This is a genomic window from Flavobacterium sp. W22_SRS_FP1 (genome assembly GCF_052113685.1).
GTDB lineage: Bacteria > Bacteroidota > Bacteroidia > Flavobacteriales > Flavobacteriaceae > Flavobacterium.
In genome coordinates this window covers 57,672-115,342 of record NZ_JBGQOE010000006.1, presented here as the reverse complement: position 1 = coordinate 115,342, position 57,671 = coordinate 57,672, and the positions used below count along the sequence as shown (strand labels likewise).

Here is a 57,671-nt window from a genome sequence, read left to right as displayed (position 1 = left end):
CGGAGCTTAATCTGCTAAATCCTTAGCCCTATATGACTCGATATTTTCAAAAAAGTTTATTGCTTCTTGAATGTATTTTTTTGCAAATTCCTCAGAAGGTTCATGTTGGTTAATTTGGAAAACCAACTCTTTTAAAGTCGACTTCAGATCGATTTTATTAGTCTCTACAAAAACGCTGTCAAACAAGTCTATTATTCCAGCTTGGTTATTTGTCTTTTGATTTTCAGAAAGCAATAACGCTTTGGCTCCATTTACATAACCCGCATAGGCATGATAAATAGCATCAGACCATTTTTTATCTTCGAATGCTTCCTGTGCAAAGGTCAATTTATCCTTAGCTTCCAATAATAAGGTTGCCACCAAGTCAATCACTACACCTGCACATTCGCCAACACCAACAGCTTTTACATAGTTATCTGCATTTCCCCAATCCACAAAGTCTGCCTCTTTAAGATTTGTAGTGTCAGCCAAGGGTTTCAACATTTCATAAAAATATTTCTCTCCTTTAGCATCATAATAATTCAGAAAAGATAAGCCGTTTGCATTAGCCTCAAAATCATTTAAAACATATCGCAAGGCATCAGGTCCTCTTCTACTTGGGATTTTGATCACTTTAGCCGAGAATCTTCCGCTTCCGTTTCCTAATATTCCACCACCTAATAATACCTGAAGCGCAGGAGCAACTAATTTCCCAGCGTTTATTGACATTCCTTGAAAACCAATTTCGGACATATTGTGTTGTCCACAGGCATTCATACAGCCACTAATTTTGATAGTGATTCCTTTATTATTGCTGTATTGAGGGTATTCCGTTTTTAAAACTCGTTCCAGTTCGACAGCTATACCTGTGCTGCTGGCAATACCAAGATTACAAGTGTCCGTTCCGGGACAAGCGGTAATGTCTAATGTTGTGTCGTATCCTAATTCTACAAAACCTAGCTTTGCTAATTCTTGATAGAAAAACTCTAAGTTTTCTTCCTTTATATGGCGAAGGACGATGTTTTGTCTTAATGAAAAACGCAATTCGTTGGCACCGTAATTTCTAATTAAATCGGCTAATAACCTCGCCTTGTCCGTATAAAAATCCCCCAGAACGACTTTGATCCCGATGGCTACATATCCTTCTTGTTTCTGTGGAATTACATTTGATTTTTTCCAGGCATCGAAAGCGGCTTTGTCATCAATATTTACTTTTGGTGCTACTAATAAAGGTTCTGGAATTTCAACCTCAAATGCAGTAGTGTCGATTTCGAAAGTTTTATAGGACAAGGCTTTTTTCTCTTCATCCACTAACCTCAAGAATTCCTCACCACCAATATCCTTTATTAAGAATTTCATACGTGCTTTTAACCTTTTGGCTCTTTCACCAAAACGATCAAATATTCTTAATACTCCTTCAGTTGTTGGAATAATCTGGTTTACAGGAATAAATTCCGAAAGCAATACGGCATGACTTGGTTGAGAACCTAATCCACCACCCAACATTACTTTAAATCCTTTTTCACCATCTACAATCTTTGGAATAAATCCTAAATCATGCAAGTAACTCAATGCGCTATCTTTGTCAGAAGAAGAAAATGATATTTTGACTTTTCGTCCCATTTCCTGACAAACAGGATTTCTCAACAAAAATTGAAACAGGGCGTGTGCATAAGGCGACACATCAAAAGGCTCATCAGCATCAACTCCAGATAACTCGCTTGCTGTGATATTCCTAACCGTATTTCCACAGGCCTCACGAAGCGTGACATCATCTTTTTCTAATTCTGCCCAAAGTTCCGGAGTTCTGTCCAGACTCACATAATGAATTTGGATATCCTGACGAGTGGTTATATGCAAACGTCCCGTTGAATATTCATCGGAAACTTTGGATATACGCAATAACTGCTCCCCTGTCACTTTTCCGAAAGGCAACTTGATACGTATCATTTGAACGCCTTCTTGACGCTGACCATAAACGCCACGTGCCAAACGAAGGCTGCGAAAACGCTCCTCATCAATCTTACCTTCTTTGAATAAATGGATTTTTCTCTCTAAATCAATGATGTCTTTTTGGACAATCGGATCTTCTATTTCGGTTCTAAAACTTTCCATAATTTCTTTTTATTTTTCCTCCCATAGAGGGAAGGTTGGGCTCGGGCTTCTTATCGGATAAATCCAGCTCCAGCAGTTGTATTTGTCGTTGCATCGATTAAGATAAAAGCACCATTTGATTTATTGTCATTGTAAGCATCGAAGTATAAGGCTTTACTTAACTTGATATTTACCTCACCTATTTCGTTAATCGCTAATTGAGATGCTTCCGTTGTTCCTGAAAAATCAGTAGCAATTAAGTTCTTAACACTATCAATTTTAGCCAATACCCTATTCGTATTATGCTGCACAAAGTATTTTGCTCCTGGAACTAGTTTTTTGCTATCCATCCAGCAAACTGTAGTGTTAATCTCTTTATCTACTTTAGGCAGTTCAGATGATTTTACTATCATGTCTCCTCTAGTCACATTAATATCATTTTCTAATTCGATAGTGATTGAAGAACCAACAGCTGCCTCATCAAATTCCTTATCAAAAAAATGAATCTTACTCACTTTGGATTCAGTCAAAGAAGGAAGCACCGTTACGGAATCTCCCACTTTTATGCTATTCCCATATAATTTCCCAGCATATCCCCTGAAATCATGGTATTCTTCTGTTTTGGGTCTAACCACAGTTTGAACGGGAAAACGCGCTTGTCCTTTTTCATACACATCAGCTGGCTCTAAAGCTTCCAAATGTTCTAGTACTGTTTGTCCATCATACCAAGGCATATCTACCGATTTATCAACAACATTTCCGCCGTTTATTGCAGCCAAAGGAATATAACTTACGTTTTGTTCCTTGAATGTACTTTTTGCATTTAATGCCTGAAAATCAGCTTTGATTTTGTTATAAACTTCCTCTGAGTAATCAACCAAATCCATTTTGTTGATAGCAACCACTATCTCTTTCACGCGCAATAAATTATTGATGAAAAAGTGACGGTAGGTTTGTTCAATCACTCCCTTTCTTGCATCAATCAAAATAATGGATACTTGTGAAGTAGAAGCGCCAGTAACCATATTACGCGTATATTCTACATGGCCCGGAGTATCTGCTATGATGTAACTTTTCTTAGCCGTAGAAAAATAAATATGAGCCACGTCAATTGTGATTCCCTGTTCTCTCTCAGCAACCAAACCGTCAGTAGCCAATGAGAAGTCCAGATAATCATATCCTTTTTGTTTGCTACTTTTTTCTATCGCTTCTAGTTTATCTGTTGTCAATGATTTTGTATCATACAATAACCTTCCGATTAAAGTGCTTTTCCCATCATCTACGCTTCCTGCTGTTGCAATTTTTAAAACTTCCATTCTTATTTTTGTTTAAAGTTTAAAAGTTTAGGGTTTCAAGTTCCGTTGAATGCCTCTATGTAAACTTCTAAATTTGAATATTATATTTCTTATTCTCTCTACAGAATTCTACTCTGTATTATATCTTAACCTTATGAATAAAACTCAACCTAATAACGTCTCTATTAAAATAATCTACTCCATTTGCTCTTTCTTGAAAACTATTTAAATAGCCTAATTCTAATGCAACCGCTGGACTCACTCCGAGTTGTACAGCTGCATAAACCCGGTTTTGATGGAATGTGTTTTTGATAATTTTGTTCCCGCCATTAATCATTATTTCATCGTACAAAATTCCTTTTAAATACTTCTTATCTTTTTTCCAAAAAGTATAATCTCCTTGAATTCGGTATCTAAATCTCAAGTAAAACGTAGTTCCATTTTCGAGCATTAATCTACTCGCATTATGAACAAACCGTTCTTCTAATTGATACCTGTGCGTCAAATTAACTTTCCCTAACGACTGCTTTGCTGTTAAGTCTTGCTGTCCTCGATACTCTGTAATATGAAAGCCCGTTTTAATCTCAGGATCTTGTCTAGCTACCGAGAAATAAGCAAAACCTACTCCTAACTCTAGCTTATCTGTCACTTTATCTCTAAGTTGAACGCGACTTACAAATGTATTTTGCGTTATGGGATTTATAAAAATCCTATTATCAATCTCAGTATGAACAGACCACTTTGAATTTAATTCCAACTGATTGTAATATCGCATCCAGAGTAAACTTTGTTTGTCAACGTTTTTCTCCGTTTGTGCATTTATACCAGTATTTAAAAGAAATAGACCGAAAATAATGTTCAACAACTTCATCCTAAAAGTATCCTTGTTGTTTTCTTTTCTCCATGGCCGCCTCTGAACGTTTGTCATCAATTCTAGCCCCTCTTTCAGAAATAGTAGACAACCTAATTTCGCCCACTACTTCTTTGATCGTTGCTGCATAAGAATCAACTGCTGCAGTACAACTCATATCACCAACTGTTCTAAAACGAACAATTCGCTCTTCGATTTCTTCATTTTCTTCTTGGTAAACAAAAGGAGAGTGTGACCAAATCATTCCGTCTCTCAAGAATACTTTACGTTTATGAGAAAAATATATTGAAGGGATTTCAATTTGTTCCTCTTCTATATAACTCCACACGTCTAGTTCCGTCCAATTTGAAATTGGAAAAACGCGAACGTTTTGCCCATTTTCAATTTTACCATTCAAAATATCAAACAATTCAGGACGCTGGTTCTTCTCATCCCACTGACCAAAATCATCCCGAACAGAGAAAATGCGTTCTTTTGCTCTTGCTTTTTCTTCATCCCTACGCGCACCTCCAATGCAGGCATCAAACTTAAACTCATCAATAGCATCCAAAAGAGTAGTGGTTTGCAAACTATTTCTGCTAGAGTACTTACCTGACTCTTCGACTACCTTGCCTTCATCGATGGCATCTTGAACATTACGAACGATTAATTCTAATCCTAATTCTTTAACTAATCGATCTCTAAATTCAATCGTTTCAGGGAAATTATGTCCTGTATCAACATGCAGTAAAGGGAAAGGAATTTTAGCAGGGAAGAATGCTTTCTGAGCCAAACGAACCAAAGTAATAGAATCTTTCCCACCAGAGAAAAGCAATACTGGTTTGTCAAACTGGGCTATCACTTCTCTAAATATGTATATCGCTTCACTTTCTAAAGCATTTGTTTTTAATATTGTACTCATCTTTTTAATTTAAAGATTTAAATGATTGAAGAATTTAAAGATTCAGACAATCATTTATTATTTATAATTCATAATTTAAAATCACTTCTGATGTAACCCACATTCTTTGTGACTCGATTCCCACCACCATCTACCAGCCCTTATGTCTTCGCCAGCGGTAATTGCCCTAGTGCATGGCGCACAGCCTATACTCACAAATCCTTGCTTATGCAGTACATTTTGCGGGACATTATTTTTTTCTAAATAATCTTCAACCTCTTTTAAAGTCCATTTTAATAATGGATTGAATTTGATGATTTCGAACTTTCCATCGTATTCAAAAAGATGTAAATCATTCCTGTTTTCTGATTGCTCTGCTCTTAAACCCGTAATCCAAATAGAATTTCCCTTTAAAGCTTTGGTTAATGGCGCTACTTTTCGAATAAAACAACACTCTTTTCTATTTTCAACCGACTCGTAAAAGCTATTTGGTCCTTTTGCATTCAATAAGTTTTGAACATCTTTCGCTTCAGGAAAATAAACTTCAATGTGTTTTTTATACTTCTTTAATGTTTTGTGAAAAACATCATAGGTTTCTTGAAACAAACGACCTGTATCTAAAGTAAAAATTTTAATTTCCGCATCACTTTTAGCAATTAAAGCTGTTATCACTTGGTCTTCTTGTCCAAAAGACGTCGAAAACACCACTTTATCTTTATATTCATTTGCCAAAAAAGCAAAAGTTTCTTCAATTGTGAAGTCTTTTGTTTTCTCTATTACTATTTGAACTATTGCTGTATTCATTGTATCATTTTTTATAAATCTATTACCCTATAGGTTTAGTAGATTACTTCGCAAAAGTAATACTTATTTCTAAAGTACAAAACAAAAAATGTTTTTTTATTTAAAAACAAATTACCCTTATTCACTCTGGAAAAGCAACTTACACTAAAATTAGACGAAAAATAATGAATTATTTAAAAAAATAAATTTATTTAATATTATTCCCAATAAAAACCGATAAATACTAACTAAAATTATTTTATCCATATATATATCATTTAGTCTACCCACCCTATAGGATAATTATAAAATTGTTGTTATTTTTGTCAAAAATATTTATCTAATGGACTTTCAAATAGGATTAGTAGTTGCAGGTTTAACTGTTGGATTCATTGTTGGATTAACAGGTGTAGGAGGTGGCTCTTTGATGACACCTATCTTATTATGGTTTGGTATTCCTCCAACAACAGCTGTAGGAACCGATTTATTATATGCAGCTTTTACAAAAATGGGCGGAGTATATGTACATCATAAAAAAAAGAATATCAATTGGACTATTACAGGCTGGCTTTCTCTAGGTAGTGTTCCCGCGGCATTACTAACTTTATGGATACTACATAGCATAAAAACAGACGTTACAGCACTAAATGCAGTAATCAAATACAGCTTAGGTTGGGCATTACTGTTAACCTCTATAGCAGTTTTGTTCAAAAAGAAACTTTTAAACTTCTCTCAGAAACATTCAGGAGACAAATTTCATAGTGAGAGTAAAACTCAAAATGCACTAACCGTTGCCATCGGTGTATTGTTGGGAGCAACAGTTACGCTGACTTCGATAGGAGCTGGTGCTCTAGGAACGGTCACTTTATTTTTTCTATACCCTATTTTAGCAACACCAAAATTGGTTGGTACCGAGATTGCTCACGCTGTCCCTTTAACCCTAGTTGCAGGATTAGGACATGCCACAATGGGAAATTTAGATCTTGGTCTATTAGGTCAGTTATTAATAGGATCCCTTCCTGGAATATTCATAGGAAGTATGTTGAGTGGAAAAGTACCCGATTTACTTCTTCGTAATGCTATTGCAGGAATGTTGTTTTTCGTAGGATACAAACTAGTTTTTCTAGTTTAACTTAACCTTTTAACTATAAAAAGACCCTTTTATCATCAATGAAAGGGTCTTTTTATTTATTTGTATTTTATTAATGCAATATCGATTAAAAAGCAATATCTGCGAGGGAATTATTTTCAAGTATTTTTAATGTGTTGTCACGTACTTCAGTCATTAATTTATTTACTGCACAAGAGGTTTCATCACTACAATCATCACATTTCTCATAAAAATTATGGCTAGCACAAGGCAATAAAGCGATTGGGCCTTCTAGAATTCGATAAACTTTGGCCATATTAATGTCTTTGGGTTCTTTTATCAAATAATAACCACCGCCCTTTCCTTTTTTGGCACCCAAAAATCCCGAATGACGCAAAAGCAGCAAAATACTTTCTAAAAACTTAACTGAAATATTTTCGCTTTTGGCAATATCCGCAATAGCAACGGGTGTTTGATCTTCTCGGCGAGCCAAAAAGGTCAATGCTTTGATTCCGTATTTTGTTTTCTTTGAAAGCATAGTTTATCTATAAATATTTGATGTCAGATTTACAACTTCTGCAAACCTAACACCAAATATCGTGATTTTTTAAGATAAAGCTTGCTCTAGATCTGCAATTACATCTTTAACCGTTTCCAGTCCCACTGAAACACGAACTAAACCATCTGTTATACTTACTGCCAATCTTTCATCGACAGATAATTTACTGTGTGTTGTTGATGCCGGATGCGTAACAATCGTTCTCGTATCTCCTAAGTTTGGTGACAACGAACATAGTTTTATTTTATCTAAAAAAGTTCTTCCTGCTTCAATACCGCCTTTTATTTCAAAAGCCACAATGCTGCCACCCAACTTCATTTGTTTCTTGGCAATTTCATATTGTGGATGCGATTTTAAGAACGGGTATTTAACCTTGTTTACCTTTGGATGCTGTTCTAAAAACTCGGCTACTTTTAAGGCATTTTCGCAATGTCTATCTAAACGAATTGCTAAAGTTTCTAAACTTTTTGATAATACCCAAGCATTAAAAGGGGATAAAGAAGGTCCCGTAAGTCTAGAAAACAAATAAATTTTTTGAATCAATTCAGGGTCACCAACTGTTATTCCGCCCAAAACGCGACCTTGACCATCCATTAACTTTGTTGCAGAATGTACAACTAAGTGCGCGCCCCATTTCATAGGTTGCTGCAAATAAGGCGTTGCAAAACAGTTGTCGATTATCAAAATTAAATTGTGCTTCTTGGCAATTTTCCCTAACAATTCCAAATCTATAATATCGACTGCTGGATTTGTAGGCGATTCCGCAAAAAGAATCTTCGTATTAGGCGTGATGAAACTCTCAATAGTTTCTGGCTTATTGATATCAAAATAGGAAGTCTCTATATTCCACTTTGGAAAATAGTTGATAAACAATGAATGTGTCGCTCCAAAAACACTGCTAGAAGAAACAATATGATCTCCAGACTTTAATAAAGCAGCCATTGTAGAATACACTGCGGCCATTCCTGAGGCAAAGGCAAAACCAGCAGTTGCGCCTTCCATCTTGCACACTTTATCAACAAACTCGTTGGTGTTTGGATTACTATAACGACTATAAATGTTTCTGGACTTCTCCTCGGCAAATGAGGCACGCATATCTTCGGCATCTTCAAATACAAAACTAGATGTTAAGTATAAAGGAACCGAGTGTTCTAAGTATTGCGTACGTTCTAATTGGGTACGGATGGCTTCGGTTTCAAAACCAAATTCTTCTTCGTTCATTTTTTTATTTTTAAAGAAGTGTTTCACAAAGCTTCACAAAGGAAACTGAGAGATTCACGAAATATTTTTAACGTTTAATTAAATTTTAAAGCTCAACGAATTAGATTTTAGCTAATTCTACTCCATTCAAAACAACTTTATAGTGAATTGTTGCTGTAGGTTCTAATGTTTTAGAAACGGAACAGTATTTCTCGAAAGAAAGTTGTGCTGCTCTGGCGGCCTTTTCTTCATTAATAGGCCCTTCTAGATAAAACACAACATGAATATCCTTGAATGGTTTTGCCTCTCCAACTTGGACACGATCTCCTTCGACCTCAGCCTTAAAAGAAATAATCTCTTGACGTTGTTTTTTTAGAATTGAAATCATGTCTATAGCGCTGCATCCCGCAACACCCATCAAAACTAACTCCATGGGACTGGGTCCTAAATCATCGCCGCCAAATTCAGAACGGTTATCTACATTTACTATATGTCCACGTTCGTTTTTTAATTCGAAATGGTAATTCTCGTTTACTCTGTCTAATGCTATTTTCATTATTGTTGTTTATTTGAACGCGGATAAAACGGATTTGCTTTCGCAATAACGCGAATATAAACGCGGATTTTTATTTAATTTTAACCTATTTTAATTCCCCCTTTCGGGGGTTAGGGGGTTCTAGCCCTTATCAGATAATCTTAAGATATCTCCAAAAACACCTCTTGCCGTAACTGCTGATCCGGCTCCCGCTCCTTGAATCACTATTGGTCGGTCTCCATAGGATTCTGTGTAAATTTCGAAGAAAGAATCAGATCCTTTTAAGCCTCCCAAAGCAGTATCCGAAGGTACGGAAACCAATTTGACTTCCAAAATCCCTTTGTCATTTTGTAAATCACCCGATAATTCCCCTATGTATCTCAAAACGTGATTTGGTTTTTGATCCCTTTTTATCTTATCATATATAGGATCAAATTCCTTAAGCTTGGTCAGAAAATCAGCAGCACTTCCTTCGCGCAGATGTTCTGGTATTAAATTCTGAATGTCAATTTCTTCAAATTCATTTTGCAAATCCAGTTCTCTAGCTAAAATTAACAATTTTCTACCCACGTCATTTCCTCCTAAATCCTCTCTTGGGTCCGGTTCTGTGAAACCATTGTCGATTGCTTCTTTTAATATCTCACTAAAAGGAACATCCTTAGCAGAGAAATTATTGAATAAGTAACTTAAGGTTCCTGAAAATACTCCCTTAATCTTGGTGATGTTTTCGCCAGAAAGATGAAGCAATTTTATAGTGTCAATCAAAGGTAATCCAGCACCGACGTTAGTTTCATACAGATAATTTTTTTGATTGTCAGTCAATACTTTTCTCAACTCTTTATAGAAACCATAACTCAAGGTATTGGCCACTTTATTCGAAGAGATTAAATCAAAACTACTTTCGGCAAGAGGAATATAATTCTCTACAAATGTTGCACTTGCAGTATTATCAATCGCAATAAGATTCTCCAAGTGGTGTTCATTAGCGTAAGCGATAACATCATCAATCGTGTAAGAAGAACCATTTGTTTGAATTTCGTTTTTCCAGTTAGCCGAGACTCCATTTTTATTCAAAAGAACATTTCTAGAATTGGCAATCGCAAAAACATTCAGCTTGATGTCTTTCCTCTTTTCGATCATAGTTGCTGACTCCAATATTTGGTTAATCAAAGTTCCACCAACCAATCCATGTCCAAAAATGGCGATATTGATTTTCTTTGCAACACCAAATATCTCTCCATGAATCACATTTAATGCTTTGTTTAGCTCTGATTTTTTTACTACCAAACTTACATTTTTACCCGTAACAGTGTTATTGAAAAGAATAGGAACAATTTTATTTTTGATCAAAGCAGTGTATGGCTTGTGAAATGTACTAAAATCTTGACCGATGATTGAAATAACAGAAACATTATCAGTCACAGTTATTTTAGTTACATCCTTAGAATAGAAATCATTTTCGAATTCTTTCTCCAACTCAATCATTGCTTTTGTCGCTTTATCAGCAGCGACCACAAGTCCAATTCCTCTTTCTGATGAACCTTGCGAAATGATACTCACACTAATATCATTATCACCCATCACCCTAAAAATACGGGCATCAACTCCCGTTTTACCTAGTAGCCCTCTTCCTTCTAAGTTTACCAAAGACACATTCTCTAAGACGGACAATGTTTTAATACCTGCAGCATTTGAGTTGGAAGTGATTAAAGTTCCTTTATTCTCATGATTGAATGTGTTGAGAATTCGAAGCGGAATGTTTTTTTCCAACAATGGAATAATAGTTTTAGCATGCAAAATAGTAGCTCCAAAATTAGCCATTTCATTTGCCTCACTATAGGACAAAGATTCAATTTTCTTGGCATCTAAGACCAATTCAGGATTAGCGGTATAGATTCCGTCAACATGGGTAAAGTTTTGTAATTCTTCGGCATTAATATAATTAGCAACCAAAGATGCTGTATAATTACTTCCATTTCTACCCAAAGTAGTAGTTTCGTTTTTAGCATTGGAACCAATAAAACCGGTAATTACCAAAACGGAATCTTTGTTTTCTTTAAAAACCTGAATGATGTTCTTTTTAGAAATAGCTTCTAAAGGTTGCGCATCGCCAAAATTAGAGTCAGTAATAATTAATTCTCTTGTGTCCGCTAATTTTGCAGGAATGCCTTTTTGATTCAACAAAAACACTAATAACTTAGCCGAAAGTAATTCGCCATGTGCTAAAATCTGGTCTTGAATCTTAACGCTAAAATCCCCAATCAAGCTAACTCCCTCAAAGAGTTTATCTAATTTATCAAATTCTATCGAAAAATCAACGGCATCAAAACCATCTTTTTGATAGGTTTTAAAACTTTCTAGTAGCGGTTTATAATTTCCGTTTTTGGCTGCGATAGTAAGAATATCGTCTAACTCATCTGTTGCATTTTCTCTTGCCGAAACTACGATTGCAATTTTTTCTTGTTGCTTTATCTTGGACTCAATAATATCTAAAACTTTATTGATTCCTTCTCCGTTAGCTAAAGATTTCCCTCCAAATTTTACTATTTTCATCTGTTTCTTATTTTTAAAAACAACTTCTAATAAATTGTCTAATTGCTCATGCTCTATCAAAAAGGCATCATGCCCATGTTGTGAGTCAATCTCACTATAGAATACATTATTTTTAAATTTTTTAATCTCGTTGTAGGTTTCTCTATTCTCCTTTGCTGTAAAAAACAAATCCGAATTAATTCCTACAATGTATATGTTGGCTTCTACTTTTGAAATAACTGCTTCTAAAGACTGTCGATTTCGAGTAATATCGATCGTTTTTAAAAGTTGGTTCATCATTTTATAAGCCAAAAGTTGAAACCTTTTTTCTAATTTTTCTCCATGGTAATTCAGCCAACTCTCTACTTTAAATGTTTCTAGTTGTTCATTAAGATCTCTATTAAATTTGACTTTGAAAGACTCAGGTGTTCTGTAGCACAACATAGCGTGAATACGCGCATCTTCAATAGGTTTCGAAGAATTATTAAGGATTTGCTCTTGCAAATAACAATTAGCTATCAACCAGTCAGTCGCTTTCCAATCTGTGGCAATTGGAATGAAGTTTTGAGCCAGCTTAGGTTCCAAAGCCAAAATTTCCCAAGCGATTCCACCTCCAACAGAACCACCAATGAGCGCAAACAGATTATCAATCTTTAAGACCCGAAGACCCTCTATGAAAATTCTAGCGATGTCCCTTGTTATAAAGTCTCTATAATTTTCGATAGTAGCTGAATTAAAACCATTACCTGGCACATCAAAAGAGACAATTGTATACTTTCTAACATCAATGGTCTTATCTACTCCTACTATATCATTCCACCAGCCTGATTCACCAATAACTTGTGAGTTTCCAGTCAAGGCATGATTAATTAAAATAATTGGGGCTGTATGCAAAGGAGCACCAAAAACTTGAAAACTTAAGTTTAGGCTAGCATAAAAAGCACCATTATAAGTGGTGAAGTTTTCTAAGGTAATATGTGTTGGTTTATTTTCCAATGTCAAATCTTTTATTGATTTTGATTTGTATTTGGAAATATTAGAAAGAAAAAACTAGGTAAATACTAGAGAATTTCTTGTTGTTATCTTTCCACTTTTGGTAGTGGTAGAATGCAGCACCTTCTTCGATTTCTCAAAGGGTTGCTAAGGCTTCATCGGGTCTAATCCCTCGTCCTTTCTTTATAACATTTCAATACGTTAATGAACTTATGACTGCAAATTAAATACTATTTTTTTAAACAACCAAATATTACCTTGATTTGATTATTGTTTTTCGAGAAACGTATTTCGAATAATCCCAAAAAAATACCCGAAAAGCAATTTCGCTTTTAGGGCATTAGTGTAAACTGACAGACACTTTAGAGTAATTATTTTTCATATAAAATATTTTTTTTTCTAAAATATTATTTAAATACTGCTTTTTAAAAACACTCCTTTTAGTTAAATAAAGAGGATCTCATTTTCTTGAGAATACATCTGAAATAACAATGAGTTTCCCGCTTTTTTTGGTTTAAAGCTAACGCCTGATCTTATTTCAAACCTAGGACTACTTAATTCTCCTTGGAGTTGGGACTCATTGTTTCTTTTCTCCCTAGACTTAATGTTTCGGTGAAACCTTTTTTTTTCTGGTGTTTTCATATCATTGTTTTTAAGTTATCAATTTTAAAACGAATGCAGTTTATAATATCCAAATAGAAAAGCTAACACTAGCTCTAATCAATTTTATTCCAATAACTGACTAGAGCTAATGTGCTGTTTTTGTTGCCTTAAATATATTTTAAAAGTTTTTCCTAATGAATACTACTGCTCTTAAAGGTCTGGCATACTAGTTCATTGTAATTCATTAAAAGCAAGCTGAGCTGTTTTCACATTTATCTTATCAACCTTCTGAACTTGCGTCTGTGTTAGGCAATTATTATCTTTAGCCTCTATCATGCGTCCTTTTAAAGCTTCCCATCTATCCCGCATATAAGGATATTGCGATAAAGCAATATGGTCTCCGTTCTGAGCATTCTTATACTGTCTTTTATATTCCTTGAAATAATTCTTGTAATCGGCAAGATATTTATCCCATTTCTTACTTTTCTTTTTGCTTTTTGCATTTTCTGCGGTATCCAATACCAAACCTTTTTCAACTGCTTTCATAATTAAATTATTTTTACGTTAAAAATTTGCTTTAAGGCTCTATAATCTAGAAATTTTAAGTTAAAATTAAAACTCCCGCTTTAATATTGTTAATTTTAACTCTTATCAAATCTAACAAAACAAGATCTTTTAATAAAAAATACTCGATTAACTTACATAATATCTGGTATAAGGTATTTTTACTAAGGATTTGTTTAACAGAAAGCTCCAAAACAAGATTATAATTCAATAAATGTAAAATGATAAAAGCACCGATTTGACAAAAGGTTTTAAAACCAAACAAACCTGTAAACTTTAAATAAAAAACTAGCAGCAAGCATTTACCAATCCTAATAATAATGTTAGCGAAAACTCAAAACGCTACTGAACAGTGCTCAAAAAAAAAGAGAAGATTAATCTACAGTTCCAAATCGTTTCATATATTTGCATGCGAATACAAGAGGAAAAATTTGAACTGATTGCAACCTCTTCATAATGAGCAAAATTCATTATGGATGCTGAATATTTTCAGTAGAAAAAATGCTAAAGCAGAAACTCTCCTTTAGTATTTCCAGCAATTATTTTTCCTCACCTAATTTTAAATTTATATTTATTATGGCATATTTATTTACGTCGGAATCTGTGAGTGAAGGACATCCCGACAAAATTGCAGATCAAATTTCAGATGCATTAATTGATAATTTTTTGGCATTTGACGCCAATTCAAAAGTTGCTTGTGAAACATTAGTAACTACAGGTCAGGTAATTCTGGCTGGTGAAGTAAAGTCAAATACCTACTTAGACGTACAACAGATCACTCGTGATGTAATCAAGAAAATTGGTTATACAAAAAGTGCATATATGTTTGAAGCAGATTCATGTGGTATTTTATCTGCCATACACGAGCAATCGGCTGATATAAACCAAGGAGTTGACAGAGCCAATCCTGAAGACCAAGGAGCTGGAGACCAAGGAATGATGTTTGGTTACGCTACCAACGAAACTGAAAACTACATGCCGTTGGCACTTGATTTATCTCATAAATTATTGCAAGAACTAGCACTTCTAAGACGTGAAAATAATGAAATTACTTATTTACGTCCGGATGCAAAATCACAGGTGACGTTAGAATATAGTGATGATAACAAACCAACTCGCATCGAAGCGATTGTTATTTCAACGCAACACGATGATTTTGATGAAGAAGCGACTATGCTTGCAAAAATCAAAAAAGACATTATCGAAATTTTGATTCCAAGAATCATTGCAAAAAACCCAACCAGTGCCCATTTATTTAATGATCAGATCAAATACCATATTAACCCAACCGGGAAGTTTGTAATTGGAGGACCTCATGGAGACAGTGGATTGACAGGAAGAAAAATTATTGTAGATACTTACGGTGGAAAAGGAGCTCACGGTGGTGGTGCTTTCTCTGGTAAAGACCCGAGTAAAGTAGACAGAAGTGCTGCTTATGCAACTCGTCATATCGCTAAAAATTTAGTTGCTGCGGGAGTTGCTACTGAAATTTTAGTACAGGTTTCGTACGCAATTGGTGTTGCTAAACCTATGGGGATTTTTATTGAAACTTACGGAACTTCAAAATTAAACCTGACTGATGGCGAAATTGCTAAAAAAGTAGAGGCTATATTTGATATGCGTCCATATTTTATTGAGCAACGCTTAAAGTTAAGAAATCCAATCTATAGTGAAACTGCCGCATACGGCCACATGGGACGTACTCCTGAAACCGTTACAAAAACCTTCTCTGCTCCTGGAGGATTAACAAAAACAGTAGTTGTTGAGTTATTTACATGGGAAAAATTAGATTTCGTTGACCAAGTTAAAACTGCTTTTAATTTGTAAAAATCAAGAGTGATTTATATTTAAAACCCAGCTCATTTGAGCTGGGTTTTTTTATTATATTAACTCTACTCCGGTTTATAACCGATGGTAAACAATAAATCGAATTAGATTTTTTTTTTGTAATTTGCTGACCATATGAAAAAGCTGCTTCTATCTCTTTTCGTTATCTCTTTTTCGATTGTCTATGGACAACCAAAAAAAATCTACCCTGAAACAGAAAACTCGCCTACTTTTAAAATAGATAGCTACATTGGATTCGATAAATTTGGCTTTCAGTATTTCATAACCAATGAAGTTTTACACAAAATAAAAGACAGCGAAACTTTTGAATATAAAAATCCTTCTTTGGGAAAAATAGCCAAGGTCGATCTGCAAAATCCGCTAAAAATTGTGGTATTCTACGAAAGCTTCAATGCAGCAATCCTACTTGACAATCAATTGAATGAAGTACAAAGAATACAGTTTACTCTAAACTCGACCCCTATAGTTATTACAGCGACTGGAATAGCTTCAGAAAATCAACTTTGGGTCTATGATAGTTTGAATCAGCAAATTGGTCTTTATGACTATTTAAATAATAATTACAAAGCCATATCTACGTCTTTTCCAGAAAGCATAAAACAGTATCAATCAGATTTCAATACTTTTTACTGGATCGATGATAAAAACAATTGGTTTTCATGCAATATTTTTGGAAAAATCACAACCAAAGGAAAGGTCGCCGATTTTGACTCTATCGAAATTATTAATGATAACCAGTATATCTTCTCTAAAAATAATAATTTGATTTTTGAAGATATTGGGAAAAAAGAAAAATATAAAATTGAAATTCCAGAAAAAACGTTTGAAAAATTCTCCTACAAAAGCCAAATTTTATCTATTTTTACATCGCAGGGAATTATAAATTATAAAATCACAACACCGTAATGCACATAGCAGTAGCAGGAAATATCGGATCAGGCAAAACAACTTTAACACGTTTATTGGCAAAACACTTTAAGTGGGAACCTCATTTCGAGGATGTAGTTGACAATCCCTATTTAGATGATTTTTATCATCAGATGGAACGTTGGTCCTTTAATTTACAGATTTATTTCTTGAACAGTCGTTTTCGTCAGGTGATACAAATTCGCGAAAGCGGTAAAAAAATTATTCAGGACAGAACCATTTACGAAGACGCCCATATATTTGCGCCCAATCTTTACTCTATGGGTTTGATGACCAATCGTGATTTTCAAAACTATTCTAGTCTTTTTGAATTGATGGAATCGACAGTTAAGGCACCAGATTTACTAATCTATTTAAGAAGCTCTATTCCTAATTTGGTTGGACAAATTCACAAACGTGGTCGCGAGTATGAATCCACAATTTCCATTGACTATTTAAGTCGTTTGAACGAACGTTATGAAGCATGGATCCATACTTACGACAGAGGAAAAATACTAATCATTGACGTAGATAACATTAACTTTGTCGATAAACCCGAAGATTTAGGAAATATTATCAACAGAATAGATGCTGAAATAAACGGCTTGTTTTAGTTCTCTGCCTGTTTTAATAAAGCTGATCAAAACTGCATTCAAATATTTTATAAAACGAAAAAATGCCTCGCAATCGCGAGGCATTTTTATTTATGCTTTTAACTAATTACTTTAAAGCGTCAATTTTTGCCTGAACCTCAGCATCAGTTCCTTCAAAAACTTGTTTTTCAACTTTTCCATTAACAAGCGTTGTGACAGAAGCGGTAACGACTCCGTTCTCGACAGACTTTTCAATAGTTATTTGTTTAGAAACTGTATTCATCATCTCATTAGCGGGCATCATGTGCTCACAAGCTGCATTGGTGCATCCTTTGGCCAAACATTCTTCTTTAGACAGAGAAGTACATTCTCCTGTTGTTATACAGCAAGTCGCCATATTTTCGGATATGGTGTGGCTTCCACTTCCTAAAATAGGTGCCATCACTAATCCAATCAAACAGGTCAATTTAATTAGAATATTCATTGATGGCCCAGAAGTATCCTTGAAAGGATCTCCAACCGTATCGCCGGTTACGGCTGCTTTATGAGCCTCAGAACCTTTGTACGTCATTTCTCCATTGATCATAACACCTGCTTCAAATGATTTTTTGGCATTATCCCAAGCACCACCTGCATTGTTTTGAAAAACAGCCCAAAGTACACCAGAAACAGTAACTCCCGCCATATATCCACCCAGCATTTCGGCAATTAATTGATTGTTGTCACCGTATACCAATTTACCAAGCAATACAATTCCGATTGGAAAACCAATCGTCATAACTCCCGGAAGCATCATTTCGCGCAAAGCTGCTTTGGTAGAAATATCTACACATTTTGCATATTCAGGTTTTCCGGTTCCTTCCATAATTCCTGGAATTTCCTTAAACTGACGACGCACTTCATACACCATGTCCATTGCGGCTTTCCCTACAGAGTTCATCGCCAAAGCAGAGAAAACTACAGGTATCATTCCACCCACAAATAGCATTGCTAAAACGGGAGCTTTGAATATATTGATTCCGTCAATTCCCGTAAAAGTTACATAAGCTGCAAATAAAGCTAATGATGTTAATGCTGCTGAAGCGATAGCAAAACCTTTTCCAGTTGCAGCAGTAGTGTTACCCACAGCATCCAAAATATCAGTTCTTGTGCGAACTTCTTTCGGTAATTCACTCATTTCGGCAATTCCTCCAGCATTATCAGCAATCGGTCCAAATGCATCAATAGCCAATTGCATTGCGGTTGTAGCCATCATAGCCGAGGCCGCTAAAGCAACACCGTAAAATCCTGCAAGTGCATATGAAGTCCAAATGGCTGCAGCAAATAATAAAACGGTCGGAAAAGTAGAAATCATACCTGTCGCCAAACCTGCAATTACATTTGTTCCAGCTCCTGTACTTGATTTTTGTACAATTGCCATAACTGGTTTTGTACCCAAACCTGTGTAGTATTCAGTTACTGATGAAATAACAGCTCCCACCACTAATCCTACTATAGTTGCATAAAATACCCTCATCGATGAAATGTCTTGCATTCCTTCTCCAAAAAATTCCATTTTCATACTTGTAGGCAACATATATCGTACTAGAAAGAAACAAGCAATTGCCGTTAAGACAATAGAAACCCAGTTTCCAATATTTAGAGCTTTTTGTACTTGTTGTTCCTTTGCATCAGGATCTGAAATTTTAACCAATAAAGTCCCTATAATAGAGAAAATAATTCCAAAACCGGCGATGGCCATCGGTAATAATATAGGTCCTATTCCTCCGAAAGCGTCTTCTATACTTCCTCCCATATCTTTAATCACATAGTTCCCTAGAACCATAGCTGCCAAAACCGTTGCTACATAAGAGCCAAATAAATCGGCACCCATTCCTGCTACGTCTCCAACATTATCTCCAACGTTATCTGCAATTGTAGCAGGATTACGCGGGTCATCCTCTGGAATACCAGCTTCTACTTTACCCACTAAATCAGCGCCTACATCGGCAGCTTTTGTATAAATTCCACCACCAACTCTGGCAAACAAAGCGATAGATTCAGCCCCAAGAGAAAAACCTGTCAATGTTTCCAAAACGATAGTCATATCTTCATTAGTAGTCCACACACCATTCATAAAAAAGTAGTAAAAGAAAATAAAGAAAGAGGTCAAACCTAAAACAGCTAAACCAGCAACACCAAGTCCCATAACCGTTCCTCCTCCAAAAGAAACTTTCAGTGCTTGCGGCAAACTCGTGCGAGCGGCTTGTGTTGTTCTAACATTTGTTTTTGTTGCAATTCTCATTCCCATATTCCCAGCCAAAGCTGAAAAAAAAGCTCCAATCACAAAAGCCACCACGATAAATAAATGCGTTGAAGTTCCAGGTATAAATGTAATTGCGGCTAAAACAAAACTCGCAGCAATAACGAAAAAAGTCAATAACCTATATTCTGCTTTAAGGAATGCGAGTGCTCCTTCATAAATATAATCTGAGATCTCTTTCATCTTGCCGTCCCCAGGATCCTGTTTCAGTACCCAAGTTCTCTTCACCGACATAAATATAAGTCCTATAATCGCCATAACAATTGGCAAATAAATCATAATTGTATTCATAAATTTGGTTTTTGGTTGTTGGTTAATTTTTTAATTTTTCAAGCGTAACGTGACGAATTTAAACAAAAAAGCAACACTCTTGCTAGAATGTTGCTTTTTTTATAAAATATTTTGAGAAAAATTACTTGATACTAAATAATCCTTCAGGTTTGTTTTCTATCGCGTCAAAACGTTCTGTACATTTTTTTATTATATCGTAAGCTTCGCCTACATCTCCCCATCCACCTACGTCAACTGTTTTGTTTTCAAGATCTTTATACACCTGGAAGAAATGTTCGATTTCTTTAAGCAAATGCGGATTCATATCAGATAAGTCATTTAATGAATTCCAAATTGGATCAGAAACTGGTACGCAAATTACTTTTTCGTCCGGTCCCTTGTCATCTGCCATATGGAAAACACCAATAGGCTTCACTTCCATTACACAACCAGGAAAAGTTGGTTCGTTTACTAAAACCAGAACATCTAATGGATCTCCATCAAGTGCCAATGTTTCAGGAATAAATCCGTAATCCGCAGGGTACATCATTGAAGAGAATAGCATTCTATCAAAACGCATTCTTTTTATTTCGAAATCGTACTCGTATTTATTTCTACTTCCTCTTGGAATTTCGATTAACACATCGAAAGTTTTTATTTTGTCTGCAGTCATTTTATTTTATATCTTAAATCTGTTATGCTCTCGCAAAAGTAGTCTAAAAACCTATTTATTACAAGTATAATTTCCTTAAAATATAAGAAACCAAAAGGCGTGACTTTTATCAAAATGTAATCTTCCTCCCTCTTTTCTCCAAATAATAATGCCACAAAAGAAATGTGGCAAGGGATCGACAGGGACTCCATCTTAAAGTATAAATCTCGATTTCTTCTTTACTTTCAATCTGAAGCAATTCTTTAATGGTATTTACTACCGCAATATCGCCTAATGGCAACAAATCTGGCTCCTGCAGACAAAACATCAAATAAACATCAACGGTCCAGTTTCCTATTCCCTTGATTTTGATGAGTTCCTCACGGACTTGCTGAGCTGTTTTGGCTCCCAAAGATTCTAAATCAATCTCATTATTTAATATTGCTGTTGATAAAGCTTTGATATAAGACGTTTTTTGTCGGCTTACGCCAAGATTCCTAAATTCCTCATCCAATAAATTTAAAAGTGCTTGTGGCTGGAAGTTTTTCTCTCTTGCTTTTAATTTCAAAAATGTCGCCTTGGCTGAATCGATAGACACTTGTTGTTCCAGTATCAGTAACACCAGCGTCTCAAAACCTTCAGGCCTTTTGGGGATTTTTGGAATCCCGTATTTTTCAATTATCATTTTAAAAATGACATCTTGTTCAGAAAGGAAATCTAAAGCGTGTTTCATCATCGATTGTTTTTTAGCCCAGATAGCAGTGGAAATCCTTTTCTTTTTTTCTTTAAAAAAGAAAAGATTGAAACGAATAGCTGGAACTAGCTCCAGATACTGAAACAAGTTCAGCATAAATTAAAAATAAAACCCGAATGAGCCTTTTACAGCAAAACGATTTGTATCCGGCGTATTTAGATAATTGCCTCTCCAAGAAAAATCGATACGTAATACCTTGAATATATTTCCAATTCCAGCGCTGTATTCCCAATACACTTTTTCCGGTGCACTGTAAACCAAGCCTGAGGCATTAATCGCTCTATTTTCATCTGAAATGGTTCCGTAAACTCCTTTTACCCCAATAATTTCTCTCCAATTAAGTTTTCTCATAAAAGGGATTCTAGCAAAAAGTCTTCCGCTGAAATTGTGATTCCACTCCAAAGTGGCATATTGATCGGTCACAAATTCATAGAAATTAAGGTTGCTGAACGTATTCTCAATGGTGAAATAGGTTTGGTTTCCAGGAATAACACTCATTAGCCCCAAAGGAATCGTTCCAAAAGTTTTCCCCACTTCAACAATTACATTCGTCCGTCCTATTGGACCTATGATTATGGGCTGTTTATAATACAGTTGTATTTTTTCATACTGGAAATCGCCATTCAAAAGTCCTTTAAAACCGTGACTGTAATTCAGGTAAAAACGACTGAACGGACTATCTACATTATCCCTTTCTACACCATATCCAATTGTTTTTCTATTGGGCGTATATTCTACCTGGAAATTAACTTCTGATTGTTTTAGGTCACTTTTTGTCACCGTACATGCAGCATCTGTGTAGTAATCCAAACTGAAAGCATCAGAAGCAGCTTGCAAAGTCCTGTAAGAGAATCCAGATTGGAAAGTCAAATTCTTGACAGGTTCCATCTCGACACCAACATTGCTAAGGTTGATGTTAGTAAGCTTTCCGTTGCTTCCCGACGAAAAAACGGAAGATGAGGCAAAGCTTCTACCCAAAACATCATTTGTGGTGGTCAAACTTGCTCCTATTTGTTCAACATCACGTCTATTACCTCCAGACAAAATAATTCTCTTTTTCTTATCAACCATCCACTTGCCAGAAAGTCCGTATTTGAATTTATCATCTTTAAAACCGTAGGCCGTATATCCCTGTAGACGCCAAGTATCATTTGGTCCAAAATAAGTTCTTCCCCCGGTCCTTAATCGAACACCCTCTACTTCATTATAACCAAATGACGAGAAAATGGGGCCGTAATCAAAGTGTCCAACTTGTATGTAACCACTACCCAGAATTTGAACCAAATTATATATTTGTTGAAACTTCTTTACCGTTTTCAAAGTGTCAAGCATTTTGTAAACACCCAATTCATCTTTAGTCAACTTTTCGTAACGGTTTTCCCGCCAATATTCCTCTGATTTATTATAGACTTCATTATCAATAAAGCTTACCTCTTCTCTATAAAAAGCTGCCGGTTTCTCTTTATTAAATACGTGGTTATCATAAAGTGTTGTTCGCTTACCATAAACCCCTTTAGACTCTTCTTTTTTATTTAATGCGAAGTCGGACATCATGTAATCTCGCGTCAGCAAAAATATCGAGTCGTTCTGCACATCAAATTCCTGTTCGATATAAATTTCCTTTACCCAGTTGATATTAGCACTTTTTGTAACGGCCATATTAATTTTCTTGATGGCAAACGTGCTATCATTTACCCAAAAATCACCTTTAAAAGTCAATTCGTTTTTTCTTCTAGGATAGAACACAATATTGTAGCACCATTTCTCACCAATATAAGCACTGTCTTTAAGAACATAATTATACACATCGATCCCTGTTTTTGACAACGGACTAGTGAAACTTTTATCAAAAAATGTCAAGTAGTTATTATAGATGTCATAATCCGAGTACAAATCCTTCACGAAAGACATGATTTGTTGATTATTACTAAATCCGGAGTTTTTATTTGCTTTTAATTTTTCTTTTACTTTATTCAACTTGTTGTTGCCGTAAACATCCGATAAAGATTCATTAATAAATATAGGCAAATAGGTTTTCCCCGTGACTCTCGATGTATCTACGTGATCGAATATAAATTCCATCCCTTTGAAAAGTTTGTTTTTCATGTAAGCACTATCAATTGTGTTCATGTCAAACTCAATTTTTTCATACTTTTCCATCTGATACTGATCAAACTGACTCAAGCCATTTTTACGTTTTCTTTCCCAGATTTTCCTGAGAATATCAAGAGCAGGGTTGTCCTTTTTCGAAGTTTTTCCAGTAAAAATAACGACTTCTTGCAGGTTTTCGGCTTCGTTTAACTGAATCCTGAAGTTATAATTAACTGCCTTTGCCAAAGTGATTTCTCGATCAGAAAAACCAACGGATGCAACTAGTAATGCAGTGTATGTCTTGGTGGATTCAAGGTAAAATCGACCGTCTTCATTCGCGACAGTCCCTTCACTGGAACCTTTGAAGACTACGTTTGCAAAAGGAACCGGCAAGTTTGTTTTGTCCACAATTATACCACTCACTTTCGTCTGCGCGAGGAGTGCGCCCACTTGTAAGAAAAGACAAACTAAACTGAATACTATAATCTTTTTCATAATTTACTTTAAAAAAAAATCTTCATCATACTTACGCATGATGAAGATTTTATAACCGAATTATTGTATTATTTATACATTACTTTTTTAACCGCTTTAATTACATCATCTGCGTTTGGCAACCATTCTTTCAATAATACTGGAGAATAAGGCGCTGGTGTGTCGGCAGTCGTGATTCTTTGTATTGGCGCATCTAAAAAGTCAAAAGCACGCTCTTGAACGATATATGCAATTTCAGAAGCTACACTTGCAAAAGGCCAAGCTTCTTCAAGAACTACCAATCTATTGGTTTTTTTTACTGAAGTTAGGATTGTTTCGTGATCCATAGGACGCACGGTTCTCAAATCGACAATCTCACATGAAATCCCTTCTTTGGCCAATTCCTCTGCAGCGATATAAGCTTCTTTTATAATTTTTCCGAAAGAAACTATAGTAACATCAGTTCCTTCGCGTTTGATGTCCGCAACACCAATTGGGATAGTATATTCACCATCTGGAACTTCTCCCTTGTCACCGTACATTTGTTCAGATTCCATAAAAATTACAGGGTCATTATCACGAATAGCGGATTTTAAAAGCCCCTTTGCATCATAAACATTAGACGGAACAATTACCTTAAGACCGGGAGTATTAGCAAACCAATTTTCCAATGCTTGAGAGTGAGTTGCACCTAATTGTCCAGCTGAAGCAGTCGGCCCACGAAAAACTATAGGCACATTAAACTGGCCTCCCGTCATCTGACGCATTTTGGCTGCATTATTTATAATTTGATCAATTCCGACAAGACAGAAATTAAAAGTCATGTATTCCACAATTGGTCTACAGCCGTTCATTGCGGAACCCACTGCAATTCCCGTAAATCCTAGCTCTGCAATTGGAGTGTCGATAACTCTTTTTTCTCCAAATTCTGCAAGCATACCCTTTGATGCCTTGTAAGCGCCATTGTATTCGGCAACCTCTTCACCCATTAAGTATATAGACTCATCATTACGCATTTCTTCGCTCATTGCTTCGCAAATGGCCTCTCTAAATTGTATCGTTCTCATATTTGATATTGTAAGTGTAATTTTCCTTGAGCAAAAATAAATATTTAATATCATTTAAATGCATAAAATAGCCTAAAATAAAAAGAAGCTATTTACGACTACAAGCTATATCTTCCTGCCACTAAAGCAGGCGGAAAAAGGACTCTGTCGCAACCGAAGCTACGAAATCGTAATAGTTCTAATAATTATTATGCATGCATAGTATATTATTCAAAATATTATTCTAATTTTGTAACAGCAATTTTAGAATAAAAAAAATAAACCTATGAAAATATTAGTTTGCATCAGTCACGTTCCTGATACTACTTCCAAAATTAATTTTACCAATGGTGATTCCGAATTTGATACCAACGGTGTGTCCTATGTGATAAATCCAAATGACGAATTTGGTTTGACGCGTGCTATTTGGTTCCAAGAACAACAAGGGGCAACTGTAACCGTAGCTAATGTTGGCGGACCTGAAACAGAGCCTACCTTGAGAAAAGCATTAGCAATTGGCGCAAACGAAGCTATTCGTGTCAACGCAAGTCCAACCGATGGTTTTTTTGTAGCAACACAACTTGCTGAAGTAATTAAAAACGGAGAATATGACCTAGTCATCGCAGGAAAAGAATCATTAGACTATAACGGAGGAATGGTTCCGGGAATGATTGCCGCAATTTTAGGTAATAACTTCGTCAACTCCTGCACTAGCATCACAGTTGAAGGAACAGCTGTAAAGGCAGTTCGAGAAATTGACGGTGGTAAAGAAACTGTTTCTACTTCGCTTCCATTAATTATTGGTGGTCAAAAAGGGTTAGTTGAAGAAAAAGACTTGCGCATTCCTAACATGAGAGGAATTATGACTGCAAGATCTAAAGCGTTAACGATTGTAGAGCCGATTGAAGCATCAATCAATACTAAGGCGGTGAAATTTGAAAAACCAGCTGCTAAATCGGCCGTGAAATTAATTTCTGCCGATAATTTAGATGAGTTAATCGACCTATTACATAACGAAGCAAAGGTAATATAACAGTGATTTTTAATCCGAGATTTACCATTCTCGTTCCAAATTTAAAACTCATAATTCAACATTCAAAATAAAAGAATTTATGTCAATATTAATATACGCAGAATCTGCTGAAGGTAAGTTCAAGAAAGTTGCTTTCGAATTAGCTTCATATGCAAAGAAAGTTGCAGAATCATTAGGGACCACCGTAACAGCGGTAACTGTAAATGCAGGAGATGTTTCGGAATTGTCAAAATACGGTGTAGATAAAGTATTAAAGGTAACCAATGACAAATTAGCGGACTTTACCGCCAATGCATATGCCGATGTTATTAAACAAGCGGCACAAAAAGAAAGTGCTAAATTAGTTCTACTATCTTCAACTACAGACAGTATTTATCTTTCTTCGCTAGTAGCAGTGGCTCTCGAAGCAGGTTTTGCTTCAAATGTGGTAGGACTGCCTGTAAGCACTTCTCCTTTTCAAGTACGAAGAAATGCTTTCTCAAACAAAGCATTCAACATAACAGAAATTTCAACTGACGTAAAAGTTCTTGGTCTTGCCAAAAACTCATACGGTATTTCTGAAACCGAATCGACATTAACTGAGGAAGACTTCAATCCGTCAATCGGAGAAAGTGATTTTGGAGTAAAAGTAGAATCAGTAGAAAAAATATCTGGAAAGGTAGCCATTGCCGATGCAGATATTGTAGTTTCAGCAGGTCGTGGTTTAAAAGGACCTGAAAACTGGGATATGGTTGAAGAGTTGGCCACAGTTCTTGGCGCAGCTACAGCCTGTTCTAAACCAGTTTCCGACCTTGGGTGGAGACCTCATGGAGAACACGTTGGACAAACAGGGAAACCTGTTGCAACTAATTTATATATTGCCATTGGTATATCAGGAGCGATACAACATATAGCAGGAATCAGCTCTTCAAAAGTAAAAGTAGTTATCAATACCGACCCTGAAGCTCCTTTCTTTAAGGTGGCCGACTATGGAATTGTAGGAGACGCCTTTGATGTTGTGCCAAGATTAATAGAAAAATTTAAAGCTTTTAAAGCGCAGCAGTCATAATTAAATAAATCTGTTGAAAAAGTAATGCCTAAAAAACGAGATATTTGTATCTTTGCTTTTAGGCATTACTTTTTTTAAGATTCACGCAGCCTAATTTATTATTAAAAAACGCAGTGCAACGCACTTTTCCATTTCAACAAATATGAGCTTAGTTAAATTATCCATAAAAGGAATTTCATACAGTCAGACACAAAACGGGGCCTATGCTCTAATTTTGAATGAAGTTGACGGCGAAAGAAAGTTACCCATTGTAATTGGTGCTTTTGAAGCACAGTCAATCGCAATTGCCTTAGAAAAAGAAATTAAGCCACCACGTCCTTTGACGCATGATTTATTTAAAAATTTTGCAGAGCGTTTTGATATCGTTGTCAAGCAAGTAATTATTCATAAACTTGTCGATGGAGTATTTTACTCTAGTATCATTTGCGAAAGGGATAAAATAGAAGAAATCATAGACGCGAGAACCTCAGACGCAATTGCGCTGGCATTACGTTTCAATGCACCTATTTTTACATATAAAAATATTCTAGACAAAGCTGGTATTTATCTGAAAGCAAACTCTTTGGAAGAGGATAAAGACGCGCAAGAAATAGACGAAATGTTTTCGAATCCAAAATCTTTTGGCAAAGAAGAAGAGGAAGGACGTCAATCTGATCGACCGTATATTAGACAAAGTCTAGAAGAATTGAATGAACTACTTGGCCAAGCAGTAGCCCAGGAAGATTACGAAAAAGCTGCAAAAGTAAGAGACGAAATTTCAAAAAGGGAATCGTAATTTTATTATTATTCATTTTCTTTCTATTTAAACCAAAAAAGCATTTACATTAAACTTTAAATTATCCATTGGTTACTTTTGAAGAGATATACTTAAGTTTAACACAAAGATTAATGTTGTGCTTCTTTAATAATATTGATAAAAATAATCTATGAAATCAAATTTCCTGCTCGTTCTCGCAACGTTATTTATTTTTTCAAGTGCCTCTTCCCAGGAATATTATTTGCATTGCGGAAAAATCCTAAATACCCAATCCGGCAAAGAACTATCAAACCAAACCATTATTGTTTCTAAAAACAAAATAACAAAAATACAAGATGGTTTTATCTCAAAAGCAAATTCTCAAGACATTGAAATAGATCTTAAAAATAAATATGTATTACCAGGACTTATTGACTTACACGTTCACATAGAAGGACAACATGACAGCGACAGCTACATGTCAAAGTACATCGACAACGAGGCTGACATTGCATTTCAGGCTGTAGGTTGTGCAGAAGTAACTCTTTTAGCTGGATTTACAACCGTCCGTGATTTAGGTGGTACTGGAGTTAATATTTCTTTAAGAAATGCAATCAATAAAGGTATTGTAAAAGGCCCAAGAATTTTTACTGCTGGAAAAGCGATATCTACAACAGGAGGACACGCAGACCCGACCAATGGAAGCAACCGAAAACTCGTAGGTGATCCAGGCCCGCATGAAGGAGTAATCAATTCTCCTGAGGAAGCAGTAAAAGCAGTAAGAGAACGTTATAAAGAAGGTGCCGACGTAATTAAAATCACAGCGACAGGTGGCGTTTTGAGCGTAGCAAAAAACGGTAAAAACCCACAATTCTCTATAGACGAAATCAAAGCTATCACAACGACAGCCAAAGACTATAACATGTTAACAGCAGCGCACGCGCATGGAGACGAAGGGATCCAAAGAGCTATATTAGGTGGTATAAAAACTATTGAACACGGAACTTTCATGAGTGAAGAAACTATGGAGTTGATGAAAAAATACGACGCGTACTTAGTACCTACCCTTAGTGCAGGTAAAGAAGTAGAAAAAAATGCAGAAATCGATGGGTTTTACCCCGATATTATAGTTCCTAAAGCCCGCGAAATAGGGCCAAAACTTAAGTCCACTTTTGCTAAGGCTTACAAAAAAGGGGTTAAAATTGCTTTTGGGACTGATGCCGGAGTCTTTCCTCATGGAATCAATGCAAAAGAATTTGGATACATGGTTGAAGCGGGAATGCCCCCCTTAGAAGCAATACAGTCTGCGACAATTACTAATGCTATGCTATTAGGTATTGGTGACCAAGCAGGCCAAATAAAAGAGAACTTCTTAGCAGATATTATTGCTGTTGATGAAAACCCGGTGAGCACAATTAGAACCTTAGAAAAAGTAGTTTTTGTAATGAAGGACGGAAAAATATATAAAAACTAAAACCAGCATACACCACAATTCAATGAAACAATATTTAGACTTAGTAAAACACGTAATGGCAAACGGTTGCCAAAAAGGAGACCGAACAGGAACTGGTACAAAAAGCGTATTCGGATACCAAATGCGCTTTGACCTAAGTGAAGGTTTCCCAATGGTCACCACAAAAAAACTACACCTTAAATCAATTGTTTACGAATTGCTTTGGTTTCTAAAAGGAGATACAAATATAAATTATCTTCAGGAAAACGGTGTTAAAATCTGGGATTCTTGGGCCGATAAAAATGGTGATTTAGGACCTGTATATGGTCACCAATGGCGAAATTGGAACAGTGAAGAAATCGACCAAATCACGGATCTAATTACTGAATTGAAAACCAATCCTAATAGCCGCAGAATGATAGTTTCCGCATGGAATCCTTCAGTACTACCGGATACAACAAAATCATTTGACGAAAACGTAGCCAACAACAAAGCGGCCTTACCCCCTTGTCATGCCTTCTTCCAGTTTTACGTAGCCGACGGGAAACTATCCTGCCAATTATACCAACGAAGCGCCGACATCTTTTTAGGAGTGCCCTTTAATATTGCCTCATATGCGTTATTAACCATGATGATTGCTCAAGTATGTGATCTAGAACCGGGTGAATTCATACACACTTTTGGCGACGCACATATTTATAACAATCATTTTGAACAACTTGAACTGCAACTATCAAGAGAGCCAAAATCATTACCAAAAATGATCCTTAATCCAACAATAAAGAACATATTCGAATTTGATTTTGACGACTTCACCCTCGAAGGTTACGAACCACATCCCGGAATAAAAGGCAGCGTAGCGGTATAAAAGGAACTAAAAGCAGCTTTAAGTCTAAACTGTCAAGACCCCATTTTCATTTCCTGCATATTCATTCCATAAGAAAGAATCTGCCTGAGCATCATTGACGAAGGCTCCGTCGATTACATATTTGAATTCATAAGAAGCATCTTTTTCTATATTAAAAACACCCTTAAAAGTTCCGTTTTTTAACTTACTTAAAGCTCCATCTTCTTGGTTCCAATTGTTAAAATCACCGATAACAGAAGCTTCATTTGCCTCCTTAGCCTCTACAGAAAAAGTAACTTTACAAACTGGTTTCGTTTTTATAAACTGTTTTTTTATTGACATAACTATTTCATTTTTAGATTTATGTAGCAAAGAAAACAAATTACAATGTACTTTTTACACACCATATGAAGTTTTAAGACAATGTCCAAAACTATGTTAAATTTTAGCTAATTTATTAACTTAACAGCTGCTAAATTTTCTTAAATAAAAAAGAAAACGTTTTCATAATAAATATTCCTTATCCTAAATAGTGACTTTACAAATTAAATTTTACCTTTATAAACTAAAATTCAACTTATGGAAAGAGATCGACATGAACTCTACGAATATGCCCGTAAAAGAATAAAACAAAAGAAGGGAATCTATTTTCATTTTGTTCTTTTATTCTTAGCGAGTTTGTTTCTTTTTGTTTCTACAAAAATTTTTAATTTTAGCCATGCTACAAACTGGTATAAATGGTTAATTACAGTGTGGCTATTCCTTTTTATCTTGCACTTTATTAAAGTCTACATTACTGACCGATTTATGAATAAAAACTGGGAAAGGGAACAAATAGATCGTCTTGTCGCTCTGCAACAAAAAAAAATAGAAGAATTAGAAATGCATATTACTGAAGACACTTCCAAATAAAAACAACAAATATGATTATAATGATTGCCGCAGCATCTGAAAACAATGCACTTGGAAAAAACAATGAGATGATTTGGCATCTACCTAATGATTTTAAAAGATTTAAAACCCTTACTTCAGGACATCATATCATAATGGGTAGAAAAACATTTAAAAGCCTAGTAAAACCGCTGCCAAACAGAACTCATATTGTAATAACCCGTCAAAAAAATTATGCTCCCGAAGGATGTATCGTAGTCCACAGTATGGAAGAAGCAATTGAAGTTTGCCCAGAAAATCAAAATTCATATATAATAGGTGGAGGAGAAATATACACTTTAGGAATGCCTTTTTCGGACAAAATCGAACTCACATTAGTCCATCATAATTTTGAAGCAGATGCATTTTTTCCAGAAATCGAACTTAAAGATTGGGAAATAATAAATTCTGAGTTTCAAGCAAAGGACGAAAGGCATCTTTTTGATTATACATATCAAACCTACTCTAGAAAATAAAAACACCCCAACAAGTCGGGGTGTTTCGTTTTAAATCAATGATTGAATAAATGATCTACTCTTGAAAGATAATTTGATAACATAATACAAAAATCACGAATGCTAAAAAAACTCCACAAATGAAGATGATAGCGTTTGATGTTTTCTGAGAGTACATCTCAAAAAAGCCTCTAATACCAAATACCACGAAGGTACTAAAGACAAAATAAATAAAAATTTCCAAAAACAAATTTAATCCTAAGAACGTATGTTGCGCTAAAAATGCATTACTGTTTCTTAAAACAGCACCATCAAAAAGACCAACAAGAACAAGCGACATGATTAGCGCAAGAAGCAAACACTTGGTTTGGATCATTAATTCTTTTTTAATCATTGACTAAAATTACTTTATTTAACCGTGTAAAACTCGTTATTATTATCCTTACCCACAATACCCACTTTTAGTGATATTTTAAATAATTTGTAGACAACCTCTTTCACATTATTTTATTATAAACTAAAAAAAACATCTTTTTAAAATAATTTCTTCTTAGTTCTGCAAAATCTATTTACAGTTCAAAATAGATTGTATTATATTTGTGCAAATTAAAAAAAATGTCCAAAAACATAACACCTTATAAAGATTCAGCTCTAGGCAAAAAAGAACAAGTTGCAAAAATGTTCGACACCATATCCGGCAATTATGACAGTTTGAACCGTGTCATTTCTTTTGGAATAGATATAAAGTGGCGTAAAAAGGTTTTACAACTTGTCGCTAAATCGAATCCGAAAAAAATTCTGGATATCGCAACAGGAACTGGCGATCTGGCCATTTTAATGGCACAAACGAACGCGGACGAAATAGTTGGCTTGGATATTTCTGCCGGTATGCTAGAAGTGGGGGTGAAAAAAATTGCCGCTAAAAAACTGAGCAACACTATAGAAATGATTTTAGGCGATTCGGAAAATATGCCTTTTGAGGATAATTCCTTTGACGCAATAACAGTTGCCTTTGGTGTCAGAAACTTTGAAACCCTCGAAAAAGGATTGGCGGAAATACTGAGAGTTTTAAAACCAAATGGGGTCTTTGTGATTTTAGAAACTTCTGTACCGGATAAAACTCCTTACAAACAAGGCTATAATTTTTATAGCACAAACATACTGCCTATTATTGGAAAGTTATTCTCCAAAGACGATGTAGCATACGGATATTTGTCTGAATCAGCGGCAGCATTCCCTTACGGAGAAGCTCTAAACAATATTTTGAAGAAAGTTGGGTTTATAGATGTAGTATCGATGCCGCAAACCTTTGGAGTGGCTACTATCTATTCTGCATCCAAAAAATAACCCCTAGAAGGATTTCCTATATGAGAAAAATAGTTGTCGTTGTTTTACTAGGCCTATCCTTCACAGGAACCTCACAGCTTAAAAAAAGCATGTTTGCTAAAGACCCTATAATAAATTTGGAGAATTTTCAAAAGTCAAGAGTATATTATGGCTTTTATTTAGGCTTCAACTCTTTTGACTTCAAAATAGATTATAAAAGTGTAGGACCCGATATTTTAGTTAAAAAAACAACTGGATTCAATGTTGGAATAGTGGGAGATTTAAAACTGCAAGAATACATTAACTTACGCTTTGAACCGGGACTCTACTACACAAAAAGAGATTTAAACTATCCTGATTCCTATTTCCAATCGACAGCAACAGCTTTAGATAAATTGCGAGAAGTAAACAGCACTTACATTCATTTCCCCTTGTTGTTAAAGTTTTCATCACTAAGAACTGGTAATATCAGACCATACCTAGTAGGAGGTGTTTCCGCAACTCTAAATTTATCTAGTTATTCAAAATCAAAAGATGATAATTCTGAGCAAAAATTTAGAGTAAAACCCTGGACTAATAGTTATGAACTGGGTTTTGGTATTGATCTTTTTTCAGAATATTTTATATTTTCTCCTTCGATAAGAGGTGTCTTTGGACTTTCTGATGAGTTAATACGCGACAATGATCCTAATAGCCCGTGGACCAGTAATATTGGGTCTTTAAAATCCAGAGCTATCTTGATTAATTTCACGTTTCATTAATAAAAGGAAAAGTCCCTCAATTTTAAATTAATTTTTCCTCCTAAATTCACTTAATACTATTGCGGTTGCACTCGCTACATTTAAACTTTCTGTCTCTTGAACGTCCCCGAAACGAGGAATTGAAAGCTTGTTTTTTATTACTTTTTCAAGCTCCTTCGAAATACCGTTTGCCTCATTGCCCATGATAATGAGCCCTTCTTGCGGCAAAGTACATTTGTAAATATTCAAGCCATCCATAAAAGTTCCAAAAACAGCTAATCTGGTCTCCGAAACAAAGCTGTTTAAATCCACGTAATTTACATTTACCCTTGCAATAGACCCCATCGTTGCCTGTACTACTTTTGGATTGTATATGTCAACTGTTTCCTTTGAACACAATAATTGGTCAATCCCAAACCAGTCACATAGCCTCATAATAGTTCCTAAGTTTCCAGGGTCACGTATAGAATCTAAAGCAAGGATTAGACCCACCTCCTTTATTTTTTTCTCAACGGGCATTTTAAATACCGCCAAACAAGTATTTGGTGTCGCTAACGCGGTAATTTTTTTTAAATCTGCTTCACTAACTAATGTCTTTTTTGTTAGCAAAACATCTTCAAAATCATTTTGAGTAGTGTACAATTGTTCGAGTTCAAATTTAGATTCCAGTAATTCTCGAATCACTTTTATGCCTTCGGCAAAAAACAATTGATGGGTAATTCGATACTTTTTTTGTTGTAAACTCGATATAAGCTTTATTTGGTTTTTACTGACCATAAAAATATGTACTTTTGAATTAAATATTTTAAAACACTTGAGAAAAATTTCGACAAAAATAGCAGCATTTATCCTAATAACAACACTGATTTTAGCTTGTAATGCTGAAAAAAGAGTTCCTGATGGAAAACAACTCCTGATGAAAAATAAAATTGCGGTAAATGGCAAAGCAACTAAGGAGGAAGATGTCTTTAATCAGTTGTATCAAAACCCTAACAGTAGTTTATTATTGGGTTTTCGTTTACGTTTGAACTTATATAATTTAGCGAATCTAAACCCTGACTCCACCTACCAAGCCAAATTTACTAATAATCCTGGGAAATATGAAAGAAAATCAAAATGGCTATCCGCAAAACAAGTGGATCGACTAGGACAATCCTTTTGGTATCATGGAATTCATGAATTCTTAAAAAAAACAGGAGAACCACCCGTAATTATAGAAAAGGAAAAAACGGACAAATCATTATTGCGTTTAAAGTATTACTATTTTAACAATGGCTTTTTTAATGTAAAAGCAGAGGAAAAAATAGACACGTTGAGTATCAAAAGAGCAAACATAAAATACCTAATTACCACTGGAAAAGGTTACGTTATTGACAGCATAAGAACAAGTATTAGCACGCCTGTCTTAGACTCACTATATGAAACTATAAGACCCAACAGTTTGATTAAGTCTGGTAAGCAATACAAAACAGTCGATTTTGAAGATGAAAAAAACAGAATTGCCGCAAATTTTAGAAATAACGGAGTTTATTTTTTCCAACCTACTTACGTAAGCTTTGATATCGATACCATAAACAAACAAGACAAAGCAGATGTAAATCTAATCATCGATGACTACTCCTATCAAGAAAAAGATTCTACTAGAACTGAACCCTTTAAAATATATAAAATAAGTGACGTTAACATTTATACAGATTACTCTCCAAGCAACAGTGGTTTAGAATTTACTGACAGTACAACCTATAAAAACTTTAATTTCTATAGTCACAACAAATTACGATACAAACCCCAAGCCATTACGGATGCTATTTTTATCGCAAAAGGAAGTCTATTTGCCGACAACAATACTATTTTGACAACACGGTACTTAAATAATCTTAAGATCTTTAATTACCCAAGTATCCAATATGAAATCGACTCAAGAGACACAACGTCTAGTTCTTTGATAGCTAAAATTTATCTGACTCCTCGCAAAAAATATAGTTTTGGGACCTCATTAGATGTTACGCACTCAAACATTCAGGACATTGGAATTGCCCTAAGTATTTCTGAAACAATCAGAAATGTTTTTAATGGCGCCGAAACATTAGAACTTTCAGCTCGTGGAAATATTGGATCATCAAAGGATCTAGCAAACCCAAATAATCAGCTATTTAATGTCTCGGAATATGGACTCGATTTAAAATTAAATCTTCCACGAATTTTCATGCCTTTCTCCACCGAAAAGATCATTAAAAAAAGTATGATTCCCTCGACTCTAATGGCTATAGGTTTTGCCCGACAACAAAACATTGGCTTAGATAAAGAAAATTTCACAGGATCATTCTCTTATAACTGGACACCCACAAAGAAAAACACGGCGCGTTTCGATCTTTTCAACGTGCAATTTGTAAGAAATCTGAATCCGCAAAATTACTTTAATGTATATGGGTCTTCCTATAACGCACTAAATGAAATTGGACAAACATATAGTAATAACACTTCTTATTTTAAAGACGGAAATTTGATCATTGAGGATGGAACGAGCGGTTTTACCAATGATGTACTAAAAGGAAGCGGCAACTTTTTAAACCCCATACAGCAGGCAGATTTTGAAAGTGTCAAAAGTATCGAAGAACGAAGAGTGCGACTTACTGAAAATGATTTTATTCTCGCAACTAGTTTTACTTTTACAAAAACAACCAAAACAGATTTACTGGACAATACTTTTTATCTCTTCAAAACAAAAATAGAATCTGCAGGATCCCTATTGTCCCTAGTTTCAAACACGACAAAACAAACAAGAAATGAAAATGGCAATTTTGAACTTTTTAATTTAGAATATTCAGAATATCTAAAAACAGAATTTGACTACATCAAACATTGGGATCTGACTAAAGAAAAAGTGTTTGCAATCAGAACCTTTTTTGGAATCGCAATACCATTTGGAAATTCGAACAACGTTCCCTTTTCGAGAAGTTATTTCTCAGGTGGATCAAACGACAACAGAGCATGGCAACCATATAGTTTAGGGCCTGGAAGTAGCGGAGCATTGGATGACTTCAATGAAGCAAACATGAAAATTGCATTAAGCAGTGAATTTAGATTTAAAATCTTAGGAGATTTAAAAGGAGCCGTTTTTGCTGACGCGGGTAATATCTGGAATGTTTATGATAATGTAACTGACGAAAAATCAACATTTACGGGTTTTAAAAGCCTCGAAAACATTGCTTTGGGTACTGGTTTTGGATTAAGATATGATTTAAATTTTTTTGTAATTCGTTTTGATCTTGGATTTAAAACTTATAATCCTGCTGATGAAACGGGTAAAAAATGGTTTCGTGACTACAACTTTGGCCACTCCGTTTTAAATTTTGGAATAAATTACCCCTTCTAATGCTAATAAATTCTTATTTTTGCTGTCTTAAACTAAAAACTAAAAAAACCAACTAAAAAAATTTAAAATGGCACACAATATCAAACCGGGCGTAGCTACAGGGGATCAGGTACAGGAAATTTTCAATTATGCGAAAGAAAAAGGATTTGCTTTACCAGCGGTAAATGTTACGGGATCAAACACAATAAACAGCGTTCTTGAGACAGCTGCGAAGCTAAATGCGCCAGTAATCATCCAATTTTCTAATGGAGGTGCGCAGTTTAATGCTGGAAAAGGGCTCTCAAATGTTAATGAAAAATCGGCAATTGCTGGTGGAATTGCTGGTGCGAAACATATCCATGCGTTAGCAGAGGCATATGGCGCAACTGTTATATTGCACACTGACCATTGCGCCAAGAAATTATTACCTTGGATCGATGGATTATTAGATGCTTCTGAAGCAAATTTTGCAGCAACTGGAAAACCATTGTTCAGCTCTCATATGATTGACTTATCTGAAGAGCCGATCGAAGAAAACATCGAAATCTGCAAAGGTTACCTTGAGCGAATGAGCAAAATGGGAATGACATTAGAAATCGAACTTGGAATTACAGGTGGTGAAGAAGACGGCGTTGACAACTCAGATGTTGATAGTTCAAAACTATATACTCAACCTGATGAAGTTGCATATGCTTACGAGGAACTTTCAAAAGTAAGCCCTCGATTTACAATAGCGGCAGCTTTTGGAAACGTGCACGGTGTGTACAAGCCAGGAAATGTGAAACTAACTCCAAAAATCTTAAAGAACTCTCAAGATTACGTACAAAATAAATTCAACACAGGTCCTAATCCTGTTGATTTTGTATTTCATGGCGGATCTGGTTCTACTTTAGAAGAAATAAGAGAAGGTATTAGTTATGGTGTAATAAAAATGAATATCGATACTGACTTACAATTTGCATTCACTGAAGGTATCCGTGATTATATGGTAAAAAACATTGACTATTTAAAGACACAGATTGGTAACCCTGAAGGTGCTGATATTCCAAATAAGAAATATTACGACCCAAGAAAATGGTTACGTGAAAGCGAATTGACTTTCAATGCTAGGCTAGAGCAAGCATTTGCTGACTTAAACAACGTGAATACACTTTAAACTGTTTTAAGTTTAACATTTCAAGATGTGCAACTTTTAACTTGAGATTAAAAAAGAAAAACTATATGGCTTGGTTTAAAAGAAAAGAAAAAGGGATTACGACGGCTACCGAAGACAAAATGGACGTTCCAAAAGGACTTTGGTATAAATCACCTACCGGAAAAATTATTGATGCTGATGAACTGGAGCGGAACTTATTCGTAAGTCCCGAAGATGGTTTTCACGTCAGAATTGGTAGTGACACCTATTTTGAAATTTTATTTGACAACAATGAATTTGTTGAACTAGACAAAAACTTGACTTCAAAAGATCCTTTGCACTTTGTCGATACAAAGAAATACGCAGACCGACTTAAAGACGTTATGGAGAAAACCCAGCTTAAAGACGCAGTGCGTACCGGAGTTGGAAGGTCTAAAGGTAAAGAACTAGTTATTTGCTGTATGGATTTTGCATTTATTGGAGGATCCATGGGAGCTGTAGTAGGCGAGAAAATTTCAAGAGGAATCGATCATGCTATCAAAAACAACATTCCATTTGTAATGATTTCAAAATCTGGTGGAGCAAGAATGATGGAAGCAGCTTATTCTTTGATGCAATTAGCCAAGACATCCGTAAAGCTTGCACAGCTTGCCGAGGCAAAAATCCCTTACATTTCATTGTGTACAGACCCAACGACAGGAGGTACAACTGCTTCTTACGCAATGTTAGGAGATATTAATATCTCTGAGCCTGGCGCATTAATTGGGTTTGCAGGACCACGAGTAGTACGGGACACGACTGGTAAAGATTTACCAGAAGGTTTCCAGACTGCCGAGTTTCTTCTGGAACATGGATTCTTGGATTTCATAACGCCACGAAAAGAATTGAAAGACAAAATTAACTTGTATATTGATTTGATTCAAAACAACGATATTAGATAAATAAAAAATCCCGATGAAAATCGGGATTTTTTTTGCTTTAAAAATAAGTTAGTTGGCTAACCGCTATGTTATTTCAAGGACACCATATCAATTACAAAACGATATTTAACATCGCTTTTATTCATGCGCTCGTATGCTTCATTGATATAAGCCATATCGATAACTTCAACGTCGGATGTAATATTATGCTCTGCACAATAATCAAGCATTTCTTGTGTTTCTGCAATTCCGCCAATCAAACTTCCCATGATACTTCTGCGTTTCAAAACTAATGTCGCAGCAGGGATCACAGCTGGTGCAGAAGGCATTCCAACGATAATCATAGTCCCATTAGTGTTCAGTAAGTTTAAGTATTCATTGTAATCATGATCTGCTGAAACGGTGTTCAGAATTACATCAAATTCATTTGCTAATGATTTCATTACTTCAGCATCTGAAGTCAATGCAAAATGATGTGCCCCTAATTTCTTAGCATCAGCTTCTTTAGATGGAGAGTGACTTAACATTGTTACTTCTGCTCCAAAAGAAGCAGCAAACTTAACAGCCATGTGTCCTAAACCACCTAAACCTAAAATACCTACTTTATGTCCTTTACCTACTTTTAAACGACGCAATGGAGAGTAGGTCGTAATACCGGCACATAATAAAGGTGCCACTCCCGTAAGGTCTAATTTATCCGAGACATGCAATGTATAATCTTCATCAGTAGTAATACTGGTTGAATATCCGCCATAAGTTGGTCTTGTTGTTCCCCTTTCATAACTGTTGTAAGTTCCGGTCATTCCTTCCTCACAAAATTGTTCGTCACCTGCCTTACAACTAACACAAGTTCTACAAGAGTCTACAAAACAGCCTACGCCAGCCAATTCACCAACTTTAAATTTAGTAACCCCATTACCAACTGCTGTGATTTTACCAACTATTTCATGCCCAGGTACTAATGGATAAATAGCTGGACCCCAATCTCCTTTTGCTGTATGTATGTCAGAATGACATACACCACTATATAGTATCTCTATTTGCACTTGCTTCTCCCCAATATCGTTTCTTTCGATAGTGTATGGTTTTAATGGAGTTTCCGCATCGTATGCTGCATAAGCTTTAATTGCTGTCATATTTTGAGTTTTAAATGAACTCAAAATTACAAAAAATGAAAGTCTTACCGTGTTAATATTAGTATAAATGAATTAAAATGAGTCCGCGCATTCGAACCAACATTTGCATTTTAACTATTTACATTCCCGTCCTGATGGCTTCCACTGGATCCAATTTCGATGCAGAAATTGCGGGAAGAATACCGGATATCAAACCAATTATTGCCGCCAATAAAGTCCCCAATAGAACATTACTCATACTTAGAACAAAATCGAAGTCTAACATATTGGTTAATACTAATGCAATAATCCAAACTAACAGCAAGCCTATCATACCACCAATTACTGACAGTATAATGGCTTCGAATAAGAATTGAAATAATATAAATCTGTTTTTGGCGCCGAGGGATTTTTGAATGCCTATTAAATTTGTACGTTCTTTAACTGACACGAACATAATGTTGGCAATTCCAAAGCCACCAACCAATAAAGAGAAAAGACTTATCAACCAACCACCAAATTTCATGTTTAATATGATACCGTCAATTAGATCTGTAAAACCCGAAAAAACATTTATAAAGAAATTGTCCGAGTCACCAGCTTTCAACCCCCGAAAAGAGCGCAGTTTTTGAGAAATCTCTGCTTTATATGCTCCCATATCAACCCCTTTGACAGGCTTAAAGATAATGGCGTTTGTAAGTGAAGTATTGCTATCTCCGTACAATTGCCGGATAAAGTTGACCGGAATGAAAGCTGAGGTATCATCGCTGTCTCCAAATAATGCGGCACCTTGTTTTTTCAAGACACCAATAACCGTAAAACGCTGACCATAGACCCTAACGTTTTTTCCGATGGGCTCAGATTCGTCAAATAGTGATTTTGCAATCTCATTACCCAATACAATAACCCTTGACCCAGAATTTCCTTCTGATTCATTATAGAACCTCCCCTTTTCAAATTCTAACCCTCCTATGTCGCTAAATTCATAGGAACTTGGCACCATATTAACATCGCTAACTGTTTTAGAATCGTGTTTTATGGACTCTCTCTTGACGAAAGCTTGATACGATAATTCATCAGTATTCGTCATAGCCCCTTTCATGTAAGTATATTCATCATACTTCATATTTGGAAATTGTTCTCTTTTCCATTGTGGAACATCTGTTGGGCCAAAAGAGAATTTTATCAGATAAATGGTGTTTTTATCTAAACCGCTCAAATCTTTCGTTATCTTCCTATCCAAAGAGTCCACGGCGGCCAAGACGGCAATAATCGAAAAAATTCCTATGGTTACACCTAACAAAGAAAGTAAAGTCCTCAAAATATTACTGCGTAATGCACTCATTGCAAAAGCAAAACTTTCTTTTAATAAACGGAGATATACTAACATAAAAAACTTTTTGTGTTACGGTAAAATTCTATAAATATTATTCAAAAACCTAATAAAAAACGCTTCGATAGATTGGTATAACTATTTAAGAAAATGTTACAACTCTTCTATGAAATTTATAATCAAAAAAAAACTATTTTTGCGCTTTATAACTACAACTACACAATGAACACAACTAAAACGATTCAATCTGCATTAATTTCTGTATTTTCAAAAGACGGTCTTGAACCAATTGTAAAAAAACTACATTCTCAAAATGTAATTTTATACTCTACAGGTGGAACAGAAGATTTTATAAAAAACTTAGGGATACCCGTTGTCCCAGTTGAAGATGTCACTTCTTACCCTTCAATACTTGGAGGTAGAGTAAAAACATTACACCCGAAAGTTTTTGGAGGTATATTAAACCGCCAAGATAACGAAAGTGATGTGCAGCAAATGGAGGAGTTTGATATTCCCCAAATTGATTTAGTTATCGTTGACTTGTATCCTTTTGAAAAAACAGTTGCTTCAGGAGCAAGTGAAGCTGATATTATTGAAAAAATTGATATTGGTGGCATTTCATTGATTCGTGCTGCTGCAAAAAACTTCAAAGACACAGTAATTATAGCTTCTGTTGATGAGTACGGAATGCTATTGAATTTAATCACTGAACAAAATGGAGCAACAACTCTAGCTGACAGAAAATTGTTAGCCACAAAAGCCTTTCATGTTTCATCCCATTATGACACTTCTATTTTTAATTATTTCAACACTGACGAAACTATTTTTAAAGCAAGTGTAGCAAATGGTCAAATTCTTAGATATGGCGAAAACCCACATCAAAAAGGCTATTTCTTTGGTGATTTTGACGCTATGTTTAAAAAATTACATGGGAAAGAATTATCATACAACAACCTACTCGATGTAGATGCTGCAGTAAGCTTAATTAATGAATTTAAAGTTGACGGACCTACTTTTGCTATTTTAAAACATAATAATGCTTGTGGCCTAGCTACAAGAGAATCCATAAGCGAGGCTTACGTTGCTGCACTGGCATGCGATCCAACATCTGCGTTTGGTGGAGTGTTAATAGCAAACACTAAAATCGATGTAGCTACAGCAACTGAAATAAATAAATTATTTTGTGAAGTAGTTATTGCACCCGAATATGATGCGGAAGCAATTATCATTTTACAAGAAAAGAAAAATAGAATTATTTTAGTTCAAAATGAAGTAGAGTTACCTCAAAAGCAAGTTAGATCTTGTTTAAACGGACTTCTTATTCAAGAAAGGAACACTATTACAGACAATAAAGCAGACTTGAAAACCGTTACTACAACAAGTCCTACTGAACAGCAAATCCTAGATTTAATATTCGCTTCAAAAATTTGCAAAAACACAAAATCAAACACGATTGTCTTTGCAAAAAGCGGAACACTTATATCATCAGGCACTGGTCAAACTTCAAGAGTTGATGCCTTGATGCAAGCAATTGAAAAAGCAAAAACTTTTGGATTTGATTTAAACGGAGCCGTTATGGCAAGTGATGCTTTCTTCCCTTTTCCAGATTGTGTAGAAATTGCAAAAGATGCGGGTATAACTGCTGTAATTCAGCCCGGAGGATCAATAAAGGACGAATTAAGCATCAATTATTGCAATGAAAATAAACTTGCTATGGTATTTACTGGAACACGTCATTTTAAGCATTAATTTGTTTAACTTTGTTAGCTTATAATTTATAACTTTTAAACCCCTAAAAGACTTATGGGATTTTTTGATTTCATGACTGAGGATATCGCGATAGACCTTGGTACCGCTAATACTTTAATCATACATAATGATAAAGTCGTAATTGATAGTCCTTCAATTGTTGCCCGTGACAGGATCTCGGGTAAAATCATTGCTGTTGGTAAAGAAGCCAATTTGATGCAAGGAAAAACGCATGAAAACATTAAGACAATAAGACCTTTGAAAGATGGTGTAATTGCTGATTTTGATGCTTCAGAAAAGATGATCAGTCTGTTTATAAAAAGTATACCTGCGTTAAAAAAGAGAATGTTTACACCAGCACTCAGAATGGTGGTTTGTATTCCTTCAGGAATTACTGAAGTTGAAATGAGAGCGGTTAAAGAATCATGTGAGAGAGTAAACGGAAAGGAAGTTTATCTAATTCACGAGCCTATGGCAGCAGCTATTGGTATCGGTATTGATATTATGCAACCAAAAGGAAACATGATAGTAGATATCGGTGGTGGAACGACTGAAATTGCAGTAATTGCATTAGGCGGAATTGTCTGTGACAAGTCCGTAAAGATTGCTGGTGACGTTTTTACAAATGACATTGTATATTATATGCGTACCCAACACAATCTTTTTGTTGGAGAAAGTACTGCTGAAAAAATAAAAATACAAATAGGAGCAGCCATTGAAGACTTAGAAACTCCTCCAGAAGACATGTCTGTTCAAGGAAGAGATTTACTTACTGGTAAACCAAAACAAGTTGAAGTTTCCTATAGAGAAATAGCAAAAGCATTAGACAAATCAATTCAAAGAATTGAAGATGCTGTGATGGAAACTTTATCTCAAACTCCGCCTGAATTAGCTGCAGACATTTACAACACTGGTATTTATCTTGCAGGTGGAGGATCTATGTTGCGAGGACTAGACAAAAGAATCTCTCAAAAAACAGACTTACCTGTTTACATAGCTGAAGACCCTTTAAGAGCAGTAGTACGCGGAACAGGAATGGCTCTCAAAAATATTGCGAAATTTAAAAGTATCTTAATAAAATAAGGTTCTTATAATCTCGTAGATAGAGGAGTATCCTGAAATAAAATAATCCAAAAAAAGAATGCAGCAAATATTTAATTTTATATTCAAAAACAGTAGTAGACTACTGTTTTTGCTGTTATTATCGATATCGTTTTTGCTGACAATCCAAGCGCATTCTTATCATAAAAGTAAAATAATCAGTTCCGCTAATTTTTTAAGCGGGGGTGTTTACGAAAAAATCTACAATGTAGGAGAGTACTTGAATTTACGTACAGAAAATGAGTCCTTAGCTCTTGAGAACGCAAGGCTAAAAAGTATGTTGTTTAAAACCACAGACTCCGCAGCTATTAAAAACTTTGAGAATCTAAAGGTGCAATTGCCAGACGACGTATTAGTTTCAAAGGTAATTCACAACTCGTACAATGTTCATGAGAACTTTTTAACTTTAAATTCAGGTTCTTTGCTAGGCGTAAAACCAGACATGGGCGTTGTCAACAATTTAGGGCTAGTGGGAATAATCGATAAGACCTCCCCAAAGTATTCAACAGTTGTAAGTATTCTTAATGTTAGATCACGAATCAACGCCAAAATAAAAAAGTCCAACCATTTCGGATCTTTAGTATGGAATGCCAAAAGTACTGGTTTTGTTCAATTAATCGATGTCCCTAGGTTAGCAGCTATTAGAAAAGGTGACACCATAGTTACTGGAGGGCAATCTGTTATTTTTCCTGAGAATATCAATATCGGAACAATAGATAAAATTGAAATTGACAATCAAACACATTATTACACTATAAATGTTAAGCTTTTTAATGACATGACTAATTTAGGTCATGTTTACATAATAAAAAGCAAGGATAGAGAAGAACTTAATAATCTAGAAAAAACAACGAAAAATGAATAGCACATTGTTAGTCAATATTTCTCGGTTTATTTTGTTATTAACCATTCAAATTGTCATATTTAGTAATATGAATTTCTTAGGGTATATAATTCCGTTGCCATACATACTCTTTATAATACTATACCCCGTGAACGGAAACAGATCCGGTCTTCTCTTAGCCAGTTTTTTATTGGGCCTCACGATGGATTTTTTTTCTAATTCGGGAGGAACTCATGCAACAGCTTGCTTGATTTTGGCTTATGTACGACCAACACTATTTAAATTTTCTTTTGGTGTTAGTTATGAATATCAAACAATAAAATTAAATGATGTTTTGACCCCTGAACGTTTTTCATTTATACTAATGTCAGTTGTCATCCATCATGTTACGTTGTTTATTTTAGAAGCCTTCCAAATTAGTTTCTTTTGGGATATTCTATTGAGAACAGTCTTGAGTACAGCATTCACAATCATCACTTGTATTATAATAATATACCTGATTAAGCCCAATAAAAGATGAGAAAACTACTGCTGCCGTCTATGATTATTGTTGCAGCATTATTGCTAGTGATACGAATATTTTATTTGCAGGTCATAAACGACACTTTCAAGTTAAAATCAGACAATAACGCCATTAAAATAAAATATGACTATCCTGAACGAGGTTACATATACGATAGAAACGGAAAGCTGTTAGTTTCAAATCAAGCATCTTACGATATCATGGTAATTCCAAGGGAATTAAAAAATATCGATACTTTAGAATTTTGCCAATTACTGAACATTACCAAAGAGGACTATATAAAAACAATAGCTAAAGCTAAGGTATACAGTCCCCGTCTACCATCTGTTTTTTTACCCCAATTAAACAAAAGCGAATTTGCTGCTTTTCAAGAAAAAATAAGAAAATTCGAAGGCTTTTACGTTCAAAAGCGTTCGCTACGTGATTATGAAGTGGATTTTGGAGCGAACGTATTTGGTTTTATAACCCAGGTTAACGAGAAACTAATTGCTAAGAATCCTTACTATAATAGTGGTGATTTAATTGGCCAACAAGGAGTTGAAGAAAGTTACGAAGAAGTCTTGCGCGGAATAAAAGGTGTTAAATACTTTCAAAAAGACAAATACAATAGAGTAATAGGCTCTTACAAAGAGGGTAAATATGACACCATTGCCGTACAAGGAGAAGACATAAATCTAACACTTGATGCTGAACTCCAAAAATACGGGCAGCAATTAATGATCAATAAAAGAGGAGGAATAGTAGCAATTGAACCCAAAACAGGAGAAATATTAGCTTTAGTGACTGCTCCATCTTACGATCCTTCCATTCTGGTTGGAAGACAGCGATCTAGAAACTACACCCTTTTGTACTATGACTCCATTGCAAAACCACTTTACGACAGGGGATTATTAGCGGAATACCCCCCTGGCTCTCCGTTTAAGATACTAACAGGGTTAATAGGGTTGCAAGAAGGGGTTGTAGATCAGGAAACAACCTTTATGTGTCATCATGGTTTTAGTTACGCCAGAGGCCGATTTATGAAATGTCACGGTTTCGGTCCGCACAAATTAAATAACGGAATTTATAATTCCTGTAATACTTATTTTGCGAATGTCTATCTGAAAACTATAGCTAAATATGTAAAACCCTCTTATGCCGTTGATGTTTGGAGCGATCATGTAAAAAGCTTTGGACTAGGTGATTTTTTAGGATATGACTTGCCTACTGGTAAGAAAGGAAATATTCCAGATTCTAATACCTACAAGAAAATATATCCTAACGGCGGATGGAGAGGTACTACTATCATCTCAAATGCTATTGGTCAAGGGGAAGTTTTAATGACACCTATTCAATTAGCTAATATGATGGCAACTGTCGCTAATGAAGGCTATTATTATACTCCCCATATCATCAAAAAAATTAAGGGTACAAGCATAGATAAAAAGTTTACTGAAAAACATGTAACTACCATCGATAAAAAACACTTTAAACCCATGATAAGTGGCTTATTTGACGTTTATAATCTAGGAACGGCTAGCTCACTCCGTGTTGAGGGTATAGATATTGCCGGTAAAACAGGGACGGCCGAAAATTTTGCTAGAATTGGAGGAAAAAAAATTCAACTTAAGGATCACTCTATTTTTGTGGCTTTTGCCCCAAAAGATAATCCTAAAATTGCTATTGCCATTCTCGTGGAAAATGGGGGATTTGGAGCAACAATAGCGGGACCAATTGCCAGTTTGATGATTGAAAAATATCTTAGAAAAAAAATAACGCGAACCGATTTAGAAACGAGAGTTTTAAATATCAGTTTAAAAGATCGATATGCCATATTGGGAGGCATGAAGGAAGGAATTGATATAGAAAGTACTCCTAAAGACTCTACGGTTAAAAACAAAACGCAAAAAACAGAAATAGAGATAGTGATAGACTCTACTAAGCAAAATTAATAAGAGATTCATTTCAAATGAAAAACCAAAGCATAAAGAAAAACCTTGACTGGACTTGTATTATCATATACAGCGTATTAGTAATAATGGGCTGGTTGAACATATATTCCTCCTCATTATCTTCTATCGAGGATACATACCAGAAACAGTTTGCATTTATCCTATTAACTATTCCATTAATTTTTATTATTTTAGGTATTGACGGAAAATTTTATGAGAAATATGCAAGCATTATCTTTGTGATTTCTTTGTTATCACTAGCAGGATTGTTTCTGTTTGGAAAAACTATAGCAGGACAAAGATGTTGGTATGCACTCGGAAGTTTTACAATTCAACCCTCTGAATTTGCGAAAGCCGCTACATCATTAGCTATAGCCAAATATTTAAGTGACTCCCAAATAAACCTAAAGGAAGTCAACCGTCAAATACAAGCGCTTGCAATTGTATTTTTACCAGTCCTTCTTATTTTGCCGCAACCGGACCCAGGAAGCGCTTTAATATACAGTGTTTTCCTAGTTGTATTATATCGAGAAGGTCTACCTTCATGGTATATTTGGACAGGGTTCATCACCATTTTACTGTTTATGCTAACCCTTTTATTAGAGCCTCAATATGTAATACTGCTTGCGTTACTCATAATAACTATTGTTCATTTTAAATCTCGGCCGGCAGACCGGAACATCTTCTTAAGCGGTATTCTCTTTGCATTAATGTCAGGATTTGTTTTGTCTGTAAGCTATGTTTTCCAAAATGTCTTTAAACAACATCATCGCGATCGTTTTAATATCTTACTTGGTAAAACAGTAGATTTAAAAGGAATTGGATATAATACAAACCAATCTGAAATTGCAATCGGGTCTGGAGGATGGCTAGGTAAAGGTTTTCTTGAGGGTACGCAAACCAAAGGGGGATTTGTACCAGAGCAGCACACAGATTACATCTTTACCACCGTGGGTGAAGAATGGGGATTTGTAGGTTCTTTAGCTGTAATCGCTCTATTTGTTGGGTTGTTTCTTAGAGTAATTTACTTGTCGGAAAGACAAAAAACAAAATTCAGTAGGGTTTATGGCTATTGTGTTGCCGGTATATTATTTATCCATTTCTTTGTGAACATCGCCATGGTTATTGGCATTTTTCCAACCATTGGAGTTCCGCTACCTTTCTTTTCTTACGGGGGTTCCGGCTTGTGGGGCTTTACTATTTTACTATTTATCTTCCTAAAAATGGATGCCAATAAAGTAAATGAGTGGTAAGTAGAAATTATTACAACACACTATTAGTTTGAAAAATTTATTTACTAATAAATTCTCTCTTCTAAATTATTTTCGACTTTGAATTCCAAATTATAGAGAAAAGCGATTACTACATCATCAACATAATGGCAAAAAGAATTCAAAACCGAAAAAAAGACTAACTAATCAAACTTTCCAACGAGTATTTAACAGCAACTTTTTTAGCACTTGTTTTACAACAAGAAGAAAGTCACATCACATTTCCATTTCTATAACCGAGAAATTTTACAAAACTGCATTACTCTTTAACATCAAGTGCATCGCGTAACGCATTTCCCATCATCATAAAAGCTAAGGTTAAAAGCATTATAGCAACACCCGGCACCATAGCCAAATAGGGTTTACCAAGAATAATATAACTGTAATGATCCTTAATAATACTTCCCCAACTTGGTATTGGTGGTTGCGCACCTAAACCCAAAAAACTTAATCCACTCTCCACTAATATTGCTGAAGCAAAATTTGCTGCCGATATCACAATTACCGGCGCCATAATATTAGGTAAAATATGATTAAATATGATCCTGAAATCACCAAAACCCAGTGCTCGTGCAGCGGTAACATACTGCATTTCCTTAATACCGATAACCTGACCTCTAACTACACGCGCCACTTCGACCCACATTGTTAAGCCGACAGCAACAAAAACTTGCCAAAACCCTTTCCCAAGAGCCAAAGTAATCGCAATGACCAAAAGAAGTGTAGGTATGGACCAGATGATATTAACAAGCCACATAATTACGGCATCAACTTTACCACCAAAATAACCGCCAATTGACCCAAAAAAGATTCCGACAATTAAAGAAATCAAAACCGCTACAATCCCAATAGAGATTGACACTCTAGAACCGATTAACATTCTGCTTAATAAATCTCTTCCATACTTGTCAGTCCCTAGGTAAAACGTTCTTTTCTTGATCAAATCTTGCTCAACTGACGCGATAGATTGTTTTCCAAAAAAGGCTTCCAAATCAAGCTGTTTTATGATTTTTAATGAGGCCTCATCAGAATATTCAACATACTCGATAGTACTACCAATGATTTTATAACTTTCAATTGCAACTTCGGTAACTGTATTGGGAAAACCAAGAAAGTAATTTAAAAGTGATTTTTTGGGCTTCCGGTCTAATGGAATAGATAATATCTTTACACTAAAACCTGGTGGTTTAGAATGAATGGATAGATGCATCTGGTTTGCGTTTTCTGAATTATCGGGTGCGATTACGTATGCAAAAATAGAAACAAAAAGTAAAATCAAGATAAACCCAAAACTAAAAACGCCCCAAAAATTCTTTTTGAATTTATGGAGCGCAATAGCAGTTAAAGATTGTGTAGTATTATTCATTTAAAGAAGGCTATGCCTATGACTTAGCTAGTTTTTCTTTCTCCATTTTGGCTGGAAGGTCCTTTTTAAGTCCGGCTTTAGATTGCAAATCGTCTAAAACGTTTAACGCTTCTTCAACATAAACATCCTTAGATAAGGCTTCATGCCACCTGTCTCTTTTTTCTTTTAGAATACTGTCTTTGGTAGTTTCCACTAGCTCATAAGGTAGAGACGAAAACTGCAATGAATTTTTATATTTAGAAATAGGCTTATATTTTTTAGCTGCTTCCTCAATTGCACTTTGAGCTATCTTGAATTTCTTCATGTTCAGGCTATAAGTATTATCTTCACTACGACTATCAATCCATTTCGCATTTTCCTCTATCAATTTAAATTGCGAACTATGTTCAATTCGGCTTTTACTGTTCGATATCGCTTTGTTAAAATTAGCTGTTTTATCCCAAACACTATATTCAGCCGACTCAATTTTATCCCATGGCATTGCGTTATCTATATCACGTTCACCCATTTTCAAATAGGCATATCTGTCCGGCATCACAATATCGCTACTCACCCCTTCCAGCTGCGTTGAACCGCCATTAATTCTATAAAATTTTTGAGTAGTCGTCTTTAACGCACCTAGATCACCTACCTCACTATTTCGTACAAATTGATTTAAATCAATCACGTTTTGAACGGTTCCTTTACCGTACGTTTGTTTACTTCCAATGATAATTCCTCTCTTATAATCTTGAATCGCTGCAGCCAATATTTCTGAAGCCGAAGCTGAAAAACTGTTTACCATTATTACTAACGGACCATCCCATTCAATTTTTTTATCCCTATCGTAAAGCACCTCTTTTTTTCTTCCTGCAGACTTGATTTGCACAATTGGACCTTGTTCTATAAATAGTCCCGCAATATCTACAACAGTGGATAGTGATCCTCCGCCGTCATCGCGAACATCTAGTACAATACCACTTACACCTGCTTTTTTTAATCTTTCAACTTCTAAAGCAATGTCTTTTCCAGCATCCCTGCCGTCCTTATTTTCAAAATTAATATAAAATTTAGGCAAATAAATCACACCGTATTTTAATCCGTTTTTATTAACGACACTTGATTTGGCGTAGGTTTCTTCAATCTCAACAATATCCCTTATTATAGAAATAATTTTAATTGTTCCGTCAACTTTCTTAACGGTAAGACGTACTTCTGAACCTTTAGGACCCTTAATCTTTTTAACAACATCATCAAGACGCATCCCAACAACATCAACAGCAAGTTCATTACCTTGGGCTACTTTCATCACTTGATCTCCAGCTTCCAGCTGTTTTCCTCTCCAAGCAGGACCACCTGAAATAAGCTCAGAAATTTCCGTAAAATCATTTTTCTTTTGAAGACGTGCGCCAATTCCTTCTAATGTTCCACTCATGCTAACGTCAAAACGACTTTTTTCTTCGGGCGCAAAATAATTGGTGTGAGGATCAAAACGAGCCGTAATCGAGTTTACATATACTGAAAACCAGTCATCACGCTCTAAATCATTCATAAAACCAAAATATTCATCTAATGCTTTTTTAGCGTTTTCACGAGTCTCTTTTTCTAATTCTGCAAAAGTTTTAGATTTTCCACCCTCACCTAAATCGCTATCCTTTATTTTCTCTGGCCCGTTTTTGTTAATTTTTTCATTTTGTTCTGCAGTTGACAGGCTGTCTGCGCTTTTTTGATCAACTAAACCCTTACTTTTATCTTCTTGAACTTTCAAGCGATCTGTTAAGGAAGAAAGGGTTGATAATTTAATTTGTTTTCTCCATCTATCAGTAAGTTCCGCCACAGATTTAGTATACTGCGCTTTATCATAATCTGTATTAAAACTCTCATCTACTGCATAATCAAACGGAGTACTTAAAATTTCTTTATATATCTTCTTGCTTTCGTCCATTCTTTTCATCAAACGGTCATACGTAAGATTGAAGAAAGTCAAATCTTTATTCATCAATTGGTCATCCAATTCGGTTTCAAATTTTGAAAACTCATCAATATCTGACTGAAGGAAAAACCGTTTTGAAGGATCTAGGGCCTGAACGTAATCTTTATATATCCCTTTGGAAAATTCGTCGTCTATTGTCGCTGGATCATAATGCCCTTTCTCAATCACAAAAGTTAGTAATTCCAACAGCAACTTATCCTTATCAGGGTTAGAATCAACTCCTGATTTAATTTTAAATGCAAATAATGTCACCGACAACACGGTAACTACAAGAAGTATTTTATAATTCCTTTTCATAAAGTTAATAATTGTATTCATCCAAATTTTTGAACTAAAGTACGGTAAAAATTATGCCAACGTTTCCAAGAGCCACATAAATTTTTGTTAAAGATATAAATTGTTTTTTTTGTTTTGACTTTAATCTTTCAAGTTAATAATTTTTGTTTTCTTTGTTAGAAATATACTTGGCTGCCATAACTAATCTGAGTCTTTACAGCATGTTTATAACTTAAATCCAGCAACAAAAAAACATCCGATAATGAACATAGCTAAACCTTTAATACTAATTACTAATGATGATGGTGTTTCTGCCCCAGGACTCAGAGCATTAATTGCCGTAATGTCTGATATTGGCGAAATTATAGTTGTAGCACCTGATAAACCACAGAGCGCAATGGGGCATGCCATTACCACCAACAACACTTTATATTTAAACAAAATATCAAAGGAAAACGATGTAATTACGGAATACAGCTGCAGCGGAACTCCAGTCGATTGTGTAAAATTAGCTGTAAATGAAATCCTTAAAAGAAAACCAGACCTTTGCGTTTCTGGAGTCAATCACGGATCGAATTCTTCTATCAACGTAATTTATTCAGGAACGATGAGCGCCGCTGTCGAAGCAGGCATTGAGGGAATTCCCGCTATAGGATTTTCGTTGTTAGATTACGATTGGAATGCAGATTTTGAAACAATGAAACCTTTTATTCGAAAAATTACCTTAGAAGTTTTGGAAAATCATTTACCTCAGGGAGTAGTGTTGAATGTAAATTTTCCAAAACTGAAAAAAGAAAATATAAGAGGAATAAAAGTTTGTCGTCAAGCTAAAGCTATGTGGGTAGAAAAATTCGATATGCGACAAACTCCCCAGGGAAGAGATTATTACTGGCTAGCGGGCGAGTTCGTAAACCAAGATAAAGGAGAAGACACGGATGAGTGGGCTCTCGCAAACGGTTATGTATCCGTGGTGCCAGTACAATTCGATTTAACTGCGCATCATGCGTCACAGTTACTTAACACTTGGAAATGGAATGAATAAAATTGACAAAATAGTAGGGTTCGTAATCAGTCTTCTTCAGTGATTACTGGGCATTTACCTTTTTATTATATTATTTACCGACTTTGATTTATAGCTGTCGTGAAAACCTTTAGTTTTCAAGGTCCCCTTGGAAAATTAATCACCCCCGCCAGTATTCTTGACTTGATTATTTTTACTGTTTTATTGAAATTAAAAAAGAAGCCTATGGCACGCGGCATTCTTTTGGTGGTCATTTTTATAGCAATACTTACTTTGATTGTTTAAAACAACCAAATAGTTTGATTTCTGAATATTCAATAACTAATTTTGTTAGCACAAATAAAATTACAATTCACATCCTTAAGAAATGAAATACTACATTATAGCCGGAGAGGCATCGGGCGATTTGCATGGTTCTAACTTAATGAAAGCTTTATTTAAGGAAGATAATAATGCAGATATTCGCTTTTGGGGCGGTGATTTGATGCAAAATGCGGGTGGTATAATGGTGAAGCATTATCGAGAATTAGCCTTCATGGGATTTGTCGAAGTGCTATTTAATCTAAAAACAATCTTAGCTAACATCAAGATTTGCAAAAAAGACATTCTAGAGTTTGAACCCGACGTAATTATATTTATTGACTATCCTGGATTTAATATGCGTATTGCTAAGTGGGCGAAAGAACGCAGTATCCGGACACATTATTATATTTCCCCACAAATATGGGCTTGGAAAGAAAATAGGATTGTCGATATCAAACGCGATGTCGATAAAATGTATGTTATTTTACCTTTTGAAAAAAAAATCTACGAAGAGAAACATAATTTTCCAGTAGAATTTGTCGGTCATCCCTTAATTGACGCAATTCATAGCCAAGCTATAGTTGACCCAATTGTTTTTAAGGACGAAAATCAGTTAAATGAAAAACCAATCATCGCGTTACTTCCTGGCAGCCGAAAACAGGAAATCACAAAAATGCTTTCCGTGATGTTAAGTATTGTAGATGAATTTCCTGACTATCAATTTGTGATTGCGGGAGCCCCGAGTCAAGAATACTCTTTCTATGAAAAATTTATTTCTAATGGGAACATAAAATTCATATCGAATAAAACTTATGATTTATTGAAAATAGCAACCGCTGCTTTGGTCACTTCTGGAACAGCTACACTCGAAACTGCTCTTTTCAAGGTGCCTGAGGTAGTCTGCTACAAAGGCAGCTGGGCTTCTTACCAAATTGCAAAACGTATCATCACTCTAAAATATATTTCGCTTGTAAATCTAATCATGGACGAGGAAGTCGTGACCGAATTGATACAGGACGATTTCAACACAAGAAACATCAAGATGGAATTAGAAAAAATATTGGAACCTAGTCACCGTAAACAGCTTTTGCAAAAATATGACTTACTCGAAGCAAAACTTGGCGGAATTGGAGCTAGTGAAACAACCGCTAAACTAATAATCGCTGATTTAAAGTAATACGAAGATTGAACTCAACAAAAAACAACTATAACTTTTGAAGCCACTTTTATACATATTACTGTTGATTGCCGTTTTTACTTCCTGTAAACCTTCATCGGCGATGCTAACTTCTAAAGAGAAAACACCGGATAAAACCAGAAATAATTTAAGCTCAAGCAAAACAGACAAACTTATTGACGAAATAGTAGACTCGGCATCACAAAATATAGGGGTTAAATACAAAACTGCGGGAACAAGCAAGTCCGGATTTGATTGTTCGGGTTTAGTATACTCGACCTTTAGCCAGTTTGACATTAAACTTCCCCGAACTTCAATTGAGCAATCGAAAACAGGTACCGATTTCGGTAAAAAGACTGATGAGGCTAAAAAAGGAGATTTAATATTTTTCAAAACAAATAACAGATCTCAAATAAACCATGTTGGCATAGTGACTGAAGTCAATGATCAAGAGATAAAGTTCATACACACCTCCACTTCTAAAGGGGTAATTATTTCCTCTACCAAACAGCCCTATTATAAAAAAACATTTGCCCAGCTGAACCGAATTTTGGAATAAAAAAAATAAATTTTATCTTGTTAAAAAGCTGTACTTTAGAACTATGAAAGTACTGCAGTTCCCCTTAGCACGAATTACTATTGGTTTTGTACTGGGGCTACTACTCGCCTTTTACCTAAAACCCGAACTAACGACAATCTTTGGGTTGCTGTTGATTAGTCTTCTTTTCTTGGGGATTAGTTATTTTGCCCAGAAAAACACTTTTAGCACTAGCTTTTACTTTGGTTTGGCGACTTACATTGCCTCAGTTTTCGTGGGCATAACTACACAAATTGTACACACCGATTATTATCAAAAAGCAAATTATATCCACGAAAGAAGCTTTTTTGAGAAACCTCACCTTTTATCACTTGTCATCAGAGAGAAATTAAAAAGCACTAATTTTAATGACCGGTATATCGCTCTAATCAATCATATTGATAATAAGAAATGCTCTGGGAGGATACTTTTGAATGTTCGGAAAAACAGCTTGAAATATGAATTCGAAACCGGCGCTTCGCTACAGGTTAGAGGAGTTCCTTATGAAAACAAACCCCCAAATAATCCAAACCAATTTGATTATAGTGCCTATCTCGAAAAGAAACAAATTTACGCGCAACTGTACGCGGATAAAAAGTCGATCACCATTAGTCCCGACTATAAAAAAGACATCTGGTACTACAGTTCAAAACTAAGGACTTCTATCATCCATAATCTACAAAAAAGCAATTTCAACAAGACTGAACTGAACGTAGCCATCGCCTTAATAATGGGGCAGAAACAAGATGTTTCACCAGAAATCATCCAAGATTACCAATACGCTGGAGCAGTCCATATTTTGTCTGTGTCTGGGCTTCATGTTGGTTTTATTTTGCTCTTTATTAGCTTTTTGCTAAAACCGATTCCAAACAGCCCGAAGGGTTCATTTATAAAACTGACCATCATTCTAGCTTCCTTGTTCTCATTTGCATTAATCGCCGGTCTGGCGCCCTCTGTGGTCCGCTCAGTCACTATGTTTTCGTTTGTCGCAATTGGACAACATTTACGGAGAAGCGTCAATATATATCATACAATATTAGTTTCCGTTTTTCTCATTTTACTATTCCAACCTTCCTTTTTATTCGACGTGGGCTTTCAGCTGAGTTACATTGCTTTATTTTTTATAATTTGGTTCCAACCACTTCTTGCCTCCATCTGGTCGCCTAAAATAAAAACTTTTGAATATATGTGGGGAATACTTACCGTTTCATTCGCCGCACAAATAGGTACCTTACCCTTAAGCATCTACTACTTTCATCAGTTTCCTGGGCTGTTCTTTATAACAAACCTCGCCATTATACCATTACTGAGTGTCCTAATGATTTTAGGAGTATTGGTTATGGTTTTGGCTGCCTTTAACTTCGTTCCACTTTTTCTATCCAAGCCCTTGGAGTGGGGAATCTATCTGCTCAATAAAATAATCAATGTGATAGCGTCATTCGAACAATTCATAATACGCGACATTCCACTCAACATTTATTTGATGGTTAGTTCATATCTATTGATCCTAGCAGCAATTACTTGGTTTAAGAAACCAAGCTACGGCAAGCTCATGATCTTATTAATTTCTATCATGACTATTCAGTTTTCATACATCAAGACTCAATGGGTCAACAAAAACCAAAAAGAATGGATTCTTTTCAATTTTAAAAAAAACACTATGGTAGTAACCCGTGATGGTAAAAATGTAGTTCTGTATGCTCACGATAACGTCTTAAAAACTGCTAAAAGCAACAGTGTGCTGAATTCCTATTTAGTTGCTAATTTCAGTACATTGAAAGGGAAAGAGGAAATTAAAAATACCGCTTTTTTTAAAGACAACAAAATTCTTATTCTTGACAGTCTAGGAAACTACCCTAAGGATATAAAACCAGACATAATTATAATCACCCAGTCACCTAAAATAAATATGGACCGCATGTTACATCTCTTAAAACCGAAAGTCGTAGTGGCAGACGTCTCAAATTTCAAAATACTTCAAAAACATTGGAAAGCCAGTTGTGAAAAACAAAAAATCCCTTTTCACGCTGTCGCCGAAAAGGGATTCTTCAAACTAAATTAATAGTTTTATTTTCTATTAATAATTTTATTTGCAACTTCAAGCCAAGCCACAGGACCTCCGGCTACATAACCAGTATTTCCTAAGCCCTCAAAACTTACTTTGCCTTCTTTATCAGTCCCGTTTGCAAAATGAATTGTCGGGAATCCTTGAATACCGAA

General features: G+C 35.3%; 49 protein-coding genes and 1 riboswitch (1 of these 50 only partly in view). Of the genes, 26 read left to right on the top strand and 23 right to left on the bottom strand.

Annotation, left to right across the window (positions count from 1 at the left end; genetic code table 11):
• Positions 1–6: 6 nt before the first annotated feature.
• The 5 genes from ACEN2H_RS05650 to ACEN2H_RS05630 all read right to left on the bottom strand — a co-directional run bounded on the left by ACEN2H_RS05650 (position 7) and on the right by ACEN2H_RS05630 (position 5,923).
• The gene (locus tag ACEN2H_RS05650; RefSeq protein ID WP_441731242.1) at positions 7–2,094 is read right to left on the bottom strand and encodes a HEPN domain-containing protein; all 2,088 of its coding nucleotides are present in this window, start codon (positions 2,092–2,094) and stop codon (positions 7–9) included.
• 50 nt (positions 2,095–2,144) lie between these two features.
• Complete coding sequence (locus ACEN2H_RS05645) at positions 2,145–3,389, bottom strand: sulfate adenylyltransferase subunit 1 (protein WP_441731240.1); 1,245 nt, start codon at positions 3,387–3,389, stop codon at positions 2,145–2,147.
• A gap of 118 nt (positions 3,390–3,507) precedes the next feature.
• Complete coding sequence (locus ACEN2H_RS05640) at positions 3,508–4,296, bottom strand: DUF2490 domain-containing protein (protein ID WP_441731238.1); 789 nt, start codon at positions 4,294–4,296, stop codon at positions 3,508–3,510.
• A complete protein-coding gene (gene cysD, locus ACEN2H_RS05635; protein WP_441731236.1) occupies positions 4,241–5,140 on the bottom strand; it encodes a sulfate adenylyltransferase subunit CysD in 900 nt (299 codons plus the stop codon). Before cysD ends, ACEN2H_RS05640 begins: the two co-directional genes overlap by 56 nt.
• A gap of 81 nt (positions 5,141–5,221) precedes the next feature.
• Positions 5,222–5,923 (bottom strand): phosphoadenylyl-sulfate reductase, encoded by a 702-nt coding sequence (locus ACEN2H_RS05630; protein WP_441731234.1) that lies wholly within the window; start codon positions 5,921–5,923, stop codon positions 5,222–5,224.
• Between the two features lie 322 nt (positions 5,924–6,245).
• Between ACEN2H_RS05630 and ACEN2H_RS05625 the strand changes: the two genes are divergently transcribed.
• The gene (locus ACEN2H_RS05625; RefSeq protein ID WP_441731232.1) at positions 6,246–7,034 is read left to right on the top strand and encodes a sulfite exporter TauE/SafE family protein; all 789 of its coding nucleotides are present in this window, start codon (positions 6,246–6,248) and stop codon (positions 7,032–7,034) included.
• Positions 7,035–7,119: 85 nt separating this feature from the next.
• Here the strand turns inward: ACEN2H_RS05625 and ACEN2H_RS05620 are convergent, their stop codons facing one another.
• The 5 genes from ACEN2H_RS05620 to ACEN2H_RS05600 all read right to left on the bottom strand — a co-directional run bounded on the left by ACEN2H_RS05620 (position 7,120) and on the right by ACEN2H_RS05600 (position 13,960).
• Positions 7,120–7,530, bottom strand: coding sequence for an RrF2 family transcriptional regulator (locus ACEN2H_RS05620; RefSeq protein ID WP_441731230.1), 411 nt, complete (start codon positions 7,528–7,530; stop codon positions 7,120–7,122).
• Between the two features lie 69 nt (positions 7,531–7,599).
• Complete coding sequence (locus tag ACEN2H_RS05615; RefSeq protein WP_441731227.1) at positions 7,600–8,772, bottom strand: trans-sulfuration enzyme family protein; 1,173 nt, start codon at positions 8,770–8,772, stop codon at positions 7,600–7,602.
• 100 nt (positions 8,773–8,872) lie between these two features.
• Positions 8,873–9,307, bottom strand: a complete 435-nt coding sequence (locus tag ACEN2H_RS05610; RefSeq protein WP_441731225.1) for an OsmC family protein — start codon at positions 9,305–9,307, stop codon at positions 8,873–8,875.
• A gap of 120 nt (positions 9,308–9,427) precedes the next feature.
• Positions 9,428–12,814 (bottom strand): bifunctional aspartate kinase/homoserine dehydrogenase I, encoded by a 3,387-nt coding sequence (gene thrA / locus ACEN2H_RS05605; protein ID WP_441731223.1) that lies wholly within the window; start codon positions 12,812–12,814, stop codon positions 9,428–9,430.
• Between the two features lie 80 nt (positions 12,815–12,894).
• Positions 12,895–13,003, bottom strand: a riboswitch (SAM riboswitch).
• A gap of 642 nt (positions 13,004–13,645) precedes the next feature.
• Positions 13,646–13,960, bottom strand: a complete 315-nt coding sequence (locus tag ACEN2H_RS05600) for a hypothetical protein (protein ID WP_441731221.1) — start codon at positions 13,958–13,960, stop codon at positions 13,646–13,648.
• Between the two features lie 594 nt (positions 13,961–14,554).
• Between ACEN2H_RS05600 and metK the strand changes: the two genes are divergently transcribed.
• From metK to ACEN2H_RS05585, 3 genes are all read left to right on the top strand, one after another.
• Positions 14,555–15,805 carry a methionine adenosyltransferase gene (metK, locus tag ACEN2H_RS05595; RefSeq protein ID WP_441731219.1) on the top strand — a complete coding sequence of 417 codons (1,251 nt, stop codon included), beginning with the start codon at positions 14,555–14,557 and terminating at the stop codon, positions 15,803–15,805.
• Between the two features lie 135 nt (positions 15,806–15,940).
• Entirely contained in the window at positions 15,941–16,732 is a 792-nt protein-coding gene (locus ACEN2H_RS05590; protein ID WP_441731217.1) for a hypothetical protein, read from the top strand.
• Positions 16,732–17,346 carry a deoxynucleoside kinase gene (locus ACEN2H_RS05585; protein WP_441731215.1) on the top strand — a complete coding sequence of 205 codons (615 nt, stop codon included), beginning with the start codon at positions 16,732–16,734 and terminating at the stop codon, positions 17,344–17,346. The genes ACEN2H_RS05590 and ACEN2H_RS05585 overlap by 1 nt, the downstream gene beginning before the upstream one ends.
• Positions 17,347–17,452: 106 nt before the next feature.
• On the opposite strand, the gene ACEN2H_RS05580 is transcribed toward ACEN2H_RS05585, so the two are convergent.
• The 5 genes from ACEN2H_RS05580 to ACEN2H_RS05560 form a co-directional block, all read right to left on the bottom strand.
• The gene (locus ACEN2H_RS05580) at positions 17,453–19,918 is read right to left on the bottom strand and encodes a sodium-translocating pyrophosphatase (protein ID WP_441731213.1); all 2,466 of its coding nucleotides are present in this window, start codon (positions 19,916–19,918) and stop codon (positions 17,453–17,455) included.
• Positions 19,919–20,039: 121 nt separating this feature from the next.
• Entirely contained in the window at positions 20,040–20,570 is a 531-nt protein-coding gene (locus ACEN2H_RS05575) for an inorganic diphosphatase (RefSeq protein ID WP_441731211.1), read from the bottom strand.
• Positions 20,571–20,679: 109 nt separating this feature from the next.
• Positions 20,680–21,285 (bottom strand): DNA-3-methyladenine glycosylase family protein, encoded by a 606-nt coding sequence (locus ACEN2H_RS05570; protein WP_441731209.1) that lies wholly within the window; start codon positions 21,283–21,285, stop codon positions 20,680–20,682.
• Positions 21,286–21,402: 117 nt separating this feature from the next.
• A complete protein-coding gene (locus tag ACEN2H_RS05565) occupies positions 21,403–23,889 on the bottom strand; it encodes a DUF5686 family protein (RefSeq protein WP_441731207.1) in 2,487 nt (828 codons plus the stop codon).
• 68 nt (positions 23,890–23,957) lie between these two features.
• Positions 23,958–24,935, bottom strand: coding sequence for a pyruvate dehydrogenase complex E1 component subunit beta (locus ACEN2H_RS05560; RefSeq protein ID WP_441731205.1), 978 nt, complete (start codon positions 24,933–24,935; stop codon positions 23,958–23,960).
• Between the two features lie 265 nt (positions 24,936–25,200).
• On the opposite strand from ACEN2H_RS05560, the gene ACEN2H_RS05555 reads away from it, so the two are divergent.
• The 5 genes from ACEN2H_RS05555 to ACEN2H_RS05535 all read left to right on the top strand — a co-directional run bounded on the left by ACEN2H_RS05555 (position 25,201) and on the right by ACEN2H_RS05535 (position 30,052).
• Complete coding sequence (locus tag ACEN2H_RS05555) at positions 25,201–25,947, top strand: electron transfer flavoprotein subunit beta/FixA family protein (RefSeq protein ID WP_441731202.1); 747 nt, start codon at positions 25,201–25,203, stop codon at positions 25,945–25,947.
• A gap of 79 nt (positions 25,948–26,026) precedes the next feature.
• Positions 26,027–26,995 carry an electron transfer flavoprotein subunit alpha/FixB family protein gene (locus tag ACEN2H_RS05550; RefSeq protein ID WP_441731200.1) on the top strand — a complete coding sequence of 323 codons (969 nt, stop codon included), beginning with the start codon at positions 26,027–26,029 and terminating at the stop codon, positions 26,993–26,995.
• A 142-nt stretch (positions 26,996–27,137) separates the two neighbouring features.
• Positions 27,138–27,770: a bifunctional nuclease domain-containing protein gene (locus ACEN2H_RS05545; RefSeq protein WP_441731198.1), complete on the top strand. Its 633-nt coding sequence runs from the start codon at positions 27,138–27,140 to the stop codon at positions 27,768–27,770.
• Positions 27,771–27,921: 151 nt separating this feature from the next.
• A complete protein-coding gene (locus ACEN2H_RS05540; RefSeq protein WP_441731196.1) occupies positions 27,922–29,205 on the top strand; it encodes an amidohydrolase family protein in 1,284 nt (427 codons plus the stop codon).
• Positions 29,206–29,227: 22 nt separating this feature from the next.
• Positions 29,228–30,052 carry a thymidylate synthase gene (locus tag ACEN2H_RS05535; RefSeq protein WP_441731193.1) on the top strand — a complete coding sequence of 275 codons (825 nt, stop codon included), beginning with the start codon at positions 29,228–29,230 and terminating at the stop codon, positions 30,050–30,052.
• Between the two features lie 24 nt (positions 30,053–30,076).
• Here ACEN2H_RS05535 and ACEN2H_RS05530 read toward each other — a convergent pair whose 3' ends face one another.
• Positions 30,077–30,373 (bottom strand): isoamylase early set domain-containing protein, encoded by a 297-nt coding sequence (locus tag ACEN2H_RS05530; RefSeq protein ID WP_441731191.1) that lies wholly within the window; start codon positions 30,371–30,373, stop codon positions 30,077–30,079.
• A gap of 237 nt (positions 30,374–30,610) precedes the next feature.
• Between ACEN2H_RS05530 and ACEN2H_RS05525 the strand changes: the two genes are divergently transcribed.
• Together ACEN2H_RS05525 and ACEN2H_RS05520 are read left to right on the top strand one after the other, a co-directional pair.
• Entirely contained in the window at positions 30,611–30,943 is a 333-nt protein-coding gene (locus ACEN2H_RS05525) for a 2TM domain-containing protein (RefSeq protein WP_441731190.1), read from the top strand.
• A gap of 11 nt (positions 30,944–30,954) precedes the next feature.
• Positions 30,955–31,437 (top strand): dihydrofolate reductase, encoded by a 483-nt coding sequence (locus ACEN2H_RS05520; protein ID WP_441731188.1) that lies wholly within the window; start codon positions 30,955–30,957, stop codon positions 31,435–31,437.
• 55 nt (positions 31,438–31,492) lie between these two features.
• On the opposite strand, the gene ACEN2H_RS05515 is transcribed toward ACEN2H_RS05520, so the two are convergent.
• The gene (locus ACEN2H_RS05515) at positions 31,493–31,810 is read right to left on the bottom strand and encodes a hypothetical protein (RefSeq protein ID WP_441731186.1); all 318 of its coding nucleotides are present in this window, start codon (positions 31,808–31,810) and stop codon (positions 31,493–31,495) included.
• Between the two features lie 221 nt (positions 31,811–32,031).
• On the opposite strand from ACEN2H_RS05515, the gene ubiE reads away from it, so the two are divergent.
• On the top strand, positions 32,032–32,763 hold the full coding sequence (gene ubiE / locus ACEN2H_RS05510) for a bifunctional demethylmenaquinone methyltransferase/2-methoxy-6-polyprenyl-1,4-benzoquinol methylase UbiE (protein ID WP_441731184.1): 732 nt from the start codon (positions 32,032–32,034) through the stop codon (positions 32,761–32,763).
• 20 nt (positions 32,764–32,783) lie between these two features.
• Positions 32,784–33,503 carry a type IX secretion/gliding motility protein PorT/SprT gene (gene porT, locus ACEN2H_RS05505; protein WP_441731182.1) on the top strand — a complete coding sequence of 240 codons (720 nt, stop codon included), beginning with the start codon at positions 32,784–32,786 and terminating at the stop codon, positions 33,501–33,503.
• 27 nt (positions 33,504–33,530) lie between these two features.
• On the opposite strand, the gene ACEN2H_RS05500 is transcribed toward porT, so the two are convergent.
• Positions 33,531–34,259, bottom strand: a complete 729-nt coding sequence (locus ACEN2H_RS05500) for a TrmH family RNA methyltransferase (RefSeq protein WP_441731180.1) — start codon at positions 34,257–34,259, stop codon at positions 33,531–33,533.
• Positions 34,260–34,296: 37 nt separating this feature from the next.
• Here ACEN2H_RS05500 and tamL point away from each other — a divergent pair, with 37 nt between their 5' ends.
• The 3 genes from tamL to accD all read left to right on the top strand — a co-directional run bounded on the left by tamL (position 34,297) and on the right by accD (position 38,913).
• Complete coding sequence (gene tamL / locus ACEN2H_RS05495; RefSeq protein ID WP_441731178.1) at positions 34,297–36,858, top strand: translocation and assembly module lipoprotein TamL; 2,562 nt, start codon at positions 34,297–34,299, stop codon at positions 36,856–36,858.
• A 67-nt stretch (positions 36,859–36,925) separates the two neighbouring features.
• Positions 36,926–37,993: a class II fructose-bisphosphate aldolase gene (gene fbaA, locus ACEN2H_RS05490; RefSeq protein WP_441731176.1), complete on the top strand. Its 1,068-nt coding sequence runs from the start codon at positions 36,926–36,928 to the stop codon at positions 37,991–37,993.
• A 65-nt stretch (positions 37,994–38,058) separates the two neighbouring features.
• Positions 38,059–38,913 (top strand): acetyl-CoA carboxylase, carboxyltransferase subunit beta, encoded by an 855-nt coding sequence (accD, locus tag ACEN2H_RS05485; protein WP_441731174.1) that lies wholly within the window; start codon positions 38,059–38,061, stop codon positions 38,911–38,913.
• Between the two features lie 68 nt (positions 38,914–38,981).
• Here the strand turns inward: accD and ACEN2H_RS05480 are convergent, their stop codons facing one another.
• Positions 38,982–40,028, bottom strand: coding sequence for an NAD(P)-dependent alcohol dehydrogenase (locus tag ACEN2H_RS05480; RefSeq protein ID WP_441731172.1), 1,047 nt, complete (start codon positions 40,026–40,028; stop codon positions 38,982–38,984).
• A gap of 118 nt (positions 40,029–40,146) precedes the next feature.
• Complete coding sequence (locus ACEN2H_RS05475; RefSeq protein WP_441731170.1) at positions 40,147–41,397, bottom strand: ABC transporter permease; 1,251 nt, start codon at positions 41,395–41,397, stop codon at positions 40,147–40,149.
• 165 nt (positions 41,398–41,562) lie between these two features.
• On the opposite strand from ACEN2H_RS05475, the gene purH reads away from it, so the two are divergent.
• Genes purH through rodA form a run of 6 tightly spaced genes read left to right on the top strand, consistent with a single transcriptional unit; the run spans position 41,563 to position 48,741 of the window.
• On the top strand, positions 41,563–43,089 hold the full coding sequence (gene purH / locus ACEN2H_RS05470; RefSeq protein WP_441731168.1) for a bifunctional phosphoribosylaminoimidazolecarboxamide formyltransferase/IMP cyclohydrolase: 1,527 nt from the start codon (positions 41,563–41,565) through the stop codon (positions 43,087–43,089).
• A gap of 54 nt (positions 43,090–43,143) precedes the next feature.
• Positions 43,144–44,172, top strand: coding sequence for a rod shape-determining protein (locus tag ACEN2H_RS05465; RefSeq protein ID WP_441731166.1), 1,029 nt, complete (start codon positions 43,144–43,146; stop codon positions 44,170–44,172).
• A gap of 58 nt (positions 44,173–44,230) precedes the next feature.
• Positions 44,231–45,055: a rod shape-determining protein MreC gene (mreC, locus tag ACEN2H_RS05460; RefSeq protein ID WP_441731164.1), complete on the top strand. Its 825-nt coding sequence runs from the start codon at positions 44,231–44,233 to the stop codon at positions 45,053–45,055.
• On the top strand, positions 45,048–45,554 hold the full coding sequence (locus tag ACEN2H_RS05455; RefSeq protein ID WP_441731162.1) for a rod shape-determining protein MreD: 507 nt from the start codon (positions 45,048–45,050) through the stop codon (positions 45,552–45,554). Before mreC ends, ACEN2H_RS05455 begins: the two co-directional genes overlap by 8 nt.
• Positions 45,551–47,488, top strand: coding sequence for a penicillin-binding protein 2 (mrdA, locus tag ACEN2H_RS05450; protein ID WP_441731160.1), 1,938 nt, complete (start codon positions 45,551–45,553; stop codon positions 47,486–47,488). The genes ACEN2H_RS05455 and mrdA overlap by 4 nt, the downstream gene beginning before the upstream one ends.
• A 17-nt stretch (positions 47,489–47,505) precedes the next feature.
• Entirely contained in the window at positions 47,506–48,741 is a 1,236-nt protein-coding gene (gene rodA, locus ACEN2H_RS05445) for a rod shape-determining protein RodA (RefSeq protein WP_441731158.1), read from the top strand.
• 277 nt (positions 48,742–49,018) lie between these two features.
• On the opposite strand, the gene ACEN2H_RS05440 is transcribed toward rodA, so the two are convergent.
• The gene (locus ACEN2H_RS05440; RefSeq protein WP_441731156.1) at positions 49,019–50,125 is read right to left on the bottom strand and encodes an ABC transporter permease; all 1,107 of its coding nucleotides are present in this window, start codon (positions 50,123–50,125) and stop codon (positions 49,019–49,021) included.
• A gap of 16 nt (positions 50,126–50,141) precedes the next feature.
• Positions 50,142–52,415: a carboxy terminal-processing peptidase gene (locus ACEN2H_RS05435; RefSeq protein WP_441731154.1), complete on the bottom strand. Its 2,274-nt coding sequence runs from the start codon at positions 52,413–52,415 to the stop codon at positions 50,142–50,144.
• 220 nt (positions 52,416–52,635) lie between these two features.
• Between ACEN2H_RS05435 and surE the strand changes: the two genes are divergently transcribed.
• The 4 genes from surE to ACEN2H_RS05415 all read left to right on the top strand — a co-directional run bounded on the left by surE (position 52,636) and on the right by ACEN2H_RS05415 (position 57,513).
• Entirely contained in the window at positions 52,636–53,415 is a 780-nt protein-coding gene (surE, locus tag ACEN2H_RS05430; protein WP_441731152.1) for a 5'/3'-nucleotidase SurE, read from the top strand.
• 346 nt (positions 53,416–53,761) lie between these two features.
• Positions 53,762–54,874 (top strand): lipid-A-disaccharide synthase, encoded by a 1,113-nt coding sequence (gene lpxB, locus ACEN2H_RS05425; protein ID WP_441731151.1) that lies wholly within the window; start codon positions 53,762–53,764, stop codon positions 54,872–54,874.
• A 37-nt stretch (positions 54,875–54,911) separates the two neighbouring features.
• A complete protein-coding gene (locus ACEN2H_RS05420; protein WP_441731149.1) occupies positions 54,912–55,433 on the top strand; it encodes a C40 family peptidase in 522 nt (173 codons plus the stop codon).
• Between the two features lie 43 nt (positions 55,434–55,476).
• Positions 55,477–57,513: a ComEC/Rec2 family competence protein gene (locus ACEN2H_RS05415; RefSeq protein ID WP_441731147.1), complete on the top strand. Its 2,037-nt coding sequence runs from the start codon at positions 55,477–55,479 to the stop codon at positions 57,511–57,513.
• Positions 57,514–57,518: 5 nt separating this feature from the next.
• On the opposite strand, the gene ACEN2H_RS05410 is transcribed toward ACEN2H_RS05415, so the two are convergent.
• On the bottom strand, positions 57,519–57,671 hold the 3' portion of the coding sequence (locus ACEN2H_RS05410) for a thioredoxin family protein (RefSeq protein ID WP_441731145.1). It continues 309 nt past the right edge of the window; the window shows 153 of its 462 coding nt (coding positions 310–462); its start codon lies beyond the right edge, outside the window — the gene reads right to left on this strand; its stop codon occupies positions 57,519–57,521.

Excerpts from the sequence above, each read along its gene's own strand:
- ACEN2H_RS05650 (WP_441731242.1), bottom strand. The coding sequence starts at position 2,094 with ATGGAAAGTTTTAGAACCGAAATAGAAGATCCGATTGTCCAAAAAGAC.
- ACEN2H_RS05645 (WP_441731240.1), bottom strand. The coding sequence starts at position 3,389 with ATGGAAGTTTTAAAAATTGCAACAGCAGGAAGCGTAGATGATGGGAAA.
- ACEN2H_RS05640 (WP_441731238.1), bottom strand. The coding sequence starts at position 4,296 with ATGACAAACGTTCAGAGGCGGCCATGGAGAAAAGAAAACAACAAGGAT.
- cysD (WP_441731236.1), bottom strand. The coding sequence starts at position 5,140 with ATGAGTACAATATTAAAAACAAATGCTTTAGAAAGTGAAGCGATATAC.
- ACEN2H_RS05630 (WP_441731234.1), bottom strand. The coding sequence starts at position 5,923 with ATGAATACAGCAATAGTTCAAATAGTAATAGAGAAAACAAAAGACTTC.
- ACEN2H_RS05625 (WP_441731232.1), top strand. The coding sequence starts at position 6,246 with ATGGACTTTCAAATAGGATTAGTAGTTGCAGGTTTAACTGTTGGATTC.
- ACEN2H_RS05620 (WP_441731230.1), bottom strand. The coding sequence starts at position 7,530 with ATGCTTTCAAAGAAAACAAAATACGGAATCAAAGCATTGACCTTTTTG.
- ACEN2H_RS05615 (WP_441731227.1), bottom strand. The coding sequence starts at position 8,772 with ATGAACGAAGAAGAATTTGGTTTTGAAACCGAAGCCATCCGTACCCAA.
- ACEN2H_RS05610 (WP_441731225.1), bottom strand. The coding sequence starts at position 9,307 with ATGAAAATAGCATTAGACAGAGTAAACGAGAATTACCATTTCGAATTA.
- ACEN2H_RS05600 (WP_441731221.1), bottom strand. The coding sequence starts at position 13,960 with ATGAAAGCAGTTGAAAAAGGTTTGGTATTGGATACCGCAGAAAATGCA.
- metK (WP_441731219.1), top strand. The coding sequence starts at position 14,555 with ATGGCATATTTATTTACGTCGGAATCTGTGAGTGAAGGACATCCCGAC.
- ACEN2H_RS05590 (WP_441731217.1), top strand. The coding sequence starts at position 15,941 with ATGAAAAAGCTGCTTCTATCTCTTTTCGTTATCTCTTTTTCGATTGTC.
- ACEN2H_RS05585 (WP_441731215.1), top strand. The coding sequence starts at position 16,732 with ATGCACATAGCAGTAGCAGGAAATATCGGATCAGGCAAAACAACTTTA.
- ACEN2H_RS05580 (WP_441731213.1), bottom strand. The coding sequence starts at position 19,918 with ATGAATACAATTATGATTTATTTGCCAATTGTTATGGCGATTATAGGA.
- ACEN2H_RS05575 (WP_441731211.1), bottom strand. The coding sequence starts at position 20,570 with ATGACTGCAGACAAAATAAAAACTTTCGATGTGTTAATCGAAATTCCA.
- ACEN2H_RS05570 (WP_441731209.1), bottom strand. The coding sequence starts at position 21,285 with ATGATGAAACACGCTTTAGATTTCCTTTCTGAACAAGATGTCATTTTT.
- ACEN2H_RS05565 (WP_441731207.1), bottom strand. The coding sequence starts at position 23,889 with ATGAAAAAGATTATAGTATTCAGTTTAGTTTGTCTTTTCTTACAAGTG.
- ACEN2H_RS05560 (WP_441731205.1), bottom strand. The coding sequence starts at position 24,935 with ATGAGAACGATACAATTTAGAGAGGCCATTTGCGAAGCAATGAGCGAA.
- ACEN2H_RS05555 (WP_441731202.1), top strand. The coding sequence starts at position 25,201 with ATGAAAATATTAGTTTGCATCAGTCACGTTCCTGATACTACTTCCAAA.
- ACEN2H_RS05550 (WP_441731200.1), top strand. The coding sequence starts at position 26,027 with ATGTCAATATTAATATACGCAGAATCTGCTGAAGGTAAGTTCAAGAAA.
- ACEN2H_RS05545 (WP_441731198.1), top strand. The coding sequence starts at position 27,138 with ATGAGCTTAGTTAAATTATCCATAAAAGGAATTTCATACAGTCAGACA.
- ACEN2H_RS05540 (WP_441731196.1), top strand. The coding sequence starts at position 27,922 with ATGAAATCAAATTTCCTGCTCGTTCTCGCAACGTTATTTATTTTTTCA.
- ACEN2H_RS05535 (WP_441731193.1), top strand. The coding sequence starts at position 29,228 with ATGAAACAATATTTAGACTTAGTAAAACACGTAATGGCAAACGGTTGC.
- ACEN2H_RS05530 (WP_441731191.1), bottom strand. The coding sequence starts at position 30,373 with ATGTCAATAAAAAAACAGTTTATAAAAACGAAACCAGTTTGTAAAGTT.
- ACEN2H_RS05525 (WP_441731190.1), top strand. The coding sequence starts at position 30,611 with ATGGAAAGAGATCGACATGAACTCTACGAATATGCCCGTAAAAGAATA.
- ACEN2H_RS05520 (WP_441731188.1), top strand. The coding sequence starts at position 30,955 with ATGATTATAATGATTGCCGCAGCATCTGAAAACAATGCACTTGGAAAA.
- ACEN2H_RS05515 (WP_441731186.1), bottom strand. The coding sequence starts at position 31,810 with ATGATTAAAAAAGAATTAATGATCCAAACCAAGTGTTTGCTTCTTGCG.
- ubiE (WP_441731184.1), top strand. The coding sequence starts at position 32,032 with ATGTCCAAAAACATAACACCTTATAAAGATTCAGCTCTAGGCAAAAAA.
- porT (WP_441731182.1), top strand. The coding sequence starts at position 32,784 with ATGAGAAAAATAGTTGTCGTTGTTTTACTAGGCCTATCCTTCACAGGA.
- ACEN2H_RS05500 (WP_441731180.1), bottom strand. The coding sequence starts at position 34,259 with ATGGTCAGTAAAAACCAAATAAAGCTTATATCGAGTTTACAACAAAAA.
- fbaA (WP_441731176.1), top strand. The coding sequence starts at position 36,926 with ATGGCACACAATATCAAACCGGGCGTAGCTACAGGGGATCAGGTACAG.
- accD (WP_441731174.1), top strand. The coding sequence starts at position 38,059 with ATGGCTTGGTTTAAAAGAAAAGAAAAAGGGATTACGACGGCTACCGAA.
- ACEN2H_RS05480 (WP_441731172.1), bottom strand. The coding sequence starts at position 40,028 with ATGACAGCAATTAAAGCTTATGCAGCATACGATGCGGAAACTCCATTA.
- ACEN2H_RS05475 (WP_441731170.1), bottom strand. The coding sequence starts at position 41,397 with ATGTTAGTATATCTCCGTTTATTAAAAGAAAGTTTTGCTTTTGCAATG.
- purH (WP_441731168.1), top strand. The coding sequence starts at position 41,563 with ATGAACACAACTAAAACGATTCAATCTGCATTAATTTCTGTATTTTCA.
- ACEN2H_RS05465 (WP_441731166.1), top strand. The coding sequence starts at position 43,144 with ATGGGATTTTTTGATTTCATGACTGAGGATATCGCGATAGACCTTGGT.
- mreC (WP_441731164.1), top strand. The coding sequence starts at position 44,231 with ATGCAGCAAATATTTAATTTTATATTCAAAAACAGTAGTAGACTACTG.
- ACEN2H_RS05455 (WP_441731162.1), top strand. The coding sequence starts at position 45,048 with ATGAATAGCACATTGTTAGTCAATATTTCTCGGTTTATTTTGTTATTA.
- mrdA (WP_441731160.1), top strand. The coding sequence starts at position 45,551 with ATGAGAAAACTACTGCTGCCGTCTATGATTATTGTTGCAGCATTATTG.
- rodA (WP_441731158.1), top strand. The coding sequence starts at position 47,506 with ATGAAAAACCAAAGCATAAAGAAAAACCTTGACTGGACTTGTATTATC.
- ACEN2H_RS05440 (WP_441731156.1), bottom strand. The coding sequence starts at position 50,125 with ATGAATAATACTACACAATCTTTAACTGCTATTGCGCTCCATAAATTC.
- ACEN2H_RS05435 (WP_441731154.1), bottom strand. The coding sequence starts at position 52,415 with ATGAATACAATTATTAACTTTATGAAAAGGAATTATAAAATACTTCTT.
- surE (WP_441731152.1), top strand. The coding sequence starts at position 52,636 with ATGAACATAGCTAAACCTTTAATACTAATTACTAATGATGATGGTGTT.
- lpxB (WP_441731151.1), top strand. The coding sequence starts at position 53,762 with ATGAAATACTACATTATAGCCGGAGAGGCATCGGGCGATTTGCATGGT.
- ACEN2H_RS05415 (WP_441731147.1), top strand. The coding sequence starts at position 55,477 with ATGAAAGTACTGCAGTTCCCCTTAGCACGAATTACTATTGGTTTTGTA.